Origin of the sequence: Paucibacter sp. TC2R-5, assembly GCF_025717605.1 — a bacterium.
Taxonomy (GTDB): domain Bacteria; phylum Pseudomonadota; class Gammaproteobacteria; order Burkholderiales; family Burkholderiaceae_C; genus Paucibacter_A; species Paucibacter_A albus.
This window is the reverse complement of the sequence record NZ_JAJIRQ010000001.1, coordinates 801061-843186: the sequence shown is the minus strand read 5'-3', so window position 1 is coordinate 843186 and position 42126 is coordinate 801061. Positions and strand designations below refer to the sequence as shown.

The window sequence follows — 42126 nt, the reverse complement described above, 5'->3', positions numbered from 1 at the left end:
ATCGCCACAATCATCACCGACTCTTGCAAGCTGAAGGACTCTGGGCTCACAAAGCCCTGGAAGGACGCGAACATCGTGCCGGCCACGCCGCCAAAAGTCGCACCCATGCCGAAGGCCAAGAGTTTCAGATTGCGGGTGTTGATGCCCATCGCCTTGGCTGCGATTTCGTCTTCGCGGATAGCCATCCAGGCGCGGCCGATGCGGCTGTTCTCGAGCCGGTAGCAGATGATCACGCTGAGCACCACCAGCGCCAGGAACAAGTAGTAGTACAGCGTCACGGAGGGCAGCTTGAAGCCGAACAACTCGGCCCCTTGGCCCAGATTGAGGCCGAAGAAGTGAATCGAGTCGATCTGCCCGATGCCACGTGGACCGTTGGTGATGTTGACGGGGTGCTCGAGATTGTTCAAGAAGACCCGAATGATTTCACCAAAGCCCAAGGTCACGATGGCCAGATAGTCCCCGCGCAACTTCAGCGTAGGCGCACCCAGCAAGATGCCGAAGAGTCCCGCCAGGCCAGCGCCCAGCGGGATGATCAGCCACAAGGGCGAGTGCAAGCCGTCAGGGAAGGCGGCGCGGAAGGACTCGAAGTTCTCGCTCAGATGCGGGCTGGCCAGCAGCGCGAACATGTAGGAGCCCACTGCATAGAAGGCCACATAACCCAGATCCAGCAGACCCGCGTAGCCGACCACGATATTGAGCCCAAGCGCCAAGAGCACATAGAGCAAGGCCAGATCGATGATGCGCACCGGGCCGTTGCCGAACTGCTGCGCGAACAGCGGCACTACCAGCAGGCCCAGGGCCNCCAAGAGCACATAGAGCAAGGCCAGATCGATGATGCGCACCGGGCCGTTGCCGAACTGCTGCGCGAACAGCGGCACTACCAGCAGGCCCAGGGCCGCCAGCAGGAAGACGAAGACTTTATTGCTTTGTTTTGATTGCATGAAATTCTCCTCAGCCGGATCAGGCACGGTCCGCCACACGCTCACCCAGCAAGCCCGAAGGCCGCAGAGTCAGCACCAGGATCAGCGCCACGAAGGCGAAGATGTCGGCGTAATGGCTGCCCAGCACGCCGCCGGTCAAGTCACCCAGATAGCCCGCGCCGATCGCTTCGATCAGCCCCAGCAAGATGCCCCCCACCATCGCACCGGCCAGGTTGCCAATGCCGCCCAAGACCGCCGCAGTGAACGCCTTCAGGCCCGGCATAAAGCCCATCGTGTGCTGCACGGTGCCGTAGTTGGCGGCCCACATCAGGCCGGCCACGGCCGCCAGTGCAGCACCGATCACAAAGGTGGTGGAGATGATGAAGTCGGGCTTGACGCCCATCAGGCCGGCGACCCGTGGATTCTCGGCGGTAGCCCGCATCGCTCGGCCCAGCTTGGTGTGATTGACCAGCCACATCAGCGTGGCCAGGATCATCACCGTGCTGCCCAGGATCACGCATTGCGTGACCGTGATCACCGGGCCACCCAGATCAATCGGGGTGGTCGGCAAGAGCAGCGGGAACGGTTTGGGATTCGGCTTCCAGATGATCATCGCCAGCGTTTGCAGCAGCAGCGACATGCCCATCGCGGTGATCAAAGGGGCCAGACGCGGCGCATTGCGCAGCGGCCTGTAGGCAATCTTCTCGACCAGGAAGTTCAGCGTGGTGCAGACGACGACGGCGCAGGCCAAGCCGATCAGCATCATGGACCAGCCCGGCATGCCCGAATCGGCCAAAGCACTGACCACGGTCCAGCTGACCAGCGCACCCACCATCAAAATCTCGCCGTGGGCGAAATTGATTAGGTTGATGATGCCGTAAACCATGGTGTAGCCCAGCGCCACCAAGGCATACATGCTGCCGAGAACCAAGCCATTGATGATTTGCTGGAAAAAAGTTTCCATAGACGTCTCCGGTTTCGCGCGCCGACAAAGGTATGCCGAACGCCTAATTCATTGGGCTGAAAGACAAGCAAATAAAAAAGCCCGCCGCAAAGTCGGCGGGCCTTGATCGGCCATCAATTCCTGCAGGCTGAGCGGGATTGTAGGAGTGCGTAAGGCTCAAGAATCGCGGGTGTTTACCCGTATCGCTAACGAGCAAAATCGTGCTTATTCCTGGGAGGACTGGTGGGCTGCATTGAGGCGGCGCAACTCGGTCAAGCGCTCGCCAATACGCAACTCCAAGCCACGCCCGACGGGTTCGTAAAAGCGCTGCTCCTCAAGACCTTCAGGCATATACCTGACCCCTGCAGCAAAGCCCCCCGGCTCGTCATGTGCGTAGCGATAGTCACGCCCGTAACCCAGGTCGGTCATCAAACGGGTTGGAGCGTTGCGTAGATGCAGCGGCACGGCTCGGCTACCGTCCGTTTTGATCAGGGCTCGCACCGCCTTGTAGGCGCTGTGGACCGCGTTCGATTTTGGTGCAACCGCCAAAAACACCACCGCTTGCGCCAGGGTCAACTCTCCCTCGGGCGAGCCCAGACGCTCATAAGTCTCGGCCGCGTCAAGGCAGATGCGCAGCGCTCGCGGATCGGCTAGGCCTATGTCCTCGCTGGCCATGCGGATCAGGCGCCGAGCGATATAGCGCACGTCTACGCCGCCGTCCAGCATGCGGGCGAACCAATACAGCGCGGCATCGGGGTCAGAGCCGCGCACCGACTTGTGCAGGGCGGAAATAACGTCATAGAACTGCTCCCCGCCCTTGTCATAACGGCGCAACTGCTCGCCTAGGGCACGCTCCAGCATGGCCTCGTCAATCGCGATCGCAGCTGGAGACGCCAAGGCCGCCGCCGCGTCGACCGCATTCAGCAGGCGCCGGGCATCGCCGTCCGCATAGGCGGCCAGACGCTTGGCGGCGGCTGGGGCGAACGGCGGGCTGGCCAGCACCTGGACTGCGCGCTCGACCAAGGCCAACAACTCTGCCTCATCCAGGGACTTCAGCACATGGACGCTGGCGCGCGACAGAAGCGCCGAGTTGACCTCAAAGGACGGGTTCTCGGTCGTGGCACCAATGAAGGTAAACAAGCCCGACTCGACATGCGGCAAAAAAGCGTCTTGCTGCGACTTGTTGAAACGATGAACCTCATCGACAAAGACGACAGTGCGCCGTCCCTGCGCGGCCACCGCCTGCGCCCGATCCACCGCCTCGCGGATCTCCTTGACGCCGCCGAGCACGGCCGAGATGGTGATGAACTGTGCATCAAAGGCCTGCGTCATCAGGCGCGCCAAAGTAGTTTTTCCGACGCCGGGCGGGCCCCACAAAATCATCGAGTGCAGGCGCCCCGACTCGAAGGCGACGCGCAGCGGCATGCCCGGGCCGAGCAGTTGACGCTGGCCGATGACCTCATCCAGATGGCCGGGCCGCAAGCGCTCGGCCAAGGGCTGGTTCAGATGCGCTGTTGGGCTCGCACCGGGCGAATCGGCGAACAGGGATTCAGTCATGGCCCGGCCTTTTACTGCTCCAGCAAATCAGCGCCGGCCGGCAGCGTGAAGCGAAATCTATCTGCTGCCAGAACCGGGTTCAAGGCCAGGGCGGTGAAATCCAGGCGCGAACTTTGGCCAAAACCGTCGACGATCTCCAAGGCGGCCAACTCGCGGCCCTTGAAGCCGACCTTGAGCGACTGGAAGCCGCTGTCGGCCTGCTTGGGCATCGCTTGCACCCAATCGAGCCCGGCCTTGGAAGGCAGCGCCTTGAGCGTGAAGTCGCGCTCCAGATTGCCGCCGGCAAGCAGAGCCGCAGGCGTTGCACCCAAGGCCTGCGTCATCGGGTGAGAGCTGGCCTGTTTGAGGCCCGGGTCATACATCCAGACCTTTTTACCGTCGGCAATGATCAACTGCTCGGACGGCGGCAGGTAAGCAAAGCGAAACTGGTTGGGACGCTGGAACTCGAAGCTGCCGCTGGTGGTCTTGGTGCGCCCGCCGTCGGGCGAGGTGACGATTTGGCTGAATTGCGCCCGGCCGCTCTTGACCTCGCGCACAAAATCTTTCAAGGCATTCACCGCATCGGCCCGCGCTTGAGTGCTCAAGCTCAGCGCCAGCACCACCAACCATTTGTTTAATTGCATCATTCTTCTCGTTTGGGCAAAAGCAAATCACGGTTGCCGTTGCTACCCATGCTGGACACCAGGCCTGACTTCTCCATCTGCTCCAACAAGCGAGCCGCCCGGTTGTAGCCAATGCGCAGATGGCGCTGCACCAGCGAAATCGAAGCGCGCCGATGCTGCAAGACGATGGCCACTGCCTGGTCATACATCGCATCGGCTTCACCCTCGCCGGCACCGGGCGCACCGCTCTCACCGGCCTCGCCTTCAAGCACGCCGCCCTCGAGAATGCCCTCGATGTAATTGGGCTCGCCCTTGGACTTCAGATACTCAACCACCCGGTGCACCTCGTCATCGCTGACAAAAGCGCCGTGCACGCGGATCGGCAGACCGGTGCCTGAGGGCATATAAAGCATGTCACCCATGCCCAACAGCGCCTCGGCGCCCATTTGATCAAGAATGGTGCGGCTGTCGATCTTGGAGCTGACCTGGAAGGACAAACGGGTCGGAATATTCGCCTTGATCAAACCGGTAATGACATCAACGCTGGGGCGCTGCGTGGCCAGGATCAAGTGGATGCCAGCGGCGCGTGCCTTTTGCGCTAAGCGGGCAATCAGCTCTTCAATCTTCTTGCCGACCACCATCATCAGGTCGGCCAACTCGTCGATCACCACCACGATGAAAGGCAGCCGTTCCAAGGGTTCGGGCTCCTCCGGCGTCAGGCTGAAGGGGTTGCCAATGCTCTCTCCGCGCTCATGGGCTTCGTCTATCTTCTTGTTATAGCCGGCCAGATTGCGCACACCCATCTTGCTCATCAACTTGTAGCGCCGCTCCATCTCGCCAACACACCAGTTGAGCGCATTGGAAGCCTGCTTCATGTCCGTCACGACGGGTGCAAGCAAATGCGGAATGCCTTCGTAGACACTCATCTCCAGCATCTTGGGGTCGATCAGAATCAAGCGCACATCGCGCGCCTCGGCCTTGTAAAGCAGGGACAAAATCATCGCGTTGATCCCAACCGATTTGCCCGAGCCGGTCGTGCCAGCCACCAGACAGTGCGGCATCTTGGCCAAGTCAGCCACTACCGGCAGGCCGACGATGTCTTTCCCTAGGCCCATGGTCAGCTGAGACGGCGCGTCAGCATAGACTTGCGAGCCCAAAATTTCGGACAGGCGTATGGTCTGGCGGCGCGCATTGGGCAACTCCAAGGCCATATAGTTTTTGCCCGGAATCACCTCAACAACTCGGATCGAAACCAGGCTCAGGCTGCGCGACAAGTCCTTGGCCAAGCCCACGATCTGAGAGCCCTTGACGCCGGTGGCCGGCTCGATCTCATAGCGGGTGATCACCGGCCCCGGCGAGGCGGCGACGACGCGCACCTCGACCCCAAAATCGCGCAGCTTCTTCTCGATCATGCGCGAGGTCATCTCCAGCGACTCCGGCGTCACCGACTCCACCCGCACTGTTGCTGCATCCAGCAAATCGACCTGCGGCAGCTTGGTGTCGCTGGCGTCGACAAACAACGCGCTTTGGCGCTCCTTGGCCACACGCGTGGACTTGGGCACCTCGAACACCGGCGCCTCGATCACGATGGGCACATGCTCGGCGACCACTTGGCGCTCCACCTCGACCACCAGGTCCTGCTCTCGCTCTTGCACTGCTTGCTCGCCGAAGCGCTGGTCTTCGGCTTGCTCGCGCCGTTGCAAATAGCGTTCACGCCAGTCGTCCAGGCGGCGACCGGCTTGTTCGGCCAAGCGCAACCAAGAGAAATTCAAGGCCAGGCCAGATCCGATCAAGAGCAAGGCGATGCTCAGCAGCCCCGAACCCGCAAAACCCAGCGCACGCATGCTCCACGGCCCGAGCGCGAAACCCAACACCCCACCGGCATGACCGGGCAGCCGGGACTCCCACAGATACAAACGCGTCCACTCCAGGGAACAACTGGCGCACATCAGCAGCACGACGCCAAGAAGCACCAGTCCGGTAGAGGAGTTTGTTTGCGGCGCCGGCTCAGCCTCGGCTCGCAGCAGCCCAGCCAAGCTGCTCAGCCAAGCGCGCAAGCCCACGAGCAGCAGCCACCAAGCCGAGAATCCGAAGCTGAAAAGCAGCAGGTCGGCGATCCAGGCACCCAGAGCACCAAAACGGTTGGCGTACAACTCGCGGCTGCCTGAGATGGAAAAAGCAGCATCATGGCGGTCGTAGGACAGCAAAGCCATCACCACCAAACACCACAACAAGCCGCCGAGCAAGAGCCACACCGGCGTGCGCAAGGTGTTTTGCTTCACCGGCACGGCAAGAGCCGCCTTTTTGCCTTGGCGTTTATAGACTTTATCGCTGGCGCCGGCCTCATCGCCGCGCAGCAGGGAACCCAGGGGAAAACTCATGCCGCCATTGTGACCTAAGCGCTCAGCGCTCCTGGGCATGAGTTTCACTAAACCTCATGCCAGCATTTCAACCTGAGCCTCCGACGCTGCGCACTAGCACGGCGCCGGTTGATGCGGCATCAGTCAGGAAAGCGCTGCTTGATCACTACCGAGCCGTTTTCAAGCGTTTCGATCACGCCGCGCTCTTCCAGATCCTTCATCACGCGGCTGACCATCTCCCGCGAGGCACCGACAACCTTGGCCATATCCTGACGCGAGACCTTGCCGCGGATGATCTTCAGGCCCTTCTCTTCCTCGGACATATCCAGCAAGGTTCGCGCTACGCGACCGTAAACGTCCAGCAGAGCCAACGACTCAATCTGCCGATCGGCATTGCGCAGACGCGCCACCAAGCCGCGCAAAATGGCATAGGACAGACTGCTGCTATCGGGCAGGCAGCGCGCAAATTCATTGCGCCCCAGCACCAACATATCCGTTTGCACCTCGGCGCGCACGGTAGCCGAATGTGGCTCATGGTCGATCAAACTCATCTCGCCCACATAGTGACCCGGCTGCAAGACCGCAAGAATCACCTCGCGACCTCGTGTATCGGCAGTTAGCACCCGCGCACGCCCGTTCAACAAAATAAACAAGGCATTGGACTTGGTGTTTTGCTCGACGATCAGCTCGCCTCGTTTGAAACGCCGTTTGACAACACTGTCCGCGATGGACTGCGCCTGATCGGTGGTGAGCAGCGAGAACAAGGGCACCCTGCGGATCAGGTCCAGATTTGACAGCATCGCCATAAACAGCCTCCATTGACTAAGGATTGAAACCGGCTGACCCTCTCGATTGCGTGGCCATGCCTAGAATGCGCAAATTGTGCACACTCGCGCAAGCATTCAAATCAGGTCAAAGCCGGATAAAACCGTCTAGTCTTCTTGTCTGCACGGCCCGCAACCTCATATAACTGTCATGAACCAAGCTACCCAACACCATTCGCTGCTGATTTTGGGCTCAGGCCCGGCCGGCTACACCGCTGCCATTTATGCAGCGCGCGCCAATTTGAAGCCCACGCTGCTGACCGGCATGGCGCAAGGCGGCCAGTTGATGACGACCACCGAGGTCGACAACTGGCCGGCCGATGTGATGGGCGTACAAGGCCCGGAATTGATGGAGCGCTTTCAAAAGCACGCCGAGCGCTTTGAGACGCAAATGGTGTTCGACCATATCAATGAGGTTGATTTTTCGCAGCGCCCCTTCAAGCTCAAGGGCGACAGCAACAGCTATAGCTGCGACACCTTGATCATCGCCACCGGCGCTTCGGCCAAATATCTGGGCCTGCCCTCCGAGGAGGCTTTTATGGGCCGAGGCGTCAGCGGCTGCGCCACTTGTGACGGTTTTTTCTATCGTGGCCAAGAAGTTTGCGTAGTGGGCGGCGGCAATACCGCCGTTGAAGAGGCGCTGTATCTGTCAAACATTGCCGCCAAGGTGCACGTCATCCACCGCCGCGACAAGTTCAAGGCAGAACCCATCTTGGTCGACAAGCTGATGGCCAAGGCAGCCAGCGGCAATGTGGTGCTGCATCTGTGGAACACCCTGGACGAAGTATTGGGTGAACAAAGCGGCGTGACCGGCGTGCGCATCAAGAGCACCAAGGACGGCAGCACGCAAGACCTGACCCTGCACGGCTGCTTCATTGCCATTGGTCACTCGCCGAACACCGACATCTTCAGGAATCAGCTGGAAATGAAGGATGGCTACATCCTGACCCGCAGCGGCTCCAACGGTTTCGCGACCATGACCAGCGTGCCGGGCGTGTTTGCAGCCGGCGACGTACAGGATCACATCTATCGTCAAGCGATTACCAGCGCCGGCACCGGCTGCATGGCCGCCCTGGATGCACAACGCTTCTTGGAACAAGAGCAAAGCTGAACGAAGCTCAAAAGGGGCTGCAGGCCTAGCGCATGAGCCAATGGAGCCATGCGCTAGGCCGCTCGCGACTTCGCCATCCAGAACTGGGCCGGCAAGGCCGTTTTCTGCTATACTCTTAGGCTTGCTTGCTGGATAGACCGCGCTCGAAGCCTTTTTCAAGTTATCAAAACAGCTTGAAACCAAGACTTCGGGTTTAGCAAAGCATAAAGCGGTTATGAGGTCACCCCTTGCACTTGCATGGCAAGTATCCGAGCGGGATTGGCCGGTCAACAACTCAAACCGGAGAAGCGTCATGGCACGCGTCTGTCAAGTCACGGGCAAGAAGCCCATGGTTGGGAACAATGTTTCCCATGCCAACAACAAAACCAAACGTCGGTTCTTGCCGAATCTGCAGTACCGCCGCTTCTTCCTGGAAACAGAGAATCGTTGGATCCGTCTGCGCATCAGCAATGCTGCTTTGCGTTTGATCGACAAGGTCGGTATCGACCAAGTCGTCGCCGATCTGCGCGCCAAAGGCGAGCTCTGATCTAGCACTGAGTATCAAGGAGCACAATCATGGCCAAAGGCGCACGCGAAAAAATCAAGCTGGAGTCGACCGCAGGTACGGGTCACTTCTACACGACTGACAAGAACAAGAAGACTACGACCGGTAAGCTCGAATTCATGAAATTCGACCCCAAGGCTCGTAAGCATGTTCTGTACAAAGAAACCAAGCTGAGATAAGTCAGCCCTGACCTCACAGTCAGACACAGAAAACCCCGCCAGCTCAAGCTGCCGGGGTTTTTTTACGCTCCAACTGGCCCACATTGATTCGGAATAGCCCAGATGACTGAGCTACGTACAGATCCAAAGTCACTGCAGTCGCCGGCGCAATCAGCACCAATCCAGGATCACTCAGGCAAAAAAAGAGACGCCACCTGGGCGTCTCTTTCATATCCAAGGCTGTCTGGTCACAGGCGCCCATGTGGAGCGCCAAGTGCCCAACGACCTACTACTGCGCGCGCGCTGTTCGCAGACTCATCGAGAAGTTACGCAGCTCGGCAATGCCGCTCTCCTCGGCACGACGGCACCAGGCCTGCAAATCACTGACCAGCTGCTCAGCCGACACATTGGTACGGGTCCAGAGTTGACGCAACTCTTCGCGCATCGTGACCAGTTTGTCGAGCGAAGGGCTCGCTGCGCGCAAGCTGGCGATCTGCTCCAACATGGAAACGGGGATACGCGCCTCGTCCCGATGCAACCAGCGGCTGGCCGACTGGAACTGCGCCCACTGCGCACTGCGCTCCTGGCCTTGCGCCTTCATCTTGGCCAATTCGGCCGCGCAAGCCACCTTCAAGCCGCGGCCGTAACTGGCCATCACTTCATAGCGATTAGCGATGACGGCTTCCAGCGTGTCTTTGTCGGCCGGCTTGATTTCACCCAGGCGCAGCTTGGGCGCGGTCTTGCGAACCTTGGCCCAACCCAGCATCTCGAACGCGCGGATATAGCCCCAGCCGATATCGAACTCATATTTCTTGACAGAGAACTTGGCCGATGTCGGATAGGTGTGGTGATTGTTGTGCAGCTCTTCGCCGCCAATCAGAATGCCCCAAGGCGAAACATTGGTCGACGCATCGGGTGCCTCGAAATTGCGGTAACCCCACCAGTGGCCCAAACCATTGATCACGCCAGTGGCCCAAACGGGAATCCACACCATCTGAATCGCCCAGACCGTGGCGCCAATCGCGCCGAACAGGGCCAGGTTGATGATCAACATCAAACCCACACCCTGCCAGCTGAAGCGCGTGTACAGATTGCGCTCGATCCAGTCATTGGGCGTGCCGGTCCCGTATTTCGCAATCGTCTCGGGGTTCTTCGCCTCGGCACGGTAAAGCTCGACGCCGGTCAGCAACAAGGCCTTGAGCCCACGTGTCTGCGGGCTGTGCGGGTCTTCTTCGGTCTCGCATTTGGCATGGTGCTTGCGGTGCACGGCGACAAATTCCTTGGTCACCATGCCGGTGGTCAACCACAGGCAAAACCGGAAGAAATGCGAAGGAATTGGCCCCAGATCCAGAGCCCGGTGCGCCTGCGCACGGTGCAAAAAGATCGTCACACCCAAAATCGTAAAGTGCGTGATCACCAATGTGTAAGCAACGATCTGCCATGCAGATGCGTCTAACAAGCCGTTGGCCAACCACTGCACCAAGGCATCATGGATCGTCATCAAGAAGTTCATTAGTTCCTAACCCTGCCCCTAGGAGAGCAGCAAAATGGACGTACGTTCACCAATTGTAGGCGAGCGACTCTAATTTTCGGCGGCATTAAGTCCGGCCAAGCCAAGCTATCAAGCCACTTGGAGCCTACTGGCGCTCCCAAACAGCGGCAAAGAAGCCATCCGTCTGATGTAGGTGGGGCCAAAGTCGCAAACATCCATTCTCGACCAGACGATCTGCGTGCTCGACATGAGCGCGCTCCAGGGCTTCATTGGCCGGCAAGGGCTTGAACTGCGGGTTCGCCGCGCTGAAGGCCTCGGCGATCACTTCGTTCTCATCATTCAACAAGCTGCAAGTGGCATAGACCAAGCGGCCACCGGGCTTCAGCAAACGCGCAGCTCCGGCCAAAATGGCCGTCTGCTTGGCTTGCAATTCCTTGATCGCAAACAAAGATTGGCGCCATTTCAAGTCCGGGTTGCGACGCAGGGTACCTAGTCCAGAGCAAGGCGCATCAACCAAGACGCGGTCGATCTTGCCGGCGAGACGCTTGATGCGGTCTTCCCGCTCATGCGCAATTTGTGCCGGGTAAACATTGGACAAGCCGCTGCGAGCCAAGCGGGGCTTCATTGCGGCGAGCCTATGGCCCGAGGTGTCAAAAGCATAAAGCCGGCCGGTGTTGCGCATGGCCGCGCCTAGCGCCAAGGTCTTGCCGCCGGCCCCCGCACAAAAGTCAACCACCATCTCGCCGCGCTTGGCGTCAAGCAGCAAAGCCAATAACTGGCTGCCTTCGTCCTGCACTTCAATCCCACCGCTGTTGAACAGCTCGAGTTTGCTGAGTGCCGGTTTGCCATGAATGCGCAGGCCCAGCGGTGAATACGGCGTCGGCGTGGCCTCTATGCCAGCGGCGGCCAACACAGCCTGCGCTTCCTCGCGCTTGGCTTTCAAACTGTTGACACGCAAATCCAGCGGAGCCTGCTCATTCATGCTGGCGGCCAACTGCCAAAACTGCTCCTCGCCGAGGCGCTCCATGAGCGGCTGGGCCAGCCATTCCGGCAAGTTATGGCGCAGCTTGGGTGCCAGGCTGGACTTGTCCAAGGCCTGGACCTGCTCCAGCCACTGCAGTTCGGTTTGATTCAAACCGCCGCGCAAGAAGGCCGCATTGCCCTGCCAAGCCAGCAGCGTCAGCCGGCGCTCGGTCGGGCCGCTGCCAGACTGAGCCAAGTGCTGAAGCAAAGGGCGTTGCCGCAAAACCGTGTAAGCGGTCTCTGCCAAGGCGTGGCGTTCACGCTGGCCAAGGCCTTTGTGTTTACGAAAAAAGGCGGATACAACGCTATCAGCGGGGGTATCCAGTTGGAGCACGGCGCGCAAAAGCTCGCAGCTCATATCGATGAGGGCATTAGGATGCATCTGCAGATTATCCCGCACCGTAAGCGCAGCTTCCTAAAAGCGTCACAAACTAGCTCAAGATGACATCCGACCTCACTCCCCTACCCGACACACCGCTCGGTCACTACCGCCACTACAAAGGCGGTCACTACGAGGTGATAGGCGCGGCGCGCCACAGTGAAACATTGGAGCCCTTGGTGGTCTACCGCCCGCTCTACAACGCCACGGGGCTTTGGGTCCGGCCCCACGAGATGTTCTTCGGCACGCTGCTGATCGACGGTCAAATGGTGCAGCGCTTCACGGCCATTTCAAGCAAGGCTTGATCAGCTGAAAGCTTGCGCCTCGCCGTCGATGTGACGCACCACGCCTTCACTCACAGCCAGTTTGCCTGCGACAAACCAGCGCACCGCTTGCGGATACATGCGGTGCTCCAGCTTGAGCACCCGTGCCGACAAGCTGGCTTCGTCGTCGCCTGCGATCACCGGCACAACCGCCTGAGCGACGATGGCGCCGTGATCGAGCTCGGCGGTAACGAAATGCACCGTCGCACCCACGAACTTGCAGCCCATCTCCAGCGCTCTGGCATGCGTGTGCAGGCCTGTAAAGGCAGGCAGCAAAGACGGATGGATATTCAACATACGCTGGGCGTAATGCGCGGTGAAGGCTGGCGTCAGGATGCGCATAAAGCCGGCCAGCACCAGCAAATCCGGGCTAAAGCCGTCGATCACCCGCTGCAACTCGGCGTCAAATGCCTCGCGGCTGGCAAAACCCTTGTGATCGACCACCGCTGTCGCAATGCCGTGTTGCGCGGCAAAGTCCAAGCCGGCTGCACCGGGGCGGTTGCTGATGACGGCGGCAATGCGCGCGGGCCAAGCCTCAGTTGTACAGGCACGCACGATCGCCTCCATATTGGAGCCGCGCCCTGAGATCAAAATCACAATGCTTTTCATGGGCAATAGTCTAGCTGCCTACAATGCCGCTCCACCCGAAGAGCCATGCCATGAGCCCCGCCAGCACCCAAGTTCAGCCCCAAGACAAACCCCAAGAAGCCCTCACGCGCCAGCGGGTGCTGTCCGGCATGCGCCCGACCGGCGCCTTGCATCTCGGTCATTACCATGGCGCGCTGAAGAACTGGGTGAAGCTGCAAGCCAGCTACGACTGCTTTTTCTTCGTGGCCGATTGGCATGCGCTGACCACGCATTACCAGGACCGAGAGTCTATCGAGCGCAATGTCTACGACATGGTGGTCGACTGGTTGGCGGCCGGCATAGACCCCGAGCAGGCCACGCTGTTCATCCAAAGCCGCATGCCCGAGCATGCGGAGTTGTTCACGCTGCTGGCGATGAGCACACCGTCGAGCTGGCTGGAACGCATTCCCAGCTACAAGGATCAAGTCGAGAAGAACCGCGAGCTCGCCACCTATGGCTTTTTGGGCTACCCGCTGCTGCAGGCCGCCGACATCTTGATTTACAAGGCCGCCTTCGTTCCCGTGGGCGAGGACCAGACCGCCCATGTGGAAGTGACGCGCGAGGTCGCGCGCCGCTTCAACCGCATTTACAGCCCCGACCGAGCGATCTTGCCCGAGCCTTTGGAGCTGCTCACCGACACCGCCCGACTGACCGGCCTCGACGGCCAAAAAATGAGCAAGAGCTCAGGCAATGCCATTGCCATGCGGGATGCACCGGAAGTGGTGGAAGAGAAAATCCGCACCATGCCGACCGACCCGCAGCGCGTGCGCCGAGCCGATGCGGGTGACCCGAAGCGCTGCCCGGTCTGGCCCCTTCACCAGCTCTATTCAAGCGCGGAAGTGCTGACTTGGGCAGACCAAGGCTGCCGCTCGGCCGGCATTGGCTGTCTCGACTGCAAGCAGCCCTTGATCGAAGCGATTCAAAAAGAGCAAGCGCCCTGGCGCGAGCGCGCCAATGAGTACTTGTCCAACCCCAAGCAGGTGCAATGGATTGTGGAGGTCGGCACCGAACGTGCGCGCGCGGTGGCGCGCAAGACCTTGCGCGAAGTGCGCTCCGCCATCGGTCTGAGCTACTGATGAGCGCCGCTGTCCTTCAGCGCCGGGCCGCCCCAAGCCGGACCGCGATCCCCTCGGGGGATAGGGCGGCTTACCCACCGTCCGAGGGCTAAACATCTTGGCCGGCATCCACATCACCGACATCGAAGCGGCCATCAATTGGTGGCGCGAGCGTGCGCCCTCACCGGACGGGCTGAACGCTTGCGCCGAGGTGCGCGCCTTGGCCGAGGTCTATGGCCTGCTGGTCTATTACCGCGAGACCGAATGCGCCGAATTGGGCATGCCGGCCGAAGCAAAAGCCGCTTGGCTCACTTGGTACGAGAGCACACCCGACGCACCCTGCATAGCCATCTGCTCCACCAGCCAAGGCGACGCGCTGTGCAAGGGCTGCGGCCGCACCTTCGACGAGGTGCAGCATTGGCCGTCAATGACGCCGACCGAGAAGCGCGTCACCTGGCGGCGCATATCGACCGAGGGCACCGCCTGGCGCTTCAACCGCTACGCCGAGCGAGCGCGTGAATTCAAGGGCCAAGATCATCCGCAGCAAGGTCAGCTGACTGACAAATCATTGACCGTCGGGCGGAAAAGTTAGCACAAAGCAGCTGCCGCCGCCCTGACGCGGCTCACAGCGCACCTGGCCGCCATGGGCCTGCGCAATCTGCTTGACCAAATTCAGGCCCAGACCTACCCCGCCGGCTTGTTCCGCGTGCCCGGGCAGTCGGAAAAAGGCCTCAAAAATCCGCTCACGCATGGCCTCAGGCACGCCCGGCCCCCGGTCGCAGACCCGCAACTCGGCCGCGCCTGTGGCGCCTCGGCCGAGCTGCAGCAAGACTTGAGCGCCGCCATAGCGGCGAGCGTTTTCCAGCAAATTGCGCAGCGCGCGGCGCAGCAACCGTTCTTCGCCGCGCACCATCAAATTGCCCAGGCCTTCGGCGGGCTCAAACTCAGCGCCAATGCGGGCCGACTCCTCAGCCGCCAGCCCCAAGAGGTCGACCCGTTCGCGCTCCATCACCGCGTTTGCAGCCTCCAGACGGCTCGCCAACAAAACCTCCTCCACCAAGGAGTCCAGCTCAGCGATATTGGTGTGAATCTCTTGACTCAGGCGCTCGCGCTGCGCCGGCGCAATATCCGGCTCGCTCAGCATGGAAAACGCCATCTTCAAGCGCGCCAAGGGTGAACGCAACTCATGGCTGGCATTGGCGAGCAAGGACTTCTGCGAACGCAGCAAGGTCTCGATCTGGCCCGCCGTGCGGTTGAAGCTCGCAGCCAAGACTGCCACTTCATCGCTGCCCTCGGCATCGACGCGGTGGGTCAGATTCCCCGCGCCAAAGTGCTCAACTCCGGCTCGCAGAGCCTCCAGCCGACGCGTCAAACGGCGAATGACCGGGTAGGCTCCAATCGCCACGCCCAGAAACAAAAGCAGCAGCAAGGCCAACAAGACTCTGAGCTCGGGCCGCGGGCCGAGCAGCGGCAACAGACCCGAAGGCGGTTCGGGCCTGCCCCCTGGCCCCATGCCTGCTCCGGCCCCAAAATTCCGGCCGGGCCCCTGCATACGCAGCAAACCCGGCGGCATGCGCAGCATGCGCATCAACTCAAGACTGCGCCCATCTTTGAGCGGCAGCCGGATGGACGGCGTCGCACTGTCCTCGTCCAAACGCCGAAGGAACAGCTCGGAGCTTGCAATGCGCCGACCTTGCGCGTCATTGAGTGCCACCGGCATACGCAGGCGCTGCCCCCAGTCTTCCAAAACCTCGGCCTGCTGCTCGGTCGGCGCATCGGCACTGGGCAGGGCGAGCGACAACAACTCCGCCATCGCCGTCATCCGTTCATTGGCGACCGACTCAAAACTGCCGCGCTCCTTGTCCAGATGCTGCTGAAACAGCCATGTCGAGCCAAAGGCGAACGCCAGCAGCAAGACCACCAAGGTCAGGTAGATGCGGAGATAGAGTGATTTCATCCGGCGCTTGAACTCAGGCTGCGCTCAGTTTGGGTCAGCGTCTTGTTTGCGAGCAAACACATAACCGGCCCCCCGCACGGTCAGCACACGCCTGGGCGCTTTCGGGTCATCTTCAATCAAGGCGCGGATGCGCGAAATATGCACATCAATCGAGCGATCGAAGGCATCTAGCGGATGACCCTTCAAGGAGTCCATGATCAGGTCGCGCGACAGCACCCGACCGGGGCTTTGCGCCAGCACGACCAACAAGTCGAACTGGTGACCGGTGAAATCCAAAGGCTGCCCGTCCAGGCGCGCCATGCGGGACGCCAGATCAATCTCCAGCCGACCAAAGCGCAAAACATCGGCCTCGCCCGCCTCAGGCTCCAAGCGCCGCAGCAAGGCCTTGATGCGCGCCTGCAGCTCGCGCGGTTCGAAGGGCTTGGCCAAATAATCATCGGCGCCAAGCTCCAGACCCAGGATGCGGTCCATAGACTCGCCGCGTGCGGACAACATCAGCACCGGCAAGCGGCGCGTGTGAGGGTCGGCGCGCAGTTCACGGCAAAAGTCCAGCCCATCACCATCGGGCAGCATCAGATCCAGCACGGCGAGGTCAAACGGCGCGCCAGCCAGGGCTTCCCGCCCGGCACTCAGTGAGCCGGCCACCTGCACCTCGAAACCGGCAGCGCCAAGGTAGTCACTCAACATGCCGGTCAAGCGGGCATCGTCATCAATCACCAAAATTCTGTGCGTCATGAGTCTGTGCAGAGGGCCTTGGCTCAGTTTGCGAGCAAACAGGCTTTGGCCTTCTGGTCTATGGGAGACGCTAAGCATATGCGACATGGTCCCGATCAAAGCGCTCAGTTGCCTTTGCCAGCAGCATGTTGATGCTCGCCACGAGCCGCTTGCATCCTGGCATGCATCTTCTTCATGCGCTCAGCCAGCTTGGCGCGCTGCTCGGGCGTCAGCACCCGGGCCACGTCCACCATCGCCTGGCTCATGCGCTTGCTGACCACCTCATGCTGGGCCGACATCTGCACACGCAAGGACTCGATGGCGGCCGCGTCGATGTTTGGCGCGCTGAACAGCGCCAAACCTTGCTCATGCAGGCTGCGCCCGCCGCTGTGTTGGGATTTGATGTCTTGCTTGGCTGCGTCCATGATTTGCTTGATCTGAGCGCGCTGAGCATCGCTCGCGTCCACCATATCGAGCATGTGTTCCATATGAGCGCCCGACATCATGTCGCCAGCGCCTGGCCCGCCCATGCCGGGGCGGCCGCCGCCCATGCCGCCCATGCCACCCATGCCACCCATAAGCCCCATAGCCTGCGCATTCATGGAGCCAAGGTTGCTCAAAACCAAAACCGATGCGAGCATCAAGGTCTTGCCGGTGCGGATCAATTTGCTGGTGTTGCTGAGGTTCATTTCAATACTCCCGAGGGGTTGAGAAGCGATGAAGTGATCTTCTGTCAGCGACGTAAGCGATCCATGCCTAGGCGGTAAAGATCTGTGAAGCGCATAAAAAAAGGGGCCAATGGCCCCTTCTCAATGCTCGACTGGCGCGCCAGCTGATTACTTGATCGGCTTGAAACGCATGCGCTTGGGCCGTGCGCCCTCTTCGCCCAAACGCTTCTTCTTGTCGGCTTCGTACTCGTGGAAGTTGCCGTCAAAGAAGAACCACTGCGAGTTGCCTTCGCAAGCCAGGATGTGAGTACAGATGCGGTCCAGGAACCAGCGATCATGCGAGATCACCATGGCGCTACCGGCAAACTCCAGCAGCGCTTCTTCCAGCGCACGCAGGGTTTCGACGTCCAAGTCATTCGACGGTTCGTCAAGCATCAAGACGTTGCCGCCCTGAGCCAGTGTCTTGGCCAAATGCAAGCGGCCACGCTCACCACCGGACAGGCTGCCGACCAGCTTTTGCTGGTCATTACCCTTGAAGTTGAAGCGACCCAGATAGGCGCGGCTAGGCATCACGAACTTGCCGACCGTGATGTTATCCAGGCCGCCCGAGACGTCTTGCCAGACGGTCTTGTCGGCGTCCAGGCTTTGGCGACTCTGGTCGACGAAAGCCATCTTGGCCGTCTTGCCGATCTTGACCGTGCCGCTGTCCGGCGTCTCGGTGCCTTGCAACATACGGAACAGCGTCGATTTACCGGCACCGTTCGGGCCGATGATGCCGACAATCGCGCCGGCCGGCACCTTGAAGCTCAGGTTGTCGATCAAGACGCGGTCGCCGAAGCTCTTGCTCACGTTCTCGAACTCGATCACTTCATTACCCAGGCGCTCGGCCACCGGGATGAAGATTTCGTTCGTCACATTGCGCTGTTGGTACTCGACGTCACTCAATTCCTCGAAGCGAGCCAGACGCGCCTTGCTCTTGGCCTGGCGGCCCTTGGCATTGGAGCGCACCCATTTCAGTTCTTCCTTCATCGCCTTCATGCGGGCGTCTTCGGACTTCTGCTCGCCTTCCAGGCGCTTTTCCTTCTGGTCCAGCCAATCGGAATAGTTGCCCTTCCACGGAATGCCGTGGCCACGGTCCAGCTCCAAGATCCACTCGGCGGCGTTGTCCAGGAAGTAGCGATCGTGGGTAATCGCGACCACGGTGCCGGGGAAGCGCTGCAGGAACTGCTCCAGCCACTCGACCGATTCGGCGTCCAAGTGGTTGGTCGGCTCGTCGAGCAAGAGCATGTCGGGCTTGCTCAGCAGCAAGCGGCAGAGAGCCACACGGCGCTTCTCGCCACCAGACAGCACGCCGATCTGGGCGTCCCAGGGCGGCAGATTCAGCGCATCGGCGGCCAACTCCAGCTGCAGATCGGTGTTTTCCGAACCGGCTGCAGCAATGATGGACTCCAACTCGCCCTGCTCGGCGGCCAGCGCGTCAAAGTCGGCGTCTTCGTCGGCATAGGCCGCATAGACCTCGTCGAGGCGCTTCTTGGCGGCCAGAACGCCGCCGATGCCCTCTTCGACCGCTTCACGCACGGTCTGCGTTTCGTTCAGGCGCGGCTCCTGCTCCAGATAGCCGATCTTGATGCCTGGCATCGCAATCGCTTCGCCTTCGTACTCTTTATCCACCCCAGCCATGATCTTCAGGATGGTCGACTTGCCCGAGCCGTTCACACCCAGCACGCCGATCTTGGCGCCAGGGAAGAATGAGAGCGAGATGTCCTTGAGGATGTGGCGTTTTGGGGGAACCGTCTTGTTGACGCGGTTCATGGAAAAGACGTATTGCGCCATAGCGGGGAGTTCCTGTCCTGGAGTTTTGTTGAATTGCTCGTGCGGCGCGCCGAAAAGCCGATGGCGCACGCGAAGCACTCGATTGTCGCAGCTTCGGGTCCACGGCCTTCAGAGCGAGCGTCACAAGTTCACACACTGCGACAGCAAAAGCCGCTTTGATACGGGGTTTCCCTGAGGGCCAGCTATACTGCAGCCCAACGCCGCGGCTACCAGTCTTCCGCGGCGTTTTCTTTTTTTGTCATCTTGTGCGCCTCCTATCGCAGGCTCGAAGACTGGCGTTGCATACCCTGCAGCGCGGCCCAGCAACCTTTGATGCGCGCTCACCAAAAAATCAATGAGCTTTGAATCTCTGGGCCTTGCCCTGCCTTTGCTGAAGGCCATCGCCGACGCCGGCTATACCACCCCTACTCCCATCCAAGCCCAGGCCATTCCGGCCGTCATGCAGGGCGGCGACCTGCTCGCAGGCGCCCAGACCGGCACCGGCAAAACAGCCGGCTTCACCCTGCCCTTGTTGCACCGTTTGAGCACCGGCGAGCCCGTCACCAACAAGCGCGGCAAGCCGGCGATCCGTGCGCTCGTCTTGACACCAACCCGCGAGTTGGCGGCCCAGGTCGAGGAAAGCGTCAAGACCTATGGCAAATACTTGCCCCTGAAGAGCATGGTGATGTTCGGCGGGGTCGGCATGCAGCCGCAGATCAACCGTCTGCGTGACGGCGTTGACATCCTGGTCGCCACGCCCGGCCGCCTGCTCGACCACGCGCAGCAAGGCACCCTGGACCTGAGCCAGGTGCAAATCCTCGTCCTGGACGAAGCCGACCGCATGTTGGACATGGGCTTTGTGCACGACATCAAGAAGGTGCTGGCCTTGCTGCCGGCCAAGAAGCAAAGCTTGCTGTTCTCCGCGACCTTCAGCGATGACATCAAGAACCTGGCCGACCGCCTGCTGAATGCCCCCGCGCTGATCGAAGTGGCACGCCGCAACCAGACCAATGAGTCGATTGCGCAAAAGGTTCACCCGGTTGGCCGCGAGCGCAAGAAGGAATTGCTCGCCCACCTGATCAAGACCGGCAATTGGCACCAAGTGCTGGTCTTCACCCGCATGAAGCATGGCGCCAACCGCCTGACCGACTATCTGAATGACCAAGGCATCAGCGCCATGGCCATCCACGGCAACAAGAGCCAGGGTGCGCGCACCAAGGCGCTGGCCGAGTTCAAGACCGGTGACCTGCAAGTGCTGGTGGCGACCGACATCGCCGCGCGCGGTATCGATATTGATCAACTGCCCCACGTCGTCAACTTCGAGTTGCCCAATGTGTCGGAAGACTATGTGCACCGCATCGGCCGCACCGGCCGCGCCGGCGCTTTGGGCGAAGCGGTCTCGCTGGTTTGCGTGGACGAAAACGGCTTCCTGCGCGAGATCGAGAAGCTGATCAAGCGCGAGATCCCCAAGGAAATCGTGCCCGGTTTTGCGCCAGACCCGAGCGAGAAGCCCGAGCCCATCGTGCTGGGCCGGATGATTCTGAACAACAACGGTAGCCGCTCCGGTGGTGGTGGCCGTGGTGGCCGCCCAGGTGGCGGTGGCGGCGGTCGTCCATCGGCTCCGCGTGGTGCTGGCGGGCATGCGCCGCATGGTTCGCGTGACGGCGGTGCGCCGCGTCAAGCCGCACCACAGGGCCAGCGTGCGGCTGGCGGTGGCGCAGGCGGCGGACGCCCAAGTGCTACGGGTGGCGGTGGCCGGCCTGCTGGTGGTGGCGGCGGCGGCCGCGGCGGCAACTTCAGTGGCCGCTCGACTCAGCCCAAGCGCTAAGAAGAAGCGCCTTTGCTGCGCCGGCAGCTAGCAGAACAAAAAGCCCAGCTGGAACCAGCCGGGCTTTTTTTCCTTCTCGGCACCTCCTTCAAGCGGCATAACCCTGAGTCTTTGCGTTATTGCGACGTTCAGGACCAAACAGACTTCGAATCAGCGGCAGTTGCGTCACTCACACCCCACAATGCCAGCTTGACTGTCTCCTGCGAGGAATCAAACGCTGCGTCTTGTGCGCCAGCCGGTTCCGAGCTGCTGTCAGGAGCGTTCAAGCATCAATGAGCCGAAGCTACACATGAGTCACATCAAACAACAAGTATGGCTGGCCGGCGCTACCGGCTTGGTGGGCCGAGCCTTGTTGGCGCAACTGCTGCTTGAGGCCAATCAGATTCATGCTTTGTTGCGCCGCTCGGCCAAGGATTTACCCCATAGCCCCAGACTGCACCAGCACCTGCTTGATTTCACTAAGCCCGATCTGGCAGCCGCAAGCTTGGCAAACTTAGGTGAGCCCGACGCCGTCTACATCTGCTTGGGCACCACGCTGGCCGTGGCCGGCTCGCAAGCCGCCTTCCGGGCGGTCGACTTTGACGCGGTCGTCAACGTAGCCCGTGCGGCGCGGGCGGCGGGGGCAAGGCGCTGCGCGCTGGTATCGGCTCTCGGTGCGGACCCGGCTTCCCGTGTGTTCTACAACCGCGTCAAAGGCGAAATGGAGCAAGCCCTGATCGCGCTGAAGTTCGAGCGCTTGGTGATCGCTCGGCCCTCGCTGCTGGCCGGCGAGCGGGAGCGACTGGGCCAAGCCAAGCGCAGCGCCGAGGCCTGGGCCTTGCGCCTGAGCAAGCCGTTCCTAGCCCTGATTCCCGCCAAATGGCGGCCGATTCAGGCCGAGGTGCTCGCCCGAGCGATGATCCTTGCCCTAGGTCAAGACGGCCCAGCGCTGCAACTGCTTGAATCGGGTCAACTTCAAACCTTGGGCGCGCAATGAAACTCAGCTTCCTCGGCGCCGCCGATTGTGTGACCGGCTCCCGCCATCTGCTTGATCTGGGCGGCCAGCGCTTGCTGCTGGATTGCGGCCTGTTCCAGGGCTTCAAACAACTGCGCGAGCGCAACTGGGCCGGGCTTGGCGCTGCGGCAGCCAGCATTGATGCCGTGCTGCTCTCACACGCCCATCTGGATCACAGCGGCTATATCCCGGCGCTGCGCAGCCAAGGTTTCAACGGGCAGGTCTTCTCAAGCCAAGCCACCCGAGATCTCTGCGAGGTCTTGTTGCTGGACAGTGCCCATCTGCAAGAAGAAGACGCCCGCCGAGCCAACCGCCAGGGCAGCAGCAAACACGCCAAGGCTTTGCCGCTTTACACCGTCAACGACACCAAGAAGGCCTTGACGCATTTTGTCGGCCTGCCGCGTGATGGCCGGATCAAGCTGGGTCATGGGCAAAGCCAGGCTGAAGTCCGCTTCACACCGGTCGGTCACCTTTTGGGTGCCTGCGCTATCAGCGTTAGGTCGCAAGGCAAGACCTTGGTGTACTCAGGCGATGTCGGCCGCAACAACGATCTTTTGATGCCCGGGCCGCAACGGGTCGAGGAGGCTGACTATCTCTTGATCGAGTCGACCTATGGCAATCGCTCGCATCCGCCCGAGGACGTGCAGGCCCGTTTGGCGCAGATTCTGCGCAACACCTTCAAACGCGGCGGCACGGTGCTGCTGCCCAGCTTCGCCGTGGGTCGCGCGCAGGCCTTGCTGCTGGTCTTGCAGCGCTTGCGCGAAACAGGAGAGTTGGACCAGAACGTAGCGATCTATCTCGACAGCCCCATGGCGCTGCAGGCCACCGAGCTGACGATCAAGCACAAAAAGCTGCTGCGCATCGGCGCGTCCGACGCGGCAGGCCTGTGCGACGGGGTCAAGCTCATCACCAAGGGCGCCGATTCCTTGAAGTTGGCAGGCCAGCTCGCCTCGCCCCGCGCGCAGCCGTCTATCGTCATCTCGGCCAGCGGCATGGCCACCGGCGGGCGCGTGTTGAACTACATCGAAACCCTGGCCCCACAGGCCCGCCACCACATCGCATTCCCTGGCTTTCAGGTGGGCGGCACCCGTGGCGCCAAGATGGTGGACGGAGCGCGCGAGATCAAGTTGCACGGCAAATACATCGCCGTCAACGCCGAGGTCAGCCACCTGGAGGGCTTCTCGGGCCACGCCGATGCGGACGGCTTGATGGCTTGGCTGCGCGGCTTCAAAAAGCCCCCATCCCAAGTCTTCGTCGTCCACGGCGAGGCGGCCGCCAGCGACGCGCTGCGCAGCCGCATCCAGGATGAATTGGCATGGCCAGTGAGAGTGCCGCAACATGGAGAGACCGTCGAGTTGTGAATGCGATCGAGCAAGCCTTCGGCGATCAAGGCACATTTGCGATGGGATTATTGGCCGCACTGGGCAGCGGCCTGCTGATTGGGCTGGAGCGTGAGCGCCACAAGGGCCGCGGTCATAAGGGCGGGCGCAGCCTTGAGCCGGCGGGGCTGCGCACCTTCACCATCGCCGCGCTGGCCGGTGCTTTGGCCCATGGCTTAGCCGTACCTGGTCTCGTCGCTGTAGGTGCACTGGCGGTCACGGTGCTGGCCGCCATGGCCTACTTTCGCAGCAGCGAACAAGATCCGGGCTTGACCACCGAGATGGCCATGTTGGCGACTTATTTGATCGGTGTGCTGTGCGTGCACGCCCCCCTCCTGGGCGCGCCGGCCGCCGTCGCCCTGACCGCCTTGCTGAGTGCGCGCACCGGCTTGCACCGCTTCGCCACCCGGGTTTTGCGCGAGGATGAACTGCACGACGGCCTGCTGCTGGCCGCACTCGGTCTGGTCGTGCTGCCCTTGATGCCGACCGAGCCCCTGCCTTGGCTGGCCGGCATGAAGGCGCATTCTTTGATGGGCCTCTTGCTGCTGCTTTTGGGTCTGCAGGCCGTCGGTTATGTGGCGCTACGTTTGCTCGGCGCACAGACCGGCTTGGCGCTGTCAGGTCTGCTGTCCGGCCTGGTTTCCAGCACGGCCACCATCGCCACCATGGGGCAGCGCGCCAGGAGCCAGCCACAGCTGCAACTGGCCTGTGCCTCGGGCGCGGTGATGTCCACTGCCGCCACCTGGCTGCAGGCTTCGCTGATGTTGCTGGCGATGGCGCCGCAGGCTGCGCTGCATTTTTTACCGCTGGGCGCCGCTGGCATGCTGGTGTCGGGCGGTCTAGGCCTGCTCTTGGCCAGGCAGGCGCGTCGCAGCTCGGCTGCTGCCGGGCCTGCAGCCCCACAGACCGGTGGACCGCTGCGTTTGAAGGAAGCCGCGTTGATCGCCTTGCTGCTCAGTGGCGTGGCGGTCTTGGTCAGCTGGGCCGAAAAGCAGTTCGGCAGTGCGGGGCTGATGGCTGCCGTTGCGCTGGCGGGCTTGGCCGACGCGCATTCGCCGGTCGCATCGCTGGCCGGCCTGGCGCATGCAGACAAGATAGACGCCAGCCTCATGTGCCAGGGCGTGTTGATCGCCATCGCCAGCAATAGCGTGACAAGAACCATCACCGCGGGGCTGACCGGCGGACGCCGCTTTGCCCTCATCATTGGCGCAGGGCTGGCCACATCACTGGCACTGGCTGCGGTCTTGCTATGGGTCATACTGCCGACCCTCAGATGAAGCCCCAGCCAGCCCTCTCTCCCGCCCAAATTGACTTCACCGACCCGGCCGCGCCCTTGGCACCGGCCTTCGGCGATGTTTATCACAGCCGCGCCGGCGCGCTAGAGCAGGCACGGCATGTTTTCCTCGGTGCGAATGACTTACCGGCGCGTTGGGCGGGGCGCCAAAACTTTGTCATTCTGGAAACCGGCTTCGGCCTGGGCAACAACTTTTTGGCCACCTGGCATGCCTGGGCCCAAGACCCCGCGCGCTGCCAAACGCTGAGCTTCATCAGCATCGAGAAACACCCACTGCGCCTAGCTGACCTGCAGCAAGCCCATCTGCACAGCGCCTTGCCCGAGTTGGCGGCGCAGCTGTGTCAGGCCTGGCCGGCACTGACGCCGAATTTGCACAGGCTAGAGTTCGCCGCTGCTCGCGTCCAACTGCTGCTCTGCCTGGGCGACGCGCAAGCCTGGCTGCGCGAATTGGTGGCCGAGGTGGATGCGTTTTACCTGGACGGATTCAACCCCAAACAGAACCCCGAAATGTGGGACAGACATTTGCTCAAGGGGCTGGCCCGGCTCGCCGCGCCCGGCGCCAGCGCAGCGTCTTGGAGTGTGGCACCGCAGCTGCGCGAAGGCCTCGCGACGGCGGGCTTTAGCGTCGAACGCCAACGTGGCTTTGCCAACAAGGGCGGCATGTGTGTGGCCAGGTTCACACCCAGACATGCCATTCAAAAACCCGCTGCGCGCCTGGCCCTCGCCCCGCAAGCCCGCCAAGCGCTGATCATTGGCGCCGGCCTGGGCGGCGCTGCTTGCGCCTGGGCACTGGCCGAGCGCGGCATCCGCAGCACCGTGCTGGACGCCCAGGCCAGGCCGGCCATGCTCGCCTCGGGCAACCCGGGCGGCCTCTACCACGGCACTTTGAACCCGGACGACGGACTGCATGCGCGCTTCAATCGCGCCTGCGCATTGGAGACCGAACGGGTCTTGCAGCGCCTGCCCGCCATGCCTTGGCATCAGCGCGGCTTGCTGCGGGTAGAAACCTCGCGCGACCTGGCGCAGATGCAAGCTTTGATTGAGCGCTTGGGCCTGCCGCCCAACTATGTGCGGGCAATGCTGCAGGACGAGGCCAGTGCCCGCAGCGGTTTGCGCCTGGGCGCTCCAGCCTGGTTCTATCCGGGCGGCGGCGCCCTGCCACCGGCCGCTTATGTCGCTGCCCTGCTACAGGCCAGCGGCGCGGAGCAAAAGTTCGGTTGCAAAGTCGCGCGCGTGAAGCGTCAGGGCGGCCTTTGGCAGGCATGGTCGGGTGACGGCCAATTGCTGGGCGAAGCGCCGCTCTTGGTGCTGGCCGGCGGCCAGCAGGGTCAAGCCTTGCTGCAAGACCTGGCCCCCGGCCTGCCCTTGATGGCGCAGCGAGGGCAGATCAGCCATATCGAGGCTTCGGCCACAAGACCCTTGTTGCCCGTGGCGGGCCTGGGCTATGCGATCGCCGATCAAAGCGCCGGCCTCTGGTGCGGCGCCACCAACCAAGACGGTGATCTGCGGGCCGAGCTGCTGGACGAAGACCATGCGCACAATCAGGCCCAGTTCGCGCGGCTAGCAAATCTGGACGCGGCCGAGGCCGCGAAGTTGCAAGTCAGTGGCGGGCGAGTCGGCTGGCGCCTGGCCACGCCGGACCGCTTGCCCTTGGTTGGCGGACTGCCTCACTTGGACTCACAGGGCCAGCCGATGCTGGCCGAGCAGCTGCGTTTCATCCCCCGTCAGGCCGGGCTGGGTATTTGCACCGGCTTTGGCTCACGCGGCATTGGCTGGGCCGCCTTGTGCGCGCAGGTGCTGGCGGCCCAAATCAGCGGTGAGCCCTGCCCGCTCGAAGCCAGCCTGCTGGATGCGATCGACCCGGCCCGCTTCGCAGTCAGGGCCCAGCGCAAACAAGGCTGAAACCCCGTGCGGCAGAGCGCAGCCCTACACCTTAGTCGAAGCGCAGGGTCTTGACGCCTTCAGCGGTGCCCAGCAAGCAGACATTGGCCCGGTTGCGAGCGAACACGCCGACCGTCACCACGCCCGGCCACTGGTTGACATCAGCCTCGAAAGCGCGCGGCTGGGTGATTTGCAGACCGGTCACATCCAAGATGTGGCAGCCGTTGTCGGTCACCACACCAGCGCGCAAGGTCGCAACGCCGCCCAAATCAGCAAAGCGCCGAGCGATCTGCGCAGCGGCCATCGGGATCACTTCCACCGGCAAGGGGAATTTGCCCAGCGCCTGAACCAACTTGGATTCATCGGCGATGCAGACAAACCGCTCGGCCAAATCGGCCACGATCTTCTCGCGCGTCAGGGCCGCGCCGCCACCCTTGATCATGTGGCCCCCATGGTCGATCTCATCGGCACCGTCGATGTAGACGCCTAAACGCTGCACCTCGGCAGCGTCCAGCACCGGGATGCCCAAACCCTTCATGCGCTCGGTTGAGCGCACCGAGCTGGAAACTGCACCGGCCACCTTGATGCCGCTGGCGGCCAGCGCGTCAATGAATTTGTCGACCGTTGAGCCGGTGCCAACGCCGACGATGCTGCCAGCCTCGACATAGTGAAGCGCGGCCTGGCCGACCAGGGTTTTGAGTTCGTCTTGGGTCATGCTGATTTGAAAACTGAAGCTCATGGAGCAGAGCTTGGATTATCGGGCAAGCCCGGGCCGGGCCTTCGGTGACGCGGCAGTTCACGCCAGGCGAAACAACTGGTTGCATTTACAGCTGTTCAGATATACAGTTAAATTACTTCGACGAATTGCCGGGAGTGATGAACATGACAAGCACGAACAAACTAGCCAACGCACTGAAAACCCTGCTCAATCTGGGTCGCGATCCGCAGTGCTGGATCTCGATGTTGGCGGTGTTGACTGTGCTGGGCGTCAGCAGTGGTGCCCTGGAGACGGCAGACCACCCGGCCGACGCGGCCATGCAATACAGGCAGACGGCCGGGCAGGCGCCAAGCCAGCCCGTCGCCGGGCCTGATGAACAAGTGGCCAGCCTGGACACGAGCAAACTCTGAGCACCAAACCCCAGAGCAGCGCCAGGCGAAGCCAAGGTTGGCAAAGTCAAGGCAAGTCAAGGCAAGTTAAGTCAAACCTAGGCCGCGTAGAACTTGCCGTGGAAACCGTAAGTCACCCAGTACGGCAGCCACACCCTCGCTAGCGGACCCGCACTGAGCGCCTGCGCATCAAACACAGAGGCGAAAGAACGACGCGCCTTGCAGTCATAGCCCAGGCCCAGCAACCAGCCCTCGCCCTCCTTGCTGCTCCCAGGCTTGGGCACCAGGACATGCTCTTCCAGCACGACATCGCTGCCAAAAGAGAAACGTTCGCGCCGGCCAGATTCAATATCCAGATGCATCAGGCCGTTGAAGCCCCAACGGTCACCAACATCGATGGCGGTCGGGTAATAAACATGGCGATAGCGCTGCGCGACCACACGCGGGTCCACCACCGGAAACTCGACCGATTCGTCACGCGACTGCAGCTCGATATGCCCGCGCCCCAGGCCGGCAGCGCCCGCGCCGTCGGAGCCCAGCCGAATGCGCATGAAACGTGGCGCTGACGGCGGGTGGTTTTGCGCCGGAGGGCGCTGGCCCGCCATGATCATTCGCAGCTTCTCATTGATGGCCGGCAACGCAGGCGCCTCGACATAGTCCAGATGAATCTGCTTGCCATCGTCCCAGGCATTGCCAAAATGGAAGACCATCGCGGCCGGCGTTTCCAGCACCCAGCGGCGCTTGAAGTCGGCCTTGTCTATGACCAACACAAGCGTCGATTCATTGCCCAACCAGCGCATGGCATCCAACATGCTCTCGCCACCTCGCAGCGCGTTCATGTCCATGCCTATGGGCGACAGCAAAAACACCAAGTAACGCTGCGACACAGCAAAGTCATGCACCATGGCACTCGGGCCAGGCGCAGCAAAGACCTCGCTACGCAAGACCTGACCCTGTGGGGAGAACTGATACACCACCATCCGGCCCGACTGCGTGCCGAAATTCCAGACCGTACCGTCCGCCTCGACCTTGGGGTGGGCAGAAAACGGCATGCCGGCATGTTCCTTGGACCAGGCCCGAACGCCTTTTGTAGCCAGCGTTTGCGGGTCCAACTCATAGGCACTACCGCCCTCCCACAAGGCGTAGAGCCGGCCATCGTCCATCTTCATCACGCTGGTGTTGGCGGTGTTGACGTCATCAGCGCTGCGCACCGGCAAGCGAGACTCCTGATCTGCAAAACTGGTGCCAAAGGCCGGTAGCAAAAAACGCCCTGCTTGAGTTTCCGCGCGAAATTTCTGGGTCTGCACAAAGCGCGCCTTGTGCTGCACGCCGGCTTCGCCAAAGCTCCAAGCCTGCACCAAGCCATCGCCATCAAACCAATGCCTGTAGCGCTCACCGCCGCGAGCCATCAAGCCGGGCCCGTTGCGGTAATAGACACCACACAAGCCGGCTGGCAAGCGGCCTTCAACGCGCAGATCGCTGGCGTCAAAGGCTTCGCTACCGGTGAAGCCCTGAAATGGCGCCAGCTCGGGGGCCGCCGTCGAGAATCGGGCCGCCGTAGCGCCGACCGCAAGAGCTTCTTGCAGCAGGCTGAGATTGCCAACACCGGCCAGTCCCAGCATCCCGTTTTTGATGAAATCTCGTCTTTGCATCACGGTGCCCTCCCCTCAGTTCAACTGCACATTGAGGCGCGCGCCGGCCTTGGCTTCAAACACTGCTTTCTCAAATTTTGGCGGGCCGAACATACCGGCCGCATTGTTTGAAAAGCCGTAAGGCTCTTTGGGCATGCCCATGGCATTGCTGTCTAACTGGCCATTGCCATTGACATCATGAAAAACACTCAGGGCCAGGCTGCCTTCGGGCAGGTTTTGCAGCTTGATCAACAACTTGCCGTCTTTTTGTTGATTCGCCTCGGCGGACACGCCGGTAGCGGCCTTCTTTAACCAAGTGCCCGCATCGGTGAAGACGCCAACCATCACACGCCCCTCGGTCTGAGTCAGCCCGCTGACCTCGACCTCCACGTCAACCGCATGCGCCGGCGCGGCAACTGCCATGGCGCAAGCCAGGATCAAGAAAACAGCACTATGGGCTGCAAAGCGTTTGCTGGCATTCATCTGGAATCCTTGAGAACAGTGAAGATGACTGAACTCTAAGGACCCTGAATTGCGCCCGACAGCGGGATGCGATGTGTGGCAAGGCAGACGCGCCAAGTGCAGATACCCGGCGCCAACGGTGGCGCGCTCGCCTGCTAGCTCAGGAAATTTACTGGCCGCGGCGCTGCCTCACCGCTCTACTCAGGTCACGCAAGAGCGGCTCGGTCTGTGTCCACCCCAGGCAAGCATCGGTGATCGACACGCCCGGTTTCAAGTCAGCCGAGCTCTGACCTGGGGCCAGGTCTTGCCGGCCTGCCTGCAGATGCGACTCGATCATCACGCCGGTGATGCGGGCATCGCCGCCGGCGATTTGCTGGGCAACGTCTTGGCCCACATCGATCTGCCGCTCATACTTTTTGCTCGAATTGGCATGCGAAAAATCCACCATCACCTGCTCGCGCAAGCCTGCCGCGCGCATGGCTTCACAGGCCGCAGCCACCGAGGCCGCATCGAAATTCGGCGCCTTGCCGCCGCGCAAAATGATGTGGCAGTCTTGATTGCCGCGGGTTTCAAAAATCGCTGCCGCGCCCATCTTGGTCATGCCGATGAATGCATGTGCAGCCGACGCTGCCAACACCGCATCCGAGGCCACCTTGATGCCCCCGTCGGTGCCATTCTTGAAGCCAACCGGGCAACTCAGGCCGGAGGCCAACTGCCTGTGGCTCTGGCTCTCGGTCGTCCGCGCGCCAATCGCCCCCCACGCGATCAAGTCGCTGATGTATTGGGGCGACAGCAGGTCCAAAAATTCAGTGCCGGCCGGCAAACCCAGCGCCGTCACATCCAACAATAATTGGCGCGCCAAGCGCAGGCCTTCGTTCATGTGGAAGCTGCCGTCCAGGCGCGGGTCATTGATATAGCCCTTCCACCCAACCGTCGTGCGCGGCTTTTCAAAATAGACCCGCATCACGATCAGCAAGTCCTGCTTCAACTCATCATTCAGGCTCTTGAGCAGGCGCGCGTAGTCCATCGCTTGGTCATGATCATGGATGGAGCAAGGCCCCACCACCACCAACAAGCGGTCATCGCGCCCATGCAGAATCGCGCTGATGTCTTGGCGCGCTTTTTCGACCAACTCCAGCGATGCATCGGGCAGCGGCAGCTGATCCAGCAGCAAGGCCGGCGAGATCAATGGGCGCACTGCACCGATGCGGGTGTCGTCGGTACGCGTGGTATCACGGGTCTCATCACGCGAGCCTACTTCGCGATCTTGAGCGGGGTTATCAAGGAATTTCATCAGCAACAGCCTTTCAGTTGCTTCGATTATCTATGCCGCTCAAAAAGGGGAGCCCGTCAACACGGAATGCGACAATTCCACCCATGCCTCTGATCCCCTACGCCCTCACCCGCCCCTTCCTGTTCGGCCTCGACCCTGAGCACGCGCATGAACTCACCCTCGGCGCCATCGCCAAGATGCAAAACACGCCAGCGCAATGCCTGTGGTCCCAAAACCGCGTGCAAGACCCGCTGATGCTGGCCGGCCTGAAGTTCCCCAATCGCATAGGCCTCGCCGCCGGTTTGGACAAAAACGGCCGCTGCATCGACGGGCTCGGCGCCATGGGTTTCGGCTTCATTGAAGTCGGCACCGTCACGCCCAAAGGCCAGCCCGGTAACGACAAACCACGTATGTTTCGCCTGCCGCAGGCCGATGCCCTGATCAACCGCTTGGGCTTCAACAACGAAGGCCTGGCCAGCTTTTTAAGCAATGTGCAGCGTGCTCACAGCTTTCGCGCCGCTGGCGGCTTGATTGGCCTGAACATCGGCAAAAACGCGGCGACCCCGATCGAGAACGCGGCCGATGACTATTTGATCGGATTGGAAGGCGTGTTCCCTCATGCCGACTACATCACCGTCAACATTTCCAGTCCTAACACCAAGAACCTGCGGGCCTTACAAAGCGACGAGGCGCTGGATGCCTTGCTGTCCACGCTGCAAGAAAAAAAGCTGAAGTTGGAGGCGGCGGGCAAGCGCAAGGTACCCATGTTCGTCAAGATCGCACCCGACCTGGACGAAGCACAAGTTGCGGTGATTGCCCAAACCCTGCAAAACAACGGCATCGACGGTGTCATCGCCACCAACACCACCATCTCCCGCGACGCGGTCAAGGGCTTGGCCCATGCCGATGAGGCCGGTGGTTTGTCCGGCAGGCCCGTGTTCGAGGCCAGCAACCGAGTGATTCGACTCTTGCGCTCAGCGCTGGGGAGCAACTATCCCATCATTGGTGTTGGCGGCGTATTGAGCGGCGCCGATGCACGCGCAAAGATTCAAGCCGGCGCCGACGTGGTGCAACTCTATACAGGCTTGATTTACAAGGGACCTGCCCTGGTCAGCGAATGCGCGGCTGCGCTGGCGCGCGTCTGAGTAGCAGCTGGAGTCTGCAGTCATGGGCATCGAAATCGAGCGCAAATTTCTTGTCATTGGTGAAGCCTGGAAACTGCACGACGCCGGCGAGTACATCAGCCAGGGCTATCTGAACCGCGACCCAGCCCGCACGGTTCGGGTTCGGATCAAGGGCGAACAAGCCTGGCTCACCGTCAAGGGCCAGAGTATTGGCGCAAGCCGTGCTGAATTTGAGTACGCGGTGCCCTTGCGCGATGCCGAACAAATGCTGGCCTTGTGCGACGGCCCTCGCGTCGAGAAGATTCGTCGCCACGTCCCCTTTGCGGGCATGAACTGGGAGTTGGATGAATTCCTGGGTGACAACGCTGGTTTGGTCGTGGCCGAGATTGAACTGAGCTCGCCCGACCAACAGTTTGATCTGCCGCCCTGGTTGGGCCAAGAAGTCACCGAAGAAACGCGTTACTTCAACTCGCAGTTGGCCACGCACCCGTTTTCGAGCTGGTGATCTCAGCGGCCGCTCCTGACGGGGCTGCTTCGACTCAAGCAAAAGAACGCAGCAGAAAAACAAAAAGCCACCGCTAGGGTGGCTTTTCTTCTAAGTGATTGACTCACCTAGATAATTTTGGGGTGGCTGATGGGGCTCGAACCCACGACAACAGGAATCACAATCCTGGACTCTACCAACTGAGCTACAACCACCGCAGAGCTTAAGATTATAGAACGATTCTCGGCTTGAATGCAAGCGTTCTACTGAAATTTTCTTTATTCGGAGATTTGCACTGAAACTCTACAAAGATCGGGCCGGCTAGCGAGGCAAATACGCCCGCCCTTTCCCCTAAGTTCAGCGTGTCGCCCCTGAAGCTGCCGCTGCGGGCGCCTTCACATTGACCTTGAAGCGCGTCTTCATCGCGTCAAAAAAGGCTTCGGACTCGGCGGCATTCCATGCCTGTGCATATTGCTGCGCCGCACGCTTGGCATCCACCACGGCCGGGTCACGCGGCAAGACCTTGCTCAGGCTGGCCACAACAAACACGCCCTCGCCCGCATCAACGCCAAGCACTGCGGGCAGCTTACTCGCATCGACGGACAGAATGCCGTCCAAGACTTTGCGCGGCAAATCGCGCGGCAAAGCCCGAGAAACAATCACGGGAGCGCTCAGCCCGGCCAAGTCGCCATCCTTCTTCAGCGCTGCCAGTCGGGCTTCCCCGGCCTTGACCGCTTCAGCGATCGCGAGCTTGCGCACCAGCTGCGCACGCACCTGCACCTTGACGTCGGCAAGCGGCTGCAGATGCGAAGGGTTGTGCTGAACAACGCGGGCCGCAGCCAGCTGATTCGAGCCCGTTTCCACCGCTTCGGTGTTGCGCTTGTTGCGCAAGGCTTCATTGCCGAACACCGCGTCCAGCAATTTGGCCGAAGCCAATGGGCCGGTCGCGCCGGGCGCCGGGTTGCGCTGCACGGTCGCGGTCGAAAGGGTCAGCTTGAATTTGTCGGCGGCCGGCTGCAGGCTGTCTGACTGCTCATAAACCATATTGCTGAACTGTTCGGCCGCTTCGGAGAAACGTTTTTGTGCCAGTTGCTTGCGCACATCGGCCTCAATATCGCCGCGCACGGACTCAAAGCTCTTTTTATCGCCACCGCGAACACCGGTCAACTGAATGACGTGGAAGCCGAAATCGGATTCGACGATATTGCTGATTTCACCTTTCTTCAAGGCATAAGCGGCATCTTCGAAAGGTTTGACCATGGCGCCGCGCCCGAAGAAGTCCAAGTCTCCACCATTGGGCGCGGAGCCCTCATCCTGCGAGTTCTTCTTGGCTACTTCGGCAAACGAGGCTGGCGTCTTGCGCACTTGCGCCAGCAGTTCCTCGGCCTGTGCCTTGGCCTTGGCGCGATCGGCGGCGGAGGCGCCCTTCTCAGACTTGATCAAGATATGGCTGGCGCGGCGCTCTTCGGCGACCGAAAAGCGCACGGCGTTTTCCTCAAAATACTTGCGCAAGTCTTCTTCGTTGACGCTGACGCCGGCCTTCAAAACCTCCAGGTCCAAGACCAGATATTGGATCTGCGCGCTCTCCGCCATTTGGAACTGCGCGGCATTGGCCGGGTCCTTGTAGAAGGCTTCAATTTGCGCATCTGTGGGCTCGATGCGGGCAGCAAAGTCCTTGGCATCAAAGCGCTGCAGCTGCACTTCACGCTGCTGCAGCAAGGCGTCAAAGGCAACCGTGGCGTTGGCCTCGGCCGACACCGTCATGCCAGCCACGCCGGCCGAAACTTGACGCAGGGTCAGGTCTTGCCGCAAGCGCTCCACAAACATTTGCGAGCTCATGCCTTGGGCTGCAATCACGCTCTTGTTGATCGAGCCATCAGCATTGCGCAAAAAGGCGAACTGCGGGTCATTCAAGAACATCGACTGCAAACGCTCGTCGGACACCACCAAGTGTTGCTTCTCTGCGGCGGCCTGCATCACACGCTCACGCACCAGACCGTCCAGCGATTCGCGCCGCACTTCGGGCGAGTCCAGCAACTTGGCATCCAGGTTGGGCATTTGACGGCGCATGCGCTCCACCTGCTCACGGTGAGCGGCGTCGGCCTCGGCCTGCGTGATCTTGCGGCCGTTGACGGTCGCCACGCCCGTATTGGAGCCATCCATGAAACTGGTATAGCCCTGCATGCCCACCAGAACAAAGGACGGCAAGATCAGAATCAGCAAGATGAACTGAAACAAGCGCGTGTGCTTACGGACAAATTCAAACATCAGTCAAAACCTCAAACATGCATGCATACGGGCAGACACGACAAAGGCGAACCGGGGTTCGCCTTTGCGGGGGATGGCAATTCAGCCACAGCCCTCGCCCAGAACTGTTCTGGGTCAGGGCAATTTTGGTGGGTGCTGACGGGCTCGAACCGCCGACCTGCGCCGTGTAAAGGCGATGCTCTACCAACTGAGCTAAGCACCCGGAAAACCGGAAAAATCGAAATCTAGACCTTCAGTTGACAGCGTCTTTGAGCGCCTTACCAGGGCGGAACTTTGGCACCTTGGCCGACTTGATCTTGATCGCGTCGCCGGTGCGAGGGTTGCGGCCTGCCCGGGCTGCTCGCTTGGTCACGCTGAAGGTCCCGAAGCCTACCAGAGAAACCGAACCATTCTTCTTGAGCGTGGTCTTGACGCCACCGATCAGCGCTTCCAAAGCGCGGCCAGCCGCAGCTTTAGAAATATCAGCCTGTGTGGCGATGTGCTCAATCAGTTCGGACTTATTCACTTCATTACCTCTCAAAAATCTTGAGCACGCTTGCAAAACCAATAAAACGCTGTAGCAAAACAGACCCCAGCTCTGACCAACTTAACTTGACTTCGCTGCAGCGCTCAAGCCGCCGAACCCTTGGTCAAAATTTGCGGGGAAGCGCATTCTATGCGCATTTTTGCTTCGCCTCAGACAAGTGAAAGCCCTGATACAAAAGGCGCAGACAAACAGCGCGACTCACGCCTGCAGCGCGGGCTTATCCAAAGGGCTTATCAAAGGGCTTATTTCGCCTTGGCTCGGATCTCCGGCAAGGCCTTCCTGAGGTAGTAAACCATCGACCAAATGGTCAGCACCACGGCCACATACATCATCCCCGTGCCCCATGGCCGGGTGTGCAAGAGACCGAACAGCGAGCCGTCAAAAAGCAGGAAGGGGATCGCGATCATTTGCACGGTGGTTTTCAACTTCCCCACCATATGAACAGCCACGCTGCCCGAGGCGCCAATCTGCGCCATCCACTCACGCAGAGCAGAAATCGCCAACTCGCGGCCAATGATGACCAGCGCGACCAACGCATTGACACGACCAAGTTCCAGCAAGACCAGCAAGGCCGCACAAACCAGGATTTTGTCCGCAACGGGGTCTAAAAAAGCCCCGAAGGCCGAGGTCTGATTGAGCTTGCGCGCCAGGTAACCATCCAGCCAATCGGTCAGTGCCATCAGCACAAACAAAACCGTGGCGAACAGATTTTGGGTGGCCGGCGCGAGGTCCAGGTAGAACACCCCGACGATCAAGGGGATGGCTACGATGCGAGCCCAGGTGAAGAGTGTTGGCAGTGTCAGGAACATGCGGCGATTGTGCACGGCAAAGTGCGGGCGCCAGCGCCCGCCCAAGAACAATGTGGCGTGAATGTCGCAAGCAGCGCGGGCAGGCGCTCAGTCCAGCGTGCGCGGTTTGAAGCGCCGCTCGTCATTGAACAAAAAAGTCTCGGTGAATTTCCACGGCGAAGGCAGGCGCGACAGGTCGCCATAGGGCGCAGCGCGGTGCAGCGCGTCTATTGCCAGCTGTATGGTGCCCGGCTCTGCATGCGGCTTGCGAAGCACCACGATGCGCTTGATCGAGCCGTCCCGGTTCAAAGTCACCTCAAGGACCGGAATCGCCAGCAAAATGTCTGGCACTTTGCCGGTGTAGCTTTGCTGCGGATTGGCCTCCACCAAGCGATGAGCCGCTTGCAGACGCAACTCATCATGACTGCGCGGCGGCTTCGGGGGCGCCAATGACCCCCCTGATTTTTGCGCCGTCGTCGGGCCTTGCGAACCTGAACCAGCGGGCGTTGAACTTTGCTGGGCATCCGTGCTTGCTGGCGTGTTGGCACTGGTTACCGTAGTCACCGAAGCCGGCGCGCGCGGACTGTCCGAGCAACCCGCCATCAGCACGATCAAGCCGAAACCGGCGCTCGCCATCAGCGGGCGCACCAAGGACCGGCCCTGCCCACCCGAGGCTCCCCTAGCGTCTGTTGAAGCGGAGTTGAACTTGGGTTTATCAATGCAAGACACGATAGATCTCCTCTGCCAATTCTTTCGAAATACCTTTGACGGTGGCAATTTCATCCACGCTCGCCTCGGTCACGCCTCGCACGCCCCCGAATCGCTGCAGCAACTGCGCGCGCTTTTTCGGGCCTATGCCGTCGATGTCTTCCAGCCGCGAGCCGCCGGTACGCACCGCCGCGCGCTTGGCCCGCATGCCGGTGATGGCAAACCGGTGCGCCTCGTCGCGAATCTGCGCCACCAACATCAGCGCCGCCGAATCTCGCCCCAGATAGACCTTGGTTCGACCATCGGCAAACACCAACTCCTCCAGCCCCACTTTGCGGCCTTCGCCCTTCTCCACGCCGACGATCAGACTCAGATCCAGGCCCAGTTCTTCGAAAACCTCGCGGGCCATAGCCACCTGACCGCGCCCACCGTCCACCAGCACAAGGTCGGGCAACCGCGCGTTGCCCATCTGCGCGGCCTCGGCCATTTTGCTGTAGCGCCGAGTTAAGACCTGACGCATCGCGGCATAGTCATCGCCGCCGGTGATGCCGTCGATGTTGTAGCGCCGGTATTGGGCGCTTTGCATTTGATGTGCTTCGAACACCACGCAAGACGCCACTGTCGCCTCACCTGCCGTGTGGCTGATATCGAAACACTCGATGCGAAAGCTCTCCAAGTCCTGCGCAGGCAGATCCAAAGCGTCCACCAGCGCCCGCGTGCGCGCTTGCTGCGAGCCTTCTTCGGACAGCAAACGCGCGAGTGCCAGCTCCGCGCCCTTGACGCACATTTCCTGCCAGATCCGCCGCTGCGCCCTGGGCTGCGCCTGCGTCGTCACCTTGTAACCAGCCTGCTCGCTCAAGATGATGCCAAGCGACTCATCGACCGCCTCGCTCACGATGATCAAAGATGGCACATGGGCGTCCAGATAGTGCTGGGCCATAAAAGCCTCCAGCACCAAGCGCTCGGCCGACACGCTCTCGGCCTGCTCCTCCTCGGACAGCAAGACGGCGGTCGCCTCTTCAACATGCTTGGGGAAGAAGGCCCGGTCGCCCAGATGGCGGCCACCGCGCACCATGGCCAAGTTCACGCAGGCCCGGCCGCCGTGGACCTTGGCTGCCAAGATATCGACATCGCGGTCGCGCCCGGTGGCGCTGTTCTCGTCGACCGACTGCTGTTGCAACACCCGCGCCAAGGCCGAAATCTGATTGCGCACTTCGGCCGCCGACTCAAACTGCAGCCGCTCGGCAAAAGCCATCATCTGCGCCTGCAAGCCGTCCATCACTTCTTCGGTTTCTCCAAGCAAAAACCGCTCTGCATTGCTGACGTTGCGGGCGTAATCCCCGTCATGGCCCTGAGCCGTCAAATCGGGCACACAAGGTCCCGAACAGCGGCGAATTTGATACAGCAAGCAGGGGCGACTGCGGTTATTGAAAACAGTGTCTTCACAGGTGCGCAGCTTGAAGACCTTTTGAATCAGCTGAATCGACTCCTTGACCGCCCAGGCACTCGGGAAGGGGCCGAAGTAGCGGTGACGCCGATCCACCGCGCCGCGGTAATAGCTCAGGCGAGGGAACTCATGCGCGCTGAGCTTCAGATAGGGGTAGCTTTTGTCATCACGAAACAAGATATTGAACTTGGGGTTCAAGGTCTTGATCAGATTGTTTTCCAACAACAGGGCTTCTGACTCGGTACGCACCACCGTTGTTTCCAGCCGGGCGATGCGGGCCACCATCATGCCGATGCGGGTGCCGCCATGGTCTTTCTGAAAATAGCTGGAGACACGCTTTTTCAGGTGCTTAGCCTTGCCGACATAGAGCACTTGTCCCTGCACGTCGAAATAGCGATAAACGCCCGGCAGACCCGGCAATGCCGCCACCTCCAGCAGCAAGCGGGCGCGTCCATCGCTGGCGGCTTGCTCCGCCACCGTCACTTGTTGAGCTTCGGCAGCCTCGATCAGCTTGCGCTCGGCCGTCCACTGCGCCTGTTTTTGCGCCCCCAGTTCGGCGGCGCTCAGTTTTTCAGGGTCGGATGGACTCGGTTCAGGCTTGATGGGATCGGGCGCTTGCATGGGGCGCGATTGTGCCGCAGCCGATAATTCCGGCATGGGACAGCATTGGGACATTTTCTGCCGCGTCATCGACAACTACGGCGACATCGGCGTCAGCTGGCGGCTGACCCGCGACTTGGCCGCACGCGGGCAGTCGGTCAGGCTATGGCTGGACGATGCCAGCGCCTTGGCCTGGATGGTTCCTGGCGGCCTTCCACCCGGCATCAACGTGCTGCCTTGGGATCAAAGTTCGAGCGCACAAGAGGCCGGTGACGTGGTCATCGAGACCTTCGGCTGCGAGCTGCCCGAGGCCTTTGTTCGCCGCATGGCGCAGCGCGCCAAGCCGCCGCTGTGGATCAACCTCGAATACCTCAGCGCCGAGCCCTATGTCGAACGCAGCCATGGCCTGAGTTCGCCGCAATTCAGCGGGCCCGGCCGTGGCATGCACAAGCAGTTTTTTTACCCCGGTTTCAGCGCGCGTACCGGCGGCCTGCTGCGTGAGACGGGCCTGCTGGCCGAACAGGCCGACTTTGACGCGCAGGCTTGGTTGGCAAGCCAGGGCTTGGAGCGGCGGCCCAATGAGCGCATCGTCAGCCTGTTTGCCTATGCCAACGCCGCCCTGCCGCAGTTGTTGGCGGATCTGGCTGGCGAGCCCACCTTGCTTTTGGTCTGCCCCGGTGCCGCACAAACCCAGATGCTTGAATTGCAGGCGCAGCAAGCCTTGCCGAAAGCCGGCCTGCGCTGGCAGGCCCTGCCCTATCTGAGCCAAGACGGCTATGACCGCTTGCTCTGGGCCTCTGACTTGAACTTTGTGCGCGGCGAGGACTCTTTTGTGCGCGCCCAATGGGCCGGCAAGCCCTTCGTTTGGCAAATCTACTACCAGCACGACGGCGCGCATGCGGCCAAGCTGGAGGCGTTCATGGACCTGTATCTGAGGGGCAGCGACGCGCATCTCGCCCAGCAAACCCGCGCAATTTGGCGCGGCTGGAACGGTCTGCAAGCCTGGCAACCGGGCCTGTTGAGCCAAGTCGCCGACCGCACTCATGCCCTCACGTGGCGTGAAGATTTGACGTCTCAAACCGACTTGGTCAGCCAGCTCCTCGGATTGGCTCGCAAAACAGGCTAAAATCAGCGGCTTTGCTGCGTCGTTTGCGCCTCTTGAGGGGAACTGATGGCGCGAGCATGCATTGAGAGCATGCACCGAGAGCATGTCGACACAGGTTGATTTGGACAGACCCTCTGCATTGAATGTCTGCTCCGGTTGAAGCCCAGTCGGCCTTGAACCCTGGGTTTCGAGGCTGGCGCTGAAACCAGCATTTCAATCGCAAGGTTGCCTCAAAAACTTCTTCCCAAACATCGGAACACTCATGAAGATTGCACAAGAATTTCGCGCCGGTAACGTGATCATGCACGGCAAGGACCCCATGGTCGTGCTGAAGACCGAATACAGCCGCGGCGGCCGCAATGCAGCCACTGTGCGCATGAAGCTCAAAAGCCTGCTGAACAGCTCGGGCACCGAAGTGGTGTTCAAGGCCGACGACAAGCTCGACCAAGTGATGCTGGAAAAGAAGGACTGCACCTACACCTACTTCGCTGACCCGATGTATGTGTTCATGGACGAGGAATACAACCAGTTCGAGGTCGAGGCCGAGAACATGGGCGACGCGATCCAGTATCTGGAAGATTCGATGCCCGTCGAAGTGGTGTTCTATGACGGCAAGGCCATTTCGGTTGAAGTGCCGACCTCCGTTGTGCGCGAAGTGATCTGGACCGAGCCGGCCGTCAAGGGCGACACATCGGGCAAGGTCTTGAAGCCTGCCAAGCTGGCCACCGGTTTCGAAATTTCGGTGCCAATCTTCGTCGCCCAAGGCGACAAGATCGAAATCGACACGCGTACACACGAGTACCGCAAGCGCGTCTAAACTGTCTGGCGCTTAACTCAAGCGCTTGCAGTTTGCGCAAGGTATAAGAAAGGCACCCTCGGGTGCCTTTTTGCTTTGTCTCAAGCCTCGCTGGGCTGGTAGCCCCTGCCCTTGCCCAGCCACACCTCATGATGGCCGGCGCCGGCCGGGATCATGGGAAAGCAGTTTTCCTCGGCCACCACCACCACATCAAGGAAGAATGGCCCGTCCGCCGCCAAGCATTCAAGCAGAGCAGCGTCCAGATCCTCGCGCCGCTCGACCCTTAGCGTCTGCCAGCCGAAGGCCTTGGCCAGGGCCACAAAGTCCGGCAGCGCCTCGTTGTAGCTGTGGCTGTAACGCCCGCCGTGGATCAACTCCTGCCACTGCCGCACCATACCCATGCGGCCGTTATTGCACAGCACCAACTTGACCGGGGTACGGTGCTGGACGGCGGTCGACAGTTCCTGAATATTCATCAGCACCGAGGCATCGCCGCTGACGCAGACAACCAGTTTGTCCGGGTGCGCGATTTGCGCGCCGATCGCGGCCGGCAAGCCATAGCCCATGGTGCCGGCCCCGCCTGAGGTCAGCCAGCGCCCGGGTCGCTCAATCTTCAGGTATTGCGCGGCCCACATCTGATGCTGACCCACATCGGTGGAGACCACCGCGTCGCGCTGACCTATGGCTTGTTGCAAGCGCGTCATCAAGGCCTGCGGCAAGATCTGACCCTCGTTGGCATCGACGAAGCTCAGCGACCGCTCGGCACGCCAGCGCTCGATGCGCTGCCACCAATCGCTCAAATCCACCGCGCGACAGCCTCCTTCGGCCCACAGTCGCTCCAGCGCCAGCAGGCTGTCCGTGCAGTCACCCAGCAAGCCAAGCTCGGTTCGCACCACCTTGCCGATCGAGCGGGCATCGATATCCAGATGTATCACCCGCGCATGCGGGCAAAAGCTATCCAGCCGACCGGTCACGCGGTCATCAAAGCGCGCGCCGACACAGACGATCAGATCCGCCTCATGCATGGCCAAATTCGCCTCCAAAGTGCCGTGCATACCCAGCATGCCGAGGAACTGAGCGTCGGAGGCCGGCAAGGCGCCCAGACCCAGCAAGGTCAGCGTGCAAGGCGCCCCGGTCAGGTGGACCAGGCGTTTGAACGCAGCGCAGGCCAAGGCACCGGCATTGATCAAACCGCCACCGCCATAAAAAATCGGCCGCTTGGCCTCGCTCAGCAAGGCGATGGCTCGCTTCAAGGTTTCGGCATTGCACTCAGCCTTGAGTGCCACTGACTCAAGTTCACCTACTCCTGCGCAATAGGGTTCGGCTTCTCTTCGCGCTTCGCTCTTGGCCAACTGCAGGTCT

Annotated in this window: 39 protein-coding genes and 2 tRNA genes (1 of these 41 only partly in view); 16 read left to right on the top strand and 25 right to left on the bottom strand. The window is 61.1% G+C overall.

The window, feature by feature from the left end:
• The 6 genes from LNV08_RS03625 to LNV08_RS03600 all read right to left on the bottom strand — a co-directional run.
• A partial coding sequence (locus LNV08_RS03625; RefSeq protein WP_263532269.1) for an ABC transporter permease subunit occupies positions 1–941 on the bottom strand: 941 nt, incomplete at its 3' end.
• A 19-nt stretch (positions 942–960) separates the two neighbouring features.
• The gene (locus LNV08_RS03620; RefSeq protein WP_263532268.1) at positions 961–1884 is read right to left on the bottom strand and encodes a branched-chain amino acid ABC transporter permease; all 924 of its coding nucleotides are present in this window, start codon (positions 1882–1884) and stop codon (positions 961–963) included.
• A 204-nt stretch (positions 1885–2088) separates the two neighbouring features.
• Complete coding sequence (locus LNV08_RS03615; protein WP_263532267.1) at positions 2089–3420, bottom strand: replication-associated recombination protein A; 1332 nt, start codon at positions 3418–3420, stop codon at positions 2089–2091.
• 11 nt (positions 3421–3431) lie between these two features.
• Entirely contained in the window at positions 3432–4043 is a 612-nt protein-coding gene (gene lolA, locus LNV08_RS03610; protein WP_263532266.1) for an outer membrane lipoprotein chaperone LolA, read from the bottom strand.
• Positions 4043–6403 carry a DNA translocase FtsK gene (locus LNV08_RS03605; RefSeq protein WP_263532265.1) on the bottom strand — a complete coding sequence of 787 codons (2361 nt, stop codon included), beginning with the start codon at positions 6401–6403 and terminating at the stop codon, positions 4043–4045. The genes lolA and LNV08_RS03605 overlap by 1 nt, the downstream gene beginning before the upstream one ends.
• A gap of 119 nt (positions 6404–6522) precedes the next feature.
• On the bottom strand, positions 6523–7188 hold the full coding sequence (locus tag LNV08_RS03600) for a Crp/Fnr family transcriptional regulator (RefSeq protein WP_263532264.1): 666 nt from the start codon (positions 7186–7188) through the stop codon (positions 6523–6525).
• A 169-nt stretch (positions 7189–7357) separates the two neighbouring features.
• On the opposite strand from LNV08_RS03600, the gene trxB reads away from it, so the two are divergent.
• The 3 genes from trxB (at position 7358) to rpmG (ending at position 9040) form a co-directional block, all read left to right on the top strand.
• On the top strand, positions 7358–8317 hold the full coding sequence (trxB, locus tag LNV08_RS03595; RefSeq protein WP_263532263.1) for a thioredoxin-disulfide reductase: 960 nt from the start codon (positions 7358–7360) through the stop codon (positions 8315–8317).
• A 292-nt stretch (positions 8318–8609) separates the two neighbouring features.
• Positions 8610–8843, top strand: a complete 234-nt coding sequence (gene rpmB / locus LNV08_RS03590) for a 50S ribosomal protein L28 (protein WP_263532262.1) — start codon at positions 8610–8612, stop codon at positions 8841–8843.
• Positions 8844–8872: 29 nt separating this feature from the next.
• Positions 8873–9040: a 50S ribosomal protein L33 gene (gene rpmG / locus LNV08_RS03585; protein ID WP_263532261.1), complete on the top strand. Its 168-nt coding sequence runs from the start codon at positions 8873–8875 to the stop codon at positions 9038–9040.
• Positions 9041–9308: 268 nt separating this feature from the next.
• On the opposite strand, the gene LNV08_RS03580 is transcribed toward rpmG, so the two are convergent.
• Together LNV08_RS03580 and LNV08_RS03575 are read right to left on the bottom strand one after the other, a co-directional pair.
• Positions 9309–10520: a fatty acid desaturase gene (locus LNV08_RS03580; RefSeq protein WP_263532260.1), complete on the bottom strand. Its 1212-nt coding sequence runs from the start codon at positions 10518–10520 to the stop codon at positions 9309–9311.
• Between the two features lie 136 nt (positions 10521–10656).
• Positions 10657–11916, bottom strand: coding sequence for an RsmB/NOP family class I SAM-dependent RNA methyltransferase (locus LNV08_RS03575; protein ID WP_263532259.1), 1260 nt, complete (start codon positions 11914–11916; stop codon positions 10657–10659).
• Positions 11917–11975: 59 nt separating this feature from the next.
• Here LNV08_RS03575 and LNV08_RS03570 point away from each other — a divergent pair, with 59 nt between their 5' ends.
• The gene (locus tag LNV08_RS03570; RefSeq protein ID WP_263532258.1) at positions 11976–12218 is read left to right on the top strand and encodes a DUF1653 domain-containing protein; all 243 of its coding nucleotides are present in this window, start codon (positions 11976–11978) and stop codon (positions 12216–12218) included.
• On the opposite strand, the gene purN is transcribed toward LNV08_RS03570, so the two are convergent.
• A complete protein-coding gene (gene purN / locus LNV08_RS03565) occupies positions 12219–12845 on the bottom strand; it encodes a phosphoribosylglycinamide formyltransferase (RefSeq protein ID WP_263532257.1) in 627 nt (208 codons plus the stop codon). It abuts the gene before it with no gap.
• 50 nt (positions 12846–12895) lie between these two features.
• Between purN and trpS the strand changes: the two genes are divergently transcribed.
• A complete protein-coding gene (gene trpS, locus LNV08_RS03560) occupies positions 12896–13939 on the top strand; it encodes a tryptophan--tRNA ligase (RefSeq protein ID WP_263532256.1) in 1044 nt (347 codons plus the stop codon).
• Between the two features lie 97 nt (positions 13940–14036).
• Positions 14037–14510: a DUF3717 domain-containing protein gene (locus LNV08_RS03555; RefSeq protein ID WP_263532255.1), complete on the top strand. Its 474-nt coding sequence runs from the start codon at positions 14037–14039 to the stop codon at positions 14508–14510.
• Here the strand turns inward: LNV08_RS03555 and LNV08_RS03550 are convergent.
• From LNV08_RS03550 to ettA, 4 genes are all read right to left on the bottom strand, one after another.
• A complete protein-coding gene (locus LNV08_RS03550) occupies positions 14484–15875 on the bottom strand; it encodes an ATP-binding protein (RefSeq protein WP_263532254.1) in 1392 nt (463 codons plus the stop codon). The genes LNV08_RS03555 and LNV08_RS03550 overlap by 27 nt on opposite strands.
• Positions 15876–15899: 24 nt before the next feature.
• Positions 15900–16610, bottom strand: a complete 711-nt coding sequence (locus LNV08_RS03545) for a response regulator (protein WP_263532253.1) — start codon at positions 16608–16610, stop codon at positions 15900–15902.
• Between the two features lie 104 nt (positions 16611–16714).
• On the bottom strand, positions 16715–17278 hold the full coding sequence (locus LNV08_RS03540; RefSeq protein ID WP_263532252.1) for a Spy/CpxP family protein refolding chaperone: 564 nt from the start codon (positions 17276–17278) through the stop codon (positions 16715–16717).
• 147 nt (positions 17279–17425) lie between these two features.
• Positions 17426–19090, bottom strand: coding sequence for an energy-dependent translational throttle protein EttA (gene ettA / locus LNV08_RS03535; protein ID WP_263532251.1), 1665 nt, complete (start codon positions 19088–19090; stop codon positions 17426–17428).
• 334 nt (positions 19091–19424) lie between these two features.
• On the opposite strand from ettA, the gene LNV08_RS03530 reads away from it, so the two are divergent.
• The 5 genes from LNV08_RS03530 (at position 19425) to mnmC (ending at position 26466) form a co-directional block, all read left to right on the top strand.
• Positions 19425–20897 (top strand): DEAD/DEAH box helicase, encoded by a 1473-nt coding sequence (locus LNV08_RS03530; RefSeq protein ID WP_263532250.1) that lies wholly within the window; start codon positions 19425–19427, stop codon positions 20895–20897.
• A gap of 289 nt (positions 20898–21186) precedes the next feature.
• Complete coding sequence (locus LNV08_RS03525) at positions 21187–21873, top strand: NAD(P)H-binding protein (RefSeq protein WP_263532249.1); 687 nt, start codon at positions 21187–21189, stop codon at positions 21871–21873.
• Positions 21870–23252 (top strand): MBL fold metallo-hydrolase RNA specificity domain-containing protein, encoded by a 1383-nt coding sequence (locus LNV08_RS03520; RefSeq protein WP_263532248.1) that lies wholly within the window; start codon positions 21870–21872, stop codon positions 23250–23252. Before LNV08_RS03525 ends, LNV08_RS03520 begins: the two co-directional genes overlap by 4 nt.
• A 41-nt stretch (positions 23253–23293) precedes the next feature.
• Positions 23294–24547 (top strand): MgtC/SapB family protein, encoded by a 1254-nt coding sequence (locus LNV08_RS03515; RefSeq protein ID WP_263532247.1) that lies wholly within the window; start codon positions 23294–23296, stop codon positions 24545–24547.
• On the top strand, positions 24544–26466 hold the full coding sequence (mnmC, locus tag LNV08_RS03510; protein WP_263532246.1) for an FAD-dependent 5-carboxymethylaminomethyl-2-thiouridine(34) oxidoreductase MnmC: 1923 nt from the start codon (positions 24544–24546) through the stop codon (positions 26464–26466). The genes LNV08_RS03515 and mnmC overlap by 4 nt, the downstream gene beginning before the upstream one ends.
• Before the next feature lie 31 nt (positions 26467–26497).
• On the opposite strand, the gene rpiA is transcribed toward mnmC, so the two are convergent.
• Positions 26498–27160: a ribose-5-phosphate isomerase RpiA gene (rpiA, locus tag LNV08_RS03505; RefSeq protein ID WP_263532308.1), complete on the bottom strand. Its 663-nt coding sequence runs from the start codon at positions 27158–27160 to the stop codon at positions 26498–26500.
• A gap of 167 nt (positions 27161–27327) precedes the next feature.
• Between rpiA and LNV08_RS03500 the strand changes: the two genes are divergently transcribed.
• Positions 27328–27573 carry a hypothetical protein gene (locus LNV08_RS03500; RefSeq protein WP_263532245.1) on the top strand — a complete coding sequence of 82 codons (246 nt, stop codon included), beginning with the start codon at positions 27328–27330 and terminating at the stop codon, positions 27571–27573.
• A gap of 77 nt (positions 27574–27650) precedes the next feature.
• Here the strand turns inward: LNV08_RS03500 and LNV08_RS03495 are convergent, their stop codons facing one another.
• The 3 genes from LNV08_RS03495 to LNV08_RS03485 all read right to left on the bottom strand — a co-directional run bounded on the left by LNV08_RS03495 (position 27651) and on the right by LNV08_RS03485 (position 30939).
• Entirely contained in the window at positions 27651–29204 is a 1554-nt protein-coding gene (locus LNV08_RS03495; RefSeq protein WP_263532244.1) for a carotenoid oxygenase family protein, read from the bottom strand.
• Between the two features lie 15 nt (positions 29205–29219).
• A complete protein-coding gene (locus tag LNV08_RS03490; RefSeq protein ID WP_263532243.1) occupies positions 29220–29666 on the bottom strand; it encodes a DUF2141 domain-containing protein in 447 nt (148 codons plus the stop codon).
• A gap of 148 nt (positions 29667–29814) precedes the next feature.
• The gene (locus LNV08_RS03485; RefSeq protein ID WP_263532242.1) at positions 29815–30939 is read right to left on the bottom strand and encodes a 3-deoxy-7-phosphoheptulonate synthase; all 1125 of its coding nucleotides are present in this window, start codon (positions 30937–30939) and stop codon (positions 29815–29817) included.
• 83 nt (positions 30940–31022) lie between these two features.
• On the opposite strand from LNV08_RS03485, the gene LNV08_RS03480 reads away from it, so the two are divergent.
• Positions 31023–32063, top strand: a complete 1041-nt coding sequence (locus tag LNV08_RS03480; protein ID WP_263532241.1) for a quinone-dependent dihydroorotate dehydrogenase — start codon at positions 31023–31025, stop codon at positions 32061–32063.
• Positions 32064–32085: 22 nt separating this feature from the next.
• Positions 32086–32547 (top strand): CYTH domain-containing protein, encoded by a 462-nt coding sequence (locus LNV08_RS03475; protein ID WP_263532240.1) that lies wholly within the window; start codon positions 32086–32088, stop codon positions 32545–32547.
• A gap of 118 nt (positions 32548–32665) precedes the next feature.
• Here LNV08_RS03475 and LNV08_RS03470 read toward each other — a convergent pair.
• The 7 genes from LNV08_RS03470 to uvrC all read right to left on the bottom strand — a co-directional run bounded on the left by LNV08_RS03470 (position 32666) and on the right by uvrC (position 38884).
• A tRNA-His gene (locus tag LNV08_RS03470) sits at positions 32666–32741 on the bottom strand.
• Between the two features lie 142 nt (positions 32742–32883).
• Positions 32884–34794, bottom strand: coding sequence for a SurA N-terminal domain-containing protein (locus LNV08_RS03465; RefSeq protein WP_263532239.1), 1911 nt, complete (start codon positions 34792–34794; stop codon positions 32884–32886).
• A gap of 126 nt (positions 34795–34920) precedes the next feature.
• Positions 34921–34996, bottom strand: a tRNA-Val gene (locus LNV08_RS03460).
• Positions 34997–35026: 30 nt separating this feature from the next.
• A complete protein-coding gene (locus LNV08_RS03455) occupies positions 35027–35314 on the bottom strand; it encodes an HU family DNA-binding protein (protein WP_263532307.1) in 288 nt (95 codons plus the stop codon).
• Positions 35315–35562: 248 nt separating this feature from the next.
• Positions 35563–36129: a CDP-diacylglycerol--glycerol-3-phosphate 3-phosphatidyltransferase gene (pgsA, locus tag LNV08_RS03450; protein ID WP_263532238.1), complete on the bottom strand. Its 567-nt coding sequence runs from the start codon at positions 36127–36129 to the stop codon at positions 35563–35565.
• 87 nt (positions 36130–36216) lie between these two features.
• Entirely contained in the window at positions 36217–36837 is a 621-nt protein-coding gene (locus LNV08_RS03445; protein WP_263532237.1) for a hypothetical protein, read from the bottom strand.
• Positions 36824–38884: an excinuclease ABC subunit UvrC gene (gene uvrC, locus LNV08_RS03440; protein WP_263532236.1), complete on the bottom strand. Its 2061-nt coding sequence runs from the start codon at positions 38882–38884 to the stop codon at positions 36824–36826. Before uvrC ends, LNV08_RS03445 begins: the two co-directional genes overlap by 14 nt.
• A gap of 34 nt (positions 38885–38918) precedes the next feature.
• Here uvrC and earP point away from each other — a divergent pair, with 34 nt between their 5' ends.
• Positions 38919–39989 carry an elongation factor P maturation arginine rhamnosyltransferase EarP gene (earP, locus tag LNV08_RS03435; RefSeq protein WP_263532235.1) on the top strand — a complete coding sequence of 357 codons (1071 nt, stop codon included), beginning with the start codon at positions 38919–38921 and terminating at the stop codon, positions 39987–39989.
• Positions 39990–40230: 241 nt separating this feature from the next.
• Complete coding sequence (gene efp / locus LNV08_RS03430; RefSeq protein WP_263532234.1) at positions 40231–40785, top strand: elongation factor P; 555 nt, start codon at positions 40231–40233, stop codon at positions 40783–40785.
• Positions 40786–40865: 80 nt separating this feature from the next.
• Here efp and ilvB read toward each other — a convergent pair whose 3' ends face one another.
• On the bottom strand, positions 40866–42126 hold the 3' portion of the coding sequence (gene ilvB, locus LNV08_RS03425; RefSeq protein WP_263532233.1) for a biosynthetic-type acetolactate synthase large subunit. The gene runs 548 nt beyond the window's last position; the window shows 1261 of its 1809 coding nt (coding positions 549–1809); the start codon falls outside the window, past its right edge; the stop codon is at positions 40866–40868.

Excerpts from the sequence above, each read along its gene's own strand:
- ettA (WP_263532251.1), bottom strand. The coding sequence starts at position 19,090 with ATGGCGCAATACGTCTTTTCCATGAACCGCGTCAACAAGACGGTTCCC.
- LNV08_RS03480 (WP_263532241.1), top strand. The coding sequence starts at position 31,023 with ATGCCTCTGATCCCCTACGCCCTCACCCGCCCCTTCCTGTTCGGCCTC.
- LNV08_RS03545 (WP_263532253.1), bottom strand. The coding sequence starts at position 16,610 with ATGACGCACAGAATTTTGGTGATTGATGACGATGCCCGCTTGACCGGC.
- efp (WP_263532234.1), top strand. The coding sequence starts at position 40,231 with ATGAAGATTGCACAAGAATTTCGCGCCGGTAACGTGATCATGCACGGC.
- rpmG (WP_263532261.1), top strand. The coding sequence starts at position 8,873 with ATGGCCAAAGGCGCACGCGAAAAAATCAAGCTGGAGTCGACCGCAGGT.
- LNV08_RS03515 (WP_263532247.1), top strand. The coding sequence starts at position 23,294 with ATGGGATTATTGGCCGCACTGGGCAGCGGCCTGCTGATTGGGCTGGAG.
- LNV08_RS03525 (WP_263532249.1), top strand. The coding sequence starts at position 21,187 with ATGAGTCACATCAAACAACAAGTATGGCTGGCCGGCGCTACCGGCTTG.
- LNV08_RS03575 (WP_263532259.1), bottom strand. The coding sequence starts at position 11,916 with ATGCATCCTAATGCCCTCATCGATATGAGCTGCGAGCTTTTGCGCGCC.
- pgsA (WP_263532238.1), bottom strand. The coding sequence starts at position 36,129 with ATGTTCCTGACACTGCCAACACTCTTCACCTGGGCTCGCATCGTAGCC.
- trxB (WP_263532263.1), top strand. The coding sequence starts at position 7,358 with ATGAACCAAGCTACCCAACACCATTCGCTGCTGATTTTGGGCTCAGGC.
- LNV08_RS03500 (WP_263532245.1), top strand. The coding sequence starts at position 27,328 with ATGACAAGCACGAACAAACTAGCCAACGCACTGAAAACCCTGCTCAAT.
- rpmB (WP_263532262.1), top strand. The coding sequence starts at position 8,610 with ATGGCACGCGTCTGTCAAGTCACGGGCAAGAAGCCCATGGTTGGGAAC.
- LNV08_RS03485 (WP_263532242.1), bottom strand. The coding sequence starts at position 30,939 with ATGAAATTCCTTGATAACCCCGCTCAAGATCGCGAAGTAGGCTCGCGT.
- lolA (WP_263532266.1), bottom strand. The coding sequence starts at position 4,043 with ATGCAATTAAACAAATGGTTGGTGGTGCTGGCGCTGAGCTTGAGCACT.
- purN (WP_263532257.1), bottom strand. The coding sequence starts at position 12,845 with ATGAAAAGCATTGTGATTTTGATCTCAGGGCGCGGCTCCAATATGGAG.
- LNV08_RS03550 (WP_263532254.1), bottom strand. The coding sequence starts at position 15,875 with ATGAAATCACTCTATCTCCGCATCTACCTGACCTTGGTGGTCTTGCTG.
- LNV08_RS03570 (WP_263532258.1), top strand. The coding sequence starts at position 11,976 with ATGACATCCGACCTCACTCCCCTACCCGACACACCGCTCGGTCACTAC.
- LNV08_RS03620 (WP_263532268.1), bottom strand. The coding sequence starts at position 1,884 with ATGGAAACTTTTTTCCAGCAAATCATCAATGGCTTGGTTCTCGGCAGC.
- LNV08_RS03600 (WP_263532264.1), bottom strand. The coding sequence starts at position 7,188 with ATGGCGATGCTGTCAAATCTGGACCTGATCCGCAGGGTGCCCTTGTTC.
- LNV08_RS03495 (WP_263532244.1), bottom strand. The coding sequence starts at position 29,204 with ATGCAAAGACGAGATTTCATCAAAAACGGGATGCTGGGACTGGCCGGT.
- LNV08_RS03580 (WP_263532260.1), bottom strand. The coding sequence starts at position 10,520 with ATGACGATCCATGATGCCTTGGTGCAGTGGTTGGCCAACGGCTTGTTA.
- earP (WP_263532235.1), top strand. The coding sequence starts at position 38,919 with ATGGGACAGCATTGGGACATTTTCTGCCGCGTCATCGACAACTACGGC.
- LNV08_RS03530 (WP_263532250.1), top strand. The coding sequence starts at position 19,425 with ATGAGCTTTGAATCTCTGGGCCTTGCCCTGCCTTTGCTGAAGGCCATC.
- LNV08_RS03520 (WP_263532248.1), top strand. The coding sequence starts at position 21,870 with ATGAAACTCAGCTTCCTCGGCGCCGCCGATTGTGTGACCGGCTCCCGC.
- trpS (WP_263532256.1), top strand. The coding sequence starts at position 12,896 with ATGAGCCCCGCCAGCACCCAAGTTCAGCCCCAAGACAAACCCCAAGAA.
- mnmC (WP_263532246.1), top strand. The coding sequence starts at position 24,544 with ATGAAGCCCCAGCCAGCCCTCTCTCCCGCCCAAATTGACTTCACCGAC.
- uvrC (WP_263532236.1), bottom strand. The coding sequence starts at position 38,884 with ATGCAAGCGCCCGATCCCATCAAGCCTGAACCGAGTCCATCCGACCCT.
- LNV08_RS03490 (WP_263532243.1), bottom strand. The coding sequence starts at position 29,666 with ATGAATGCCAGCAAACGCTTTGCAGCCCATAGTGCTGTTTTCTTGATC.
- LNV08_RS03475 (WP_263532240.1), top strand. The coding sequence starts at position 32,086 with ATGGGCATCGAAATCGAGCGCAAATTTCTTGTCATTGGTGAAGCCTGG.
- LNV08_RS03615 (WP_263532267.1), bottom strand. The coding sequence starts at position 3,420 with ATGACTGAATCCCTGTTCGCCGATTCGCCCGGTGCGAGCCCAACAGCG.
- rpiA (WP_263532308.1), bottom strand. The coding sequence starts at position 27,160 with ATGACCCAAGACGAACTCAAAACCCTGGTCGGCCAGGCCGCGCTTCAC.
- LNV08_RS03465 (WP_263532239.1), bottom strand. The coding sequence starts at position 34,794 with ATGTTTGAATTTGTCCGTAAGCACACGCGCTTGTTTCAGTTCATCTTG.
- LNV08_RS03605 (WP_263532265.1), bottom strand. The coding sequence starts at position 6,403 with ATGAGTTTTCCCCTGGGTTCCCTGCTGCGCGGCGATGAGGCCGGCGCC.
- LNV08_RS03540 (WP_263532252.1), bottom strand. The coding sequence starts at position 17,278 with ATGAACCTCAGCAACACCAGCAAATTGATCCGCACCGGCAAGACCTTG.